This is a genomic window from Acetobacter okinawensis JCM 25146, assembly GCF_000613865.1.
Classification (GTDB): Bacteria; Pseudomonadota; Alphaproteobacteria; order Acetobacterales; family Acetobacteraceae; genus Acetobacter; species Acetobacter okinawensis.
On record NZ_BAJU01000020.1, the window covers coordinates 1 to 45,505 of the forward strand.

Below are 45,505 nucleotides of genomic sequence, written 5' to 3' on the forward strand. Positions count from 1 at the left end.
CGCCGCCCGGCGCAGCCCCAGCCGGGGGTGTCCGAGCGGTTGGCCGAGTATCGTCGTCAGCTTGTGGCAGAGCCCGAAGCGGGGGTGTGGTTGACCCCGCTCATTGCCAAGCTGGAGGCACAGGTGGGACGCAATATGCCCAAAGAACCCAGAGGATTAACGGAGAGCGCAGAGAAGGCCCTCCATCGGTAATCGTTATGTCTGGACGTTAGACTGCCCTGTGCGGGCATTGTGGGGGATTTTAGGGGTATGTCGGAAAAGAACGAATGGAAGCCAATTGCCACGGCACCAGCGGATGGAAGGGCTATTCAGGCGCGCATCCCCGGACATGGTGATGACAACGTAATCGCATGGCTTGAGCAGTATGTGGACGCCAATGGCGAAGACGTGGGAGGGTGGAATTTTGTGACGGAACAAGAGCCTCCAGAGTGTTGGACAGACGGGGTTTGCTGGGCCAGTAACGAGGATGGAGTGCCTAGCATTCAACCGACGCACTGGAAGGAGTTGTCATGACCGAATGGGGAAGCGCCCACACACCAGGCCCGGACGAACTGGTGGATTTCATGACCGAGGAAGGGTGGGGCCCGGTACGGTTGCCGGTGGTCATGCCACACCCGGTCCCGCTGCATGAGCCGGAGGAGGGGTTGCTGGATGAGGAGATATTGGACCTGCATGCGGCATGGTTACGTGGACCTTGCGTACAACCCTGGGGATAGCGGGTACTGTCGCAAAATATCGACACGTAAAAACGCAGGGTAGTGCACGTTTTTGCTGTACATTCGTGGGTTTTTGTGATTCTGTGGAGGGATGCAGAAAGCGGAAAACTCCCCCTTCAAACCCACAAACTCCGAAATCTACGCTCCACCCCGCAACTGGGATGTTGCCTGTGCGCTCTGCAACCTGCGGGCTGGGGTGCCGTTGACTGAGGCGCAGAAGCGGCTGGTGGGGAAGGCGGGGGAATGAAGATCGGTCGCCACTGCATCAAGGAAGTTCTCTCCCGCGTTAAAGCGCGGGGATGGAGCGCCGAGATCACAAACGGTGGTCATATCCGGTGGCGGCATAGAAGCGGGGCTTTCCTGTTCGGATCCGCGGCCCCGGGGGATAGCCGCTCAATGAAAAACCTTATGGCTCAGATGAAGCGTGTTGAAATGAGGGTGGTTTGAGATGGGGAAGAAAAGCCGCAAAGAGTTGCTGATGTTGCGCCGGGTGGACGATGGGCGCGGAGTAATAGAGTGGCGTACATCAAATCCTGCTGTGCCGCGCTCCAGTCATCTAAACAAAAATCCAATGCACCCAGATATGCACCCCATCTCTGAGGGGCCGTCGGACTTCACGCTTGGACGGTTCAACTGTCGGGGTGAATACGTAATTCCGAAGGGGCGATAATATGCCAAAAGTTTCTGCGCGCCCTCGGTACGAAATTCCGGTTGCGGTGGATAATGGGCCTACGCCTGAGCGGGCGGCTAAGTCGGTGTTTACTGCCGGGCGGCCAGCGCGTGAAAGCACGGTTGTTGACGCGCTGCTGAAAGCCCAAGAGATCACGCAGGAAGCGGCAAATGCCGCCGATAAGTGGTATCGCACTTGGGTGTTTGCATATCAGGGTTACAAGGAGTTCCCAGAAAACCATTCAGGGAATTGCGAGATCAGACACGACGATCTTTCTTGGCTCATGACCAGGGCGGACGCTGTCGGGTATCTTCATGATGTGCGGAAGGCCCTTGGCGTTTGCGGTGAGGTTCGCTTGAAGGCAATGCTTCTTGAGAAGCTTTCATTCACGCAGATGGCTCCGATTTTTCACCCTCATGTTTCCCCCGATCTGGGGCGTAAGAAATCATCCGCTCAATGCTCCCTCCTTCTTGAGCAGTTGTCCGAGTTCTATGCGGCCCAGCGCAAGAAAAAACATGATGCTGAAAAAGCTTGTACCCCGGTACCTTTAGCAGTATAAAAAACATCATCGTCGCAAGATGTATGTTCAGGAGCCACCTTCGGGTGGCTTTTTTCGTTTTTGGAGGGTGGTATGGCCGGGCGGCCCAGCAAATACCAAGATGAGTTTGCTGAGCAGGCGCGCAAGCTATGCCTTTTGGGCGCAACCGATCAGGATTTGGCCGATTTTTTTGAGGTCAGCGAGCAGACCGTCAATGCATGGAAAGCTTCCCACCCTGAATTTCTTGAGTCCATAAAAAAGGGGAAGGACTTGGCGGATGCGGAAGTGGCTGCGCGCCTTTTCCATCGCGCCTTGGGTTACTCCCACAAGGCTGTGAAAATTTTTAACGATCAAGGAGAGCCTTTGATTGTTGATTATGAAGAGCATTATCCTCCAGATACCGCAGCCGCCATTTTCTGGCTGAAGAACCGACAGCGCACAAAGTGGCGGGACAAGCAGGACGTTGAACACACCGGTCCAGACGGAGGCCCGGTCCAAGTATCCGAGGTCCGCCGCGTCATAGTCAGGCCACCCGACAAGAAAGAATGACAGCCCTTTCCATACCCACCGCCGAGGTATTCGAGCCGCTGCTGGCTCCATGCCGATACAAGGGCGCGTATGGTGGGCGCGGTTCGGGCAAGTCGCACTTCTTCGGCGAGTGCATTGTTGACGAGCACCTTCGGATGCCGGGCCACCGCACGGTCTGTATCCGTGAGGTTCAGAAGTCTATCGAGCGATCCTCCAAGCAGTTGATCGTAGACAAGATCAACAAGTTCAACCTGAACGCATCGTTCGACGTGCAGGATCAGCTCATCAAAACCCCCGGTGGCGGCCTGATCATCTTTCAGGGCATGCAGAACCACACGGCGGACAGCATCAAGTCTCTGGAAGGGTTTGACCGCGCATGGATTGAAGAGGCGCAGTCTATCAGCGCGTATTCGTGGCGTATGCTGCGCCCGACCATGCGCAAGACGGGATCAGAGATATGGGCAAGCTGGAACCCGGCTAGTCCAGAAGACCCGATTGATGACTTCTTTCGCGGCCCCGGCTCCGACCGTTCAGACCTTATTGCTGTGCGGGCGAACTGGTCTGACAATCCATGGTTTGGTGATGGCACGCTCCCAACTGAGCGGGTAGAAGATCAGCGCGCCCGGCCTGACGAATACGGCCACATCTGGGAAGGTGATTACATCACCATTTCAGACGCGATCATCTTTCGTAATCGGGTCTCCGTTGAAGACTTCGCGGCCCCAGATGGAACGCGGTTTTACTACGGCGTGGACTGGGGCTTCGCAAAAGACCCGACCGCTGCGGTTCGGTGCTTCATCCAGAACGATTGCCTGTATGTCGATTACGAGGCGGGAGGAGTTGGGATTGAGCTTGATGACACCCCGGCGGCGCTTGAGGAAATACCAGACGCCTACCTCTGGCCATGGAAGGCAGACGGGGCGAGGCCAGAGACAATCAGCTTTCTGGCTAACCGCTTCGGCTTCAAGATCAGCGCGGCCGACAAGTGGCCGGGCAGTGTTGAGGACGGCGTTGCTCGGCTAAAAGCATTCAAGAAGATTGTGGTGCACCCGCGCTGCAAGCGTCTGGCCGAAGAGTTCCGCAAGTATTCGTACAAGGTGGACAAGAAGACGGAAGACGTTTTGCCGCTCATTGCTGATGCGTGGAACCACTGGATCGACGCGCTTCGCTACGCTCTGGATGGGGTCATTCAGAACCGGCGCAGGATGCCGAAGTTCACCGCTGATGCAGTCAACAAAATAGCCCAACAGGGACGAAGATGAAGCTACCCAACTGGTTCAAGCGCAAGCCGGGGCCCGCGCCTGCTCCTGCGCGCGTGGAGCCAGTTGCGCCCACCAAAGACCGGCGCAGGATGCCTCGGTTCTCTGTCCAGTCGCCAGAGGATTTGCAGGCGTTGGCCGAGAAGCTGTTCACGCCCTACCAGCCCCCCAAGGGCGTGCGTGGGGACGGGCAGGCCGGACTGGCCATGGATAGCGGCCTCTCGGCCTACATGGGCGCGAATTACAACATCGTCAGCAACTTCATTGCCGATGGCCTGAACTTCAAGGGCTACGCAGACCTTGCGGCCATGATGCTGCGGGCTGAGTTCCGTAAGCCGGTGGAGACCATCGCCAAGGAAGCCACGCGCGAGTGGATCAAGTTTCGTTCGAACGATACCGACGAGGACGAAGACGACGAGGAAATAGCCGACAAGATCCGCGAGCTTGAAAAAGAGTTCCTGCGCCTGCGTGTACGCGATGTGGTGCGCCGCCAGATAACGCACGGGCTTGGGTACGGGTTGGGCATATCTGGATTGGGATTAAGGGCAGGCCGCTCACATCGCCATACCAGAACACCCCGCTTCGTATCAGCGCCAACGGTATGGCCAAGGGAACGCTTGACCGGCTGGTGAATATTGACCCCATCTGGACCAATCCGAATACTTACAACGCGGATAATCCCCTCAAGGAAAACTACTACCGGCCCGATAACTGGTGGGTGCAGGGCGTTCTGGTTCACCATACGCGCCTGTTGACGGCGGTGCCGTATGAAGTGCCGGACATTCTCAAGCCCGCCTTCAACTTCGGTGGCCTGTCCCTCACGCAGCAGCTTGAAGCCTACGTGCACAACTTCCTGCGCACGCGGCAGTCTGTTTCCGACATGGCGAGTAACTTTGCCACCAAGGTTCTGAAAACGGATATGACCGGCAACATGCAGGCCGATAGCTGCATGAGCTATGGCGACATAGATGCGGACAGCGTGACCGGGCGCGTTGCGGCCATGAACGTATGGCAGAGCAATAACGGCACGTTCGTTATCGACAAGGAAAGCGAGGACTTCGACATAAAGACCGCGCCGCTCTCCGGCCTTGGAGAACTACAGGCCCAGTCTCAGGAGTTCATGGCGGGCATCCCCGGCATTCCTCTAGTCAAGCTGTTCGGCATCCAGCCGCAGGGCCTGAACGCCAGCAGCGAAGGCGAGATCCGGGTTTTCTACGACGAGATAGCCGCGTTTCAGGAGGCCAATGTCGGCCCGACCGTTCGCGCTATCTTCAATCTGGCCCAGATCAACCTTTGGGGCGAGATCGACGAGCGGCTTGATTTTGAGTTCATCCACCTGTGGCAGCTTTCCGAGAAAGAGGCGGCAGAGGTGGAGAAGATCAAGACGGACACGGATGCGGTCAACGTGCAGGCGGGGGTTGTCGCTCCCGAGGAAGCGCGCAAACGGCAGGCCGCAGACCCGCAAAGCATTTACCGCAATGTCAGTCTGGCCGGGCCGCCGCCCGAACCGCCAGACCCTGAAACAGACGGCGCGGGCCTTGAGGAGCTGTTGCGGCGTGGTGAGGAAAGTGAGGATGGATGATGCTTTACGATGATGACTGCAAAAAACTTCTTGTACACTTGTGGGGGCACGTAGACGAGGCGGCACGGGCAGGAAACTCTGAGCGAGAAGCGGCATTCCTACGCGCCATTCTTTTGATTGAAATGGCATCTGGAAAAATAAAGGCAAAATAGTGGTTCAACTCCGGTGCCAGTCAGCGCAGGGCAAGCGCATTGCCCCTGTGCGGGCCAGTGCCGGGGTCGAGGCGCAATACTACCAAGCCATGCACACCATGCTTCGGCGGATGCACAAGGAGGTCCTGAACGATCTTGCCAAGGCCTATAAGGCTGCGGAACCACAGATCGCGCAGGACGCATCCCCTCTGGCCCGGCTGGTCAAGGTCATGGATCAGCTTACCGCCAAGTGGCGCAAGCAGTTTGATGATGCTGCCGACGAAATGGCCAAGCGGTTTGTGAAGTCAGCCCAGACCTACACGCAGAGTTCGTTTCAGTCTGAGTTGAAGCGCAACGGGTTTACCGTGCAGTTCAAGCCTACGCGCTATGTGCAGGACATGACCTCCCGGTCCATTGCCGAGAACGTCAATCTGATCAAGGGCATGTCTGACGACCACCTCAAGGGCATTGAGACCGCGGTCAATATGTCCGTGATGCGTGGCCGTGACCTCTCCAGCCTAAGTGAAGCGCTCCAGAAGCAATACGGCATCAGTCGCCGCCGGGCCGCCTTCATTGCCCGAGACCAGAACAACAAGGCCACGTCCGTCATCAACCGGGCGCGGCAGACTGAACTGGGGCTGAAAGAGGGCATCTGGGTGCACTCATCAGGCGGGAAGCACCCGAGGCCAGATCATGTGAAGGCCGGGAAAGACCGGCTTCGTTTCAATCTGACCAAGGGCGCTTACATTGGAGGTCGCTGGATACACCCCGGCGAGGATCCAAACTGCCGGTGCACATGGTCCGTGATTATTCCGGGGTTTGATGATGACTGACACAATACTCGCGCTAGACCGCTCTGTGCGGCGCATAGACGCGGACGGGCACCTGTTCGTTGAGCGCTGCGTGCTGAGCGCCGCCGTGGTGTCTCCCTACTATGGCCGGGAAATACCCGGAGCGGAAGCACTGGGCCTGAACCCCGACCAGATATACCAGCTTTACCGCGATGCTGACGCCCTGCGGGATGCCGCCGAGACGATCAATGGCAAGCCCATCCTCGACATTCACCAGCCGATCAATGCCGAGGACCACCCGCGAGAGATTACGGTCGGCTCCGTCATTAATCCAAAGTTCGAAGCCCCCGACCTGATCGGAGAGCTTTCCATATGGGATGGTGACGCGATCAAGGCAATTCAGGATGGCTCCAAACGCTGCGTGTCTGCCGGATACGCATATGACGCCGTTCCCGAAACTGGCGAAGTCAACGGCCAGCCCTACACGCTCAAGATGGTGAACATCCGGTTCAACCACTTGGCGCTTGTTGAATCCCCCCGCGTGCAAACGGCCATTATTGGCGACAGCGCGCTTTCACCCAAAAAGGAACAGAGCATGGCCGTACGTGTGCCCATGTCCGCAGTGGCCAAGGTTGCCGCTGCCCTGAAGTCTGGTCGCCTTGCGCTCGATGCGTCCGAAGAGGACGTGAAGAAGTGCATGGATGACGATGATACCGAGGCCGAAGACGAGGAAGAGGAAGGCAAGTCCGACAAGGACAAAAAGGCCTCTGACAAGTGCGCCAAGGATGAGGAAGAGGAAAAGCGCGAGCGCGATGAAAAGGTCGGCGGCGAAAAAGCCAATGCCGAATTGAAAGGCGAGCGCAAGGAAAAGGACCGCATCGAAGGCGAGGATGAGGAAGAGGACGACAAGAAGGAAGATAAAAAGGCGCAGGATCGCGCAATCTCCCTTGCCGTCGATGCCGCCATCAAGGCCGAGCGCAGTCGCAACCGCGCGACAGAAGAAGCCAAGCGCCTTGTCGCCCCACTTGTGGGCGAGGTCCACGGCCTCGACAGCGCCGAGGACATTCTCCGCTACGCCCTGAAAGATCGCGGCGTGATGGGTCTGGATGGCGTGAATACGGCGGGCCTCAAGGCTCTGGTTCAGGCGCAGGTCGGCGCACTCGCCCCCGCTCCGGTCATGGCCACCGATAGCGCGCCTGACAAGGGCAGCGTCCTGTCTGGCGTCTCCGCCCCCCGCAAGCTGTAAGGAAGCAGGTAAATGCCTTTTCAGAGTGAAGTAAATTACAATTGGCCAGCGGGCTTTCCCGGTCGCTGGGCCAGTGAGAACCCCCGCCGCATCGTTATCCCCGGCCCTAACGGCTTCCGGGCTGGCTCGGGCGGTCTGACCATCGCGCGCTTTGCATGGGTGCAGAATGACGGTGTGACGCTGCTCAACACCGCGCCGACTGCTACGGCAGGCTCTGGCGCTGCGGCCACCGCTGTTCTGTCCTCTGCTACGGTTTACACCGTGTCTGCTCTGGCGGTGAACGCTGGCGGTACGGGTTACGCTGTGGGTGATACCGAGACCTTCCTCGGCGGAACGGCCACGATTGCGAGCATTGGCGCAAGTGGCGTTGTCACTGGCGTTACGATTGCCACCGCTACGGCTCAGTCCACCGACCCCACGGCAACGGGCGTGGCCACGACCAGCAGCGGCTCAGGCACGGGCCTGACCCTGAACGTGACGGCCACCGCCAGTCAGGAATCCTCCGGGGGCGTTGCGTCCATCACGGTTTCCGATGGCGGCACGGGCTATTCGGCAGCGCCGATTGTCTCCCTCACCGGTGGCGGCGGGACCGGCGCTACGGCTGTTGCCGTTGTGTCCTCTGGCGTGGTGACAGCCATTAACGTGGTGAGCGCAGGCACGGGCTACACGTCCGCTCCCACTGTGGTCATCACGGCACAGACCGTGCCGAGCGGTGCGCCGCAGGGCTTTGTCTATGCTGACCAGCAGGGCCTGACCACGGCCTACCTGCAAGAAGCCACCATGATGATCCCTCAGGGCTTCATGGCGCAGTTGGCAGAGGGCGGGGACGTGTTCGCAACCTCCAGCAATCCGGCCCTTATCGGCCAGTCCGTGTTTGCCTCCACCACCGATGGCAGCATCAGCACCGGCACCGCAGGAGCGACCATCGCAGGCTTCATTGAGACCGCGTGGAAGGTCTCGCAGGGCAATGCCGCTGGCTCGCCCATCATCATCACCGGCCCTGTTGCGGCTGCATAAGGAACCACAAGTATGAATATGTTCCGCAAGGACGCGCCCCGTCTGGCACAGGACTGGGGCGTGGTCATGCCCGGCGTGCGCGGGTATTACTCCGAGATGGCCGCTGATGCGCTGCCACCCGGTCTGCCCGTTACCGCGCCGAATAGCGGCATCCCCGCGATCTTCACGACCTACACGGATCCGAAGATCATCAAGGCGATCATCACGCCCACCAAGTCCGAGGACATTTACGGCAGCGCCAAAAAGGGCGACTGGGTGACTGACACAGCACAGTTCCCCATGGTCGAACTGTCTGGTTATGCTGCGGCGTATGACGACTACAGTCCGGCGGGTACAACCGGTGCCAACGCCAACTGGCCCCAGCGCCAGAGCTACCACTATCAGACGTGGACCAAATGGGGCGAGCGCGAGGTGGAGCGCATGGGCGCGGCCAAGATCGACTGGGTGAACCAGCAGAATGAGGCCTCCATTTCTGTCCTGAACAAGAACCAGAACCAGATTAACCTGTTTGGCATGTCTGGTCTGGAACTGTACGGCGCGCTGAACGACCCCCACTTGCCTGCAGCCATTGCGCCGCTGCCAAAGGTGGGTACGTCCGGTACGTCGAGCGGCAATACCTGGCTGGATACGTCCGACCCGATTGCCGTGTACAATGATATTCTGAAAGCGGTTCAGAAGCTCACTGTGCAGATGGGTGGCAACCTGACGCTGGAAACCGCCATGACGCTGGTCATTCCGACCGAGCGCCAGCAGTGCCTGCTTTACACCAACCAGTATCAGGTGGTGCTGAGCGACCTGCTCAAGAAGAACCTGCCCAACCTCAAGATTGAGACCCTGCCCGAAGCGGGAACCAATCTGAGCGGCGGCAACTCCAGCGTAACCATGATGCAGCTTTTTGTTGACGCTGTGGACGGGCAGGAAACTGTCACCACCGCATTCACCGAGAAGATGCGCGCTCATGCCGTTGAACGGTATTCCTCCAACTTCCGGCAGAAAAAGTCTCAGGGCTCGTGGGGGACCATCTGGTTCTATCCCATGGCCTGCGTGACGATGACGGGGATCTAAACCATGACAGCAACATCTTCCAGAAGCGGCGCAACCGTGACCGTTATTTGTCGTATGCCATCCGGCCTTGTGATGGACCTGTACGACGAAGGTGCATTGCAGGCGCGCCCCACTCCGGGCGCGCTTCCTGTCGTCAAGGACAGCATCCGCCTGAGTGGTGCGCGGCGTGACCCGCGCTTCCACAAGAAGGACAACATCATGCTGGGCATGGGTGGGCGTACGGAAGTGCCCGCAGATTTCTGGGAGGCATGGTCCAAGCAGAACGCTGAGTTGATGCCTCTCAAAAAGGGTCTGATCTTTGCCATGCCCAAAGAGGCCGATGCCGTCTCCCGCCTTGCGGAGTTGCGGGACGAGCGCACCGGGCTTGAGGGGCTGGACAAAGACAAAATGCCCGGCATCACTCCGTTTGCCAAAGAGGAGTTCTGATGCCCTGCACGACCACGACCGGCGTTGTCACGTTCGATTACACGGCGTGGTCGTCCCGGTATCCAGCGCTTGCCCAGAATGTGGATGCAACGCTGGCCCAGTCATACTTTGATGAAGCCACGCTCTATCTGAGCAACACGCCATGCAGCCCGGTGCGCGACCTGACAAAGCGCGCATTGCTGCTTGGCCTGCTGGTGGCGCATCTGGCCACCCTTTACCTGCCGCAGTCTCAGGGCGGCACAGGGGGGCTGGTTGGACGTGTGGCTTCCGCGACCCGTGGCAGCGTTTCTGTCAGCACCGATATGGGCAACCAGCAGGAGCGCGCCGCGTGGTTTAACCAGACCCAATTCGGAGCATCGTTCTGGGCCGCCACCCGCTATCTGCAGCAGGCCCGGTACGTTCCCGGCTTTCCGCAAAGGCCCCGCATATGGCCGTAAAGATCAAGTCCGTTGGTGGCGTTGGCCTTGAGAACGCACTCAAGCAGTTGCAGGAGAAGTTGGGGCAGGGGGCGCATGTGCGCGTGGGGTTTCTGGAGGGGGCGACCTATCCGGATGGAACTCCAGTGGCGCAGGTTGCCTATTGGGACGAATACGGGACCAAAACAGCGCCGCCTCGCCCTTTCATGCGCGCAGCCATAGCCAACAACAAGGGCGATTGGGGTAGGCTTATGGGGGCAGCACTTAAGGCCACGGGCTACAATGTAGATCAGGCATTGGCTTTGGTGGGCGAGAAGATCACCGATCAGGTGAAGGAAGAAATCGTATCCTTCACTGCCCCCGAAAACGCCATGTTGACCAACATCCTCAAAGAGAGATTCCCAACCGGGGATTACACCAAGGACGATTTCTTGAAGGCTGTTTCTGATCTCAAGCATGGGGCCACGGCAAGCCCCGGAAAGCCGCTTGTCTGGTCTGGGGTCATGCTCAATTCCGCTGCCTATGACGTAAAGGACGGCCCGGAATGATCGACATATTCGGCGCGGCCGGAAACCTCTGCGCGCCCATCAATCCGCACATAACCGGCACCCTCAAGGGCAGCACGGGCAACGTCATCAACGACGATGGCTCAGTGACGCCCCAATACACCACCGTTTCTGTGGAGATGGAGGTGCAGGCCGTCAGTTCTCAGGATTTGCGGCAGATCGAGAACATCAATCAGCAGGCCGATATGCGCTCCGTCTATGTGCGCGGGGCCGTTCGGGCGCTGAATAGGCCGCTCCAGATCGGCGGCGACATTCTCACATTTTACGACTCTGACTGGCTGGTAACGCAGCAGTTGGAGGAATGGGGCAACGGCGAATGGTCGAAGGTTCTGGTAACGCGGCAGATGCCCAGCAGTACTACGTCATAAGCCCAACAGAGAGCGAGATTTACAAGGCGGTTCGGTCGTGGCTGATTACCATTCTTCCAAGCGGCATGGCGGTTGTCCAAGGTCAGCAGAACCGCAACGCATCCCCCAGAGACCCCTTTGCGGTCATGGTCATTATTGGCCGAGAGCGCATAGCCACCAACGGGTGGACATATGACGGAGAGGCTACTCGCACCCTGACCGAACAGGTGCAGGTGACCATGCAGATCAATCTGTTTGGCCCAGCCTCCAGCAACCAGATGCAGGTTGTTACGGCCCTGTGGCGCGATATGCAGGCGGTCGATTTCTTCCGCTCCCTTGGTGTCCCCATTGCGCCCCTGACCACATCCACCACGCGGCAGCTTGGGTTTGAGACTGGCGAGCGCCAGTACGATGACCTGTGGACGGTGGACCTCACCATGCAGGTCACACTGACCACCCACCTGCCGCAGCAGTTTGCAACATCCATTCCCATCAATCTGGTTGAGGTCGTAACGGCCTATCCAGCAACGGAGTAAGTCATGGGCAATATCCCCATTTCTCAGGTTGTGAAGGTTATCCCCGGCGTACTGGCTGCGGGGTCTGGCCTGAACAATCTTTCCGCCCTGTTTGTCACGACTGCATCCAGCACATTGGCGGCGGGTACGGTTAAGTCCTTCACCTCTGCTGCGGATGTGGGAACGGCCTTTGGCAGCACCTCCATGCTGTACCAGATGGCGCAGGTCTATTTCTCGGGCTACGAAACCGCAGTTATGACGCCCGGAACCCTGTATGTGGGGGCTGTTGCTTCTTCCGGGTCGGGCGCAACGGCCACGGCCACGGTAACAGACGGCACTGTTTCTGCCCTCGAGGTTGGCGTGGGCGGTTCTGGCTACACGTCCGCTCCGCTGGTCGCCATAACGGGCGGCGGGGGTACGGGGGCCACTGCTACGGCCACGGTTGCAGCGGGTGCTGTAACCGGCTTCACCATTACCGCTCCCGGTTCTGGCTACACGTCTGCGCCCACGGTAACGATCACACCCGCCCCTGCAAGCGATATCGGCCCGCAGCTTGATACCCTGCGTGCAGCCGAGGGCGGGTGGAACGGTCTGGCGTTTGATACCGAACTGGACGCGGACACCAAGGAGGCCGCTGCGCAATGGGTCGGTACGCAGAACAGCGAGGTGTTCGCCGCCATTGTGGACAGCGCCACCAGCGCCACAGAGAACGAAAGCCAGACCGCCTTTGGTGTGTGGCTCCAGTCCCAGAACATTAACGGCGTGACGGCTCTGTATGGCACGTCTCCGCTCGTGGGGGCCTTGGTCATGGCGTGGATGGGAGCGCTCTCCTTCGCCACCAATAACGGGCGGCAGACGCTGGCCTTTGTGCAGGATGCCTCTGGTCTGGTTGAGGCTGCTGTAACGGACGGGGCCACGGCTTCCACGCTGGTTGCCAACGGGTATTCGTTCTACGGATCCTACGCCAATGGCGCATCCCAGTTCGTGTTCATGCGGCCCGGGCAGGTGTCGGGCAAGTTCCTGTGGGCGGACAGCTACGTCAATCAGATTTGGCTCAACTCCAACCTGACAAGCGACCTTGTGAACCTGCTCCTGACTACAGGTAACATTCCGTACAATACGGAAGGGGACACGCTGGTAGAGGCTGCGGTCAAAGACACGATCAATCAGGCTCTGGCCTTTGGGGCCATCCGCACCGGTGTGAACCTGACCACACTCCAGCGCCAGCAGATCAACAACGCGGCGGGCGTGACCACAGCGGCGGATAGCGTGGTGAACAATGGCTATTACTTTCGGGCCAATGTCAGCACCGCTTCAGCCTCCTACCGTGTGAGCCGCACAACCCCGCCAGCGCAGCTTTGGTACGCAGATGGCCAGAGCGTGCAGTCCATCACCCTGAACAGCGTAGAGGTGCAGTAACATGGCGCTTGATATTACGGCAGCAAACAGCATCTTTGTGATTACGGTCACATCGCTGTTTAACGCCCCCGTTCGGCTGGAGAACTATGCAGCAGACCGCGCATGGGACGCGCCTGAACTGGAGATGGCGGAAACAGCCATGTCCATTGATGGCTACCTGAACGCGGGCTTTGTGCCGAACCCGGTTGACCAGACGGTATCCCTCTCTCCAGCCAGTTCCAGCATTGCGGTGTTTGAAGCCATCATGACCGCGCAGCAGGCGGCCCGCTCCATCTACCGGCTTGGTGGGGAAATCACCCTGACCAGTACGGGCCGCAAATACACCATGGTCAATGGGCTTCTGCGCGCGGCCTCCGTGCTGCCCGCTGCCGGGCGCGTGCTGGAAACCCGGACCTTCGCCATCCGCTGGCAGTCCGTAACGCCGGCGGGGGTGTAATATGGTCAAGCAGGTAACAGTCGTCTGCCCCCATGATGGGGCGGACAAGGGCAAGCGGTTTGTCATCACCCGCATGAGCGCGGTGGCGGCAGATCGTTGGGGTCGGCATTGCTTGCAGGCGGCAGCATCCTCGGGAGCGGATATTGCCGGGGTTGCGGCTGGGGGCGGCATCGCTGCCGTGGCCGCTGCTGGCATCGGCATCTTCGCGGCCATGGATCCGGCGCGCATGGATGAGCTGATCGAGCAGTTGCTCCAGTGCGTGCAGATGCAGCCCGACCCGTCCAACCCGGCCATGCTTCTGCCGTGGGATGTGGTGTCCGCTGGCGAGCAGATTGAGGAAATCCCCACACTCGGCTGGCTCCAGAAGGAAGCATTCGCCCTGCATGTGGATTTTTTCAAAGGCGTAGGCCAGTTGTTCTCCCTTCTCACGCTCATGCTGGGGACGGAAAGCAGCGCCCCTGCGCCCGTGTCTGCAACGTAGATGAACGGCACGCCCTGGTAGTCATGGAGGGGCTTGCGTCCCTCCACGACCTCCAGACCATTTACGACAGCGAGGACTTCGAAAACTTGCTGGAAATGGCCGTTGTGAAGCGGTTTAACAGGTAGGCGGAGGCTATATCTAAAGTCTATGGCAACAAAGCCAAGTCTGCATTATTCAAGACTTGAGGTGAGTGATGAACGACGAAGAAAACGAAGGTTTGGGCAAAACAGGGCCGGAGCTTACTTTCTGGCTAATTGAAGACGCCCTTAAATCTGGAGGAGATGTCCTCGACCGGCAGGAAAAGACCTTTGATGCCAAGCGCGCTCAAGCCACCAGCATGCTTGGGTGGTTTGTGTCCATCACTACCGCCGTCACGTTTGCTACCGTTTCCGTGCATAAAATCGCCGTGGGCGCCTGCATTGCAGCTTTGAGCAGTATATCTTGCTGTTGCTGTGTATATGTTTTGATGTCTAAAGATTGGAATTACAAACAGATGCACCCCAAGCAGACACTTGCCGCCACAGAAGCCAATGAGCGTGACTACAAATATGCCAATGCTAAGGGGCTGCAAGAGGCCATCGACGACAATACCAAGACACTCCAGAAGATCGACCAATCGTTAAATGCTGCATGGACGATCTTCTGTATAATGCCTATAGCCGGATTGCTGTTTTACTCTATTTTTTCTTGATTGATATGGACGAGCTTTGCCCTTTGGTCTCAATGGGTGGCCGCCTCGGGTTTATGCCCACAGGCATGCTGTCATGAATTTGGCGCGGCGCACTGGGGTTTGGCGCCTTAGAACCAGAAATACTCTTGGCTCCTGACTTTTTACTATCGCTCATAAAATACTCCTTCCCGGGCATAGTGCCCGTACTTAAATGATTCGGCAAAGCCGATTGTTCGTTAAGCAGGACATCCCCATGGCCACAGTAATCGACGCCCTCGTTGTCACCCTCGGGCTGGACTCTAAGGGCGTGCAGAAGGGGGGGAAGGAAGCCGGAGAGGCTTTTGACAAGACAAAGGCCAAGGCAGAGAAGGTCGGGAAGGATATTGAGGCCAGCGGGGTGAAGCCAGCTGAGTTCTTCACCAAAATGCGCAACAGCGCGCTATCGTTCTTTGCCGTCATGACCGCAGGGAAAACCCTTAAGGCGTTCGTGTCGGATACGGTGGCGAGTAATGCTAGCCTAGAGCGCACTTCTCGCCGCCTGAACATGGCCACCAAGGATGTATATGCCTTGCAAAAGGCGGTAGATTCCGTGGGAGGGTCTGGAGACGCGGCCACCGCATCCATACAGAACATTCAAAGCGCAATGACTGACCCAGCGCAGGCAGCCCAGCTTGCGCAAAGGCTCTCGCAGCTAGGCGTCAGTGATGGCATTGACATGAAGACCGGCCAGATCACGGACATCAGCAAGTTTTATCAAAATCTTGCTGAAAACAGGACCAAGCTGGCCAATGCTCCGCGCGTTGGACTCTTGCAGGATATTGGTCTGGATCAAGGATCTATTGATCTCGTGCTCAAAGGGGGAAGCGCAGTAAAGTCCACGTTTTCCACGTATGAATCCTTCGGGAAAAGAATGCAGGAAAACGCGGAGGCATCGGAAAAACTGCAAGCGCGATACAAGGAACTGATCGAACAGAACCGTGTGTACGCACAGGAATTAGAAGGCAACCTTCTCCCGGCCCTGACCAGCGTGACGGGTGCTCTCTCTGACTTCGAAAAGCAAAACCCCGGACTAACTAAGGGTCTGATAGGAACCTCTGCCGCCATCGCTGGCGTGGGGACCGCCATACTGGGCATTCTCAGTATTGTTGGGGGCGTCCGCTTCCTGCGCGCACTGAAAAACATTGAGCGTCTGGCGGGAGCGGGAAAGGTTGTGGGCGAAGCAGGCAAGGCTGGCGAAGCGGGAGGGAAGGCAGCAGAGAAAGCCGCGCCAGCTGCCGCCAAGGCATCCCGCGCCGCCCGGGTTGGCCGCATAGCATCCCGGGCCTTTGGTGGCCTAAACATCGCCGCAGACGCCTACATGGCAGGCGATCTTTTCTGGAATGGTGCGTCTCCGTCTCTCTCCAAGAACGATACCAATAATGCCGCCAAGAAAATGTTCCTGAGCAAGCTGGACGCGCAATACGGGCTGCCCAAGGGTTTTATGGACGCCATATGGGCGCGTGAGAGTTCGCGCGGGACCAATCCCAAGCCGTCCTCTGCTGGGGCGCTGGGTGACTTCCAGATCATGCCTGCTGTAGCCAAAGAAGCAGGCGTTGACCCCATGAACTTTGAGCAGGCCGCACGCTACGCAGCAAAGCGGTTCCACAACAACTTTGCAAACTATGGGGGCTCCTTGTCGGCCAGTATAGCCGAATACAACTGGGGCGCCGGCAACCTGCGCAAAGGCATGTCTCAGTACGGTGGAGATTGGCAGACGCATGCCCCGCAGGAGACGCAGAATTACATCTCCGGGGTTAGCGCGGCCCTTGACGCCGTGCGCGATATGCCACGAGGCGGGGCGGATGCGGCGCAGAATACCACCCACAACACGGTTAATGTGGGAGAGATTAAGGTCGTGGCCCCCAGCCCAGAAAGGGCTGGGGAAGCGGTGCAGCGCAAGGTTATGGAGATGGGTAATAGGGCGTCAGATGCAAATTCAGGGTTCACATGATTGCTTTGGGTAGTGGACCCATTTTGCCCCGTCATGATCCTCTATTACTTGCCCAGTGGTACGCTCAAGGAAGGCTTCGAAATCCTCTTCATGACCGCTTGAGACAACAATCACGCCATACTTTGAGGTCTGGTACACCTTACCATCCAAGCGTACATTCACCCAGCCGCTAGAGGGCGAATATGCTAGTATCTCTACTTGTGGTCTGCTTGATTTGCACTCAGGGAGGTCGGGAAACATGGAGTTACACGCCTGAACAAACGGGTAATGCTCGCCTGCGTCTGCATCGTAGACGCCCGGATGATGCGACCCAACAGTATAGTTTCTGTTTCCCTTGTCGTGGTATTCTGCCCCAATCTTGAGCAGACCCTTTTCATGAAGGGGGCATGGAGTGGGTAGCATGTTTGCCCACCCCACCCCCGGCACAGCCAGAGCCGCGATCACCAACAGAATTTTCCTCAAATCCGCCTCCATTACATTTTGGGACCTATATACCTGCTTGACCCATTGCGGTATTAGGAGGGCTACTCCTTGAAGTAGCTCCACACAAACTCCATGCCCTTGTCAGTAATTTTGAAGCCGCCCCGCACATCCTCGGCATACCCTTGATAGATAAAGTTCGACTTGCTCGCCTTGTGCGACTTGAGGTTGCGGACGATCTGCGAAAACTTGGAGTCCTTCCGGCTTTCATTCGGCGCCATGTGATCATCTGACAGCTTCACATAGTCTGGAATAGTATCAATTAAATTGCTGGTGGTGATTTCTCCGTTCGGGCGAACTGACATAATAAGCAGCGCATACTTCCAGAGGTCCTTCGACAAGTCGATTTCGACCGCATCGGCCTTGGGTGCCGCCAGAGGCTGCTCAATCCGGGTCTGCGCCGGGATTGCCCTCATACGCTGCCGCTTGCGCTCTTGAGCGGCAATCTTCTTGACGTCTTCTGCCACGGGGAGGTCCTCGGGCATAATGCCGCTGAGTTCCTTCATGGTCTGTCGAACTTTTAAGCCGACTTCATAGTGTGCGTTGCAGGCATTTTCCTTGCCCGCGATGCTCTTACTGCGCAACTTTTCCTCTGTTTGGGTGATGCGGAACAGATTGGCGGCCAATTCGGTGCTACCCATGTGGTCGAGGATATTGGCCTTCCGAGGAAGGTCCTTATATCCCCTAATTTCGTTGACTCCACGACCACCATACAAGCCTTGGTAGCCCCTGTTCTGAAACTTACCGAAGTCTTTCCCGGTGACAACGCCCGCCGCCTTGGCTGCGTCGGCAAGGCGTTTGTTTTCAGACACCACTTGATTGCGAAGATACAGGCGTTTTTGGCTCTCCGAGAGTTTGTCGAAGTCGAGACCTTCCCGATCCGTCAATTCCTGCCGACGCGTCTGGATTGCGAAATATGTCTGGGCGAACGCCACCGGCTTGAGGCGCGACGACGCATTCTGCGCGATTAGATAGCAGGCATACCGCGAAAGTTCGAAATTCGCACTTGGGCGACCACCTTCGGAGTTTTTCGGTGTTGACCGAAAAACCTCCTTGAAGTGCCCAGCCGGGGCATGCCCCGCATTCTGGCAAGCCGCAATAGCCCGACGGATTACGCCTTCAAAATCCTCCCACCGCTTGTACCCAAGGAGGGCTTGCATATCGCGGGCGAACCAATGCTTGTCTCCGCGCTCCTTGTTGTGCCCAGCGTCCTCAAATTGATCAATTAGCGCATCAATACTGCCCACTTTCGTGGTATTTTCAACCAATTCCGTAACCTCGCGGGGATCGGTCTGCGCAACACGTTGCATGGCTTCGTCGGAATCGAACTTCACAGGGACGTCTAGTTTGCGGTTGCTGGTCATGCGATCAACTCCTTGTAGGTAAGGCGACCGGAAACTTGATCGAGCAGCGCATTGACCGGTCGCCTTCGTCGGCCTCACGCTGATTAAATCGCCGCATCATTACGCAGATGTGGGCCATTTTGGATGAAATGGAAGATCGAATGAAGGCTTTGGTTTAGAAAAATGGCCGGAGCTAGTCCGGCCATTAATCGTCACTTCTTCCGTTTAGGCCATACAGAGGGGCGATGAAGGCTCGGGAATAACTTCCCTGTCTTCACTTCCGAAATGCGGCCCGGGTTCACGTCGTAATCAGCGGCGATGCGGTTTAAGAACTCTCCGGCAGAAATACGCTGAATAATATGTGTTGCATCTGCCTCAGACAGCGCTTTAGATGGCTGTCGAGGGTTATAGTCTTTAGAAATACCCATGATGGGGTGTTCCTCTTAATAAGAGAACCGCCCTTGACGCATGTCGCCTACGTTGGCATGTAGCCAGCGCTATTCGGTTAGCAACATTTCCGCGAGCAGTTCGTTCGTAGCGGAATAGAAAGGGGTGGCCCTTGCCGGGGCTGCCCCTTTTGTTTGTCTGCACTATAAATACCAGTACTTAAAACGAGTACCTAGAGCAGATAGTGAATTTTTTTATGGAAAATTCGAAAAACTGGCCAAGTTGAAAGATATTTTGTCTGAGCACGACGGCTATTACCATTAAAGTGTTCACTTTGACGATAATTAAGTGTCTCCAAATGACACACGTTTACCGCATGCATTGTTGGTATGGCCTCCCTTGTACCCCACCCCCAACCTGTACTACCCTGCTCCGACCATTCAGGAGCCATATTCATGGTCATGCAAACGGTGGCCCAGCCGGTCACAGCCAATGTTATTCCGGGGGCGGGCGTTCCTAAACTCTGGTCCACGGTCATATCCGATGCGGAGGCCGTGGCATCCGTCGAACTGGACACGCTTCTCCAGAGCTACCTTATCAAGCAGGCCGACAAGCTGTGGGGCATCTTCGATAGCAGCGGTACCGCCGTCATAACCTCGGGCCGGGTGCGGGCTGTAGATATGCGCGCGGGCTACATGATCTCTGACGCTCCGCTAGAGAACGGCGCGTTCATGTCCTACAACAAGGTGAAGCGTCCGAGCGAGATCATGGTGGAAATGCTGTGTGACGGCACAAGCATGAGTTACGGCAACCTGAGCGCAATTAGCAATCTGTTGTCGACCACGGGCATTACAGGCGCATCCCCTGAGCTTACGGCGCGTACCAGCTTCACCAAGGCGCTGGATACGGTCGTGGCTGATCTCAACCTCTACCATGTGACCACGCCAGAGCAGACTTACGCCAACATGAACGTGGTCGAGTACTCCATGCGCCGATCAGTCGAACGGGGCGTCACGCTGCTTTGGGCGGACGTTCGGTTGCAGGAGGTGCGGTTGACGGCATCCAACCAGCTAACAAAGACTGTAAAACCCAGCGGCGAGGCAAAGTCTTTCTCGGGGCCAGTCGCAACCCAAGAAGCGACAAGCGCACAAGCATCATCTGTGAGCGGGTAAAATATGACCGACCCTATTGTTATTCCGCTAAACGCGGTCGCCCAACAGTCCGTACAAACAACACTGTCTGGCCAGTCTGTGCAACTTGATATCCAGCAGCGCACAACCGGGCTGTACATGAATATCTGGCTGAATGGGACAATGATTATTGCGGGCCTTTTGTGCCAGGACCGGACGTGGCTTGTGCAGAAATCTTATTTTGGCATGCCGGGGGATATGATCTTTGCAGATCAGGGGGGGGAAACTGACCCTGAATATTCCGGGCTAAGCGAGCGATATGTCCTGATGTATCAGGAGGGAAAGAATGTCTGAAACTATTGTTCATGGCTCTCGCTCCGTCCAAAAATTACACAAGAGGAAGCTGGATGTTGCTTTCAATATTGTGACGGGTGGATTTGGGCCGGACGGATCAGACAGCCTGACCTTATCTGGCCACAGGGTCCGAGCGCACATTACCAATGCTGGCATGGCGTCAGGATCTTCATTGTCCCTTAGGGTTGAGGGAATGACCTTAAGCTCCATGAACCGCTTGTCGGTCATACGGTCGCGCCAAACATGGCAAAACGCAAATAAGATTACCCTGTTGGGTGGAGACGATAGCTCCCCCATGTCTGTTGTGTTTTCTGGATACGTGACAGCAGCCTTTGCTGATTTCACCGGCGCACCAAATGTGGCATTTCAAGTCGAGGCCAACAATCTTTGCCTGTCGGCAGCCTCTGCGATGACCCCAATATCATTTAATGGGGCCGTTGATTTTGAAACTATAGCCTCTGCAATTTGTTACACGATGGGCTGGAGGCTGAAGAACCACGGCGTCAAAGTCGTATTCCCGAGCTACTACGGTTACGGAGACCCAAGAAGCGCCCTAGAGCGTCTTTGCATGTCCGTGAAGGCCATTTTCCATTTAGACGAAAATATGAATTTTCTTCATATTTGGCCGCGCGATTTTGCTTATGCTGACGATATAGACGTAAATATGCCCTATATCAGCGCGAAAAGCGGCCTCATTGGCTACCCAGCCTACAGTGACGCGGGCGTTCTGTTCGAGTGCCTATTCAACCCCAATATTCGATACAACTCCCCCCTTCGCCTCAAGAGCGATTACGCTCCGGCTGGCTGGGTTGATAACCAGAATGGACAGGTTCCGGCGCAGACATCCCCGGCCAACGGTACCTGGTTGCCATATATCATTGAACACAATCTGGAATCAGAAGTGCCTGACGGCCAGTGGATAACCTTTGTAGGAGCAACGCGCGGTGACAACCCAGCAAACTTCAAGCTCGGGTAATCTGCCCGGGTCTTGGCAGCGGCCAGACGGAGCCTCCGGTTTCAATACCACCAACGCCGCAATCCGCCGCATCCTCTCCATGATCGGCGCAGACACGCTGGTTCAGGTCAAAGCAGTGCATGGCGTGGGGCTGGAGCCGGTCGGCACGGTGGACGTGCAGATTATGGTGCACCAGCAGGACGGAGCGGGACGCACGGTGCCGCACGGCATTATCTACGGCATTCCGTACTTTCGCCTGCAAGGCGGTACGCGGGCGGTTATCTGCGACCCGGCTGTGGGGGACATTGGCGCGCTCATTGTGTGCGGGCGGGACATATCGGGCGTAAAGGCCAACCGCGCTCCGTCCGCCCCTGGAAGCTTTCGCCAGCATGATTACGCGGATGCGCTGTATATCGGCGGGTTCCTCAATGGCACCCCGACCGAATACATCGGCTGGGTCGGCGGGGACGTGCACGTCAAGACGGCGGGCAAGTTCGTGGTGGATGCTTCGGAGTTCGACATTAACTGTTCGGTTAATGTGACCGGGGCCGTGACGGCGACCGGGGACGTGAAGGCGGGGAGCATCAGCTTGATAGCCACAAGCATTCGGGTGTGCAGACGGGCAGCGGGAATACTGGGGGGCCGGAATAGCCTTGTACCCGCGCGCGGTTTTTGGCATAGTTCATCTACCGTTGCGCGGTCTGCGCAGATACCGCTTGTACCCGGTACCTTTTTGCAGTAGTTTTTTCCTAATCTCTCACAAGTCTATCAGCCGTCCTTTGGGGCGGCTTTTTTTATTGGTGGCGCATGAACACGATCCTTCTTGACCGGAGTACGTGGGACTTGCTGCTTGACCATGACGGCAACATTGCTGTGGCCTCCAGCGCCTATGCGGTCGGGCAGGATATTTCCTCTGCCGTGCGGGTGTTTCAGGGCGAGTGCTATTACGATACGGCGCAGGGCCTGCCGTACCTGACCAACATACTAGGTAAGAACCAGTCTCTTTCCGTTTTTCAGACGCAGGTTGAGCAGGCCGCCGCAGCCGTGCCGGACGTGGCGGAGGCCCGCTGCATGGTCTCCAGCATGAGCTATGACCGCGCGCTTTCCGGCGCAATTCTCTACACCACCACAGATGGGACCACCAGCAATGTCGGGCTCTGATTACGGCACAACATCAGTACCCGCGCCGTCCTTTACGGATGCGGGGTTTGCGGCCCCGGCTGAAAGTGACATGCTGACCGGCGCGCTGGCAGACATGAACGCGGCCATGGGCGGCAACCTGAACACGGACCTGTCCACCCCGCAGGGCCAGCTTGCCATGTCGCTCACGGCCATTCTTGGGGATGCGTATGACCAGATGCTTGCAATCTTCAACGGCGTGGACCCGGACCGCGCCTTTGGTCGCATGCAGGACGCCATTGGCAATATCTATTTTATCAGTCGCAAAGGTGCGACAGCCACGGTTGTGACAGTAACATGCGTGGGCTCGGCTGGCGCTGTGGTGCCAGAAGGAACGCTCATTCAGGACGGGAGCGGCAACTACTACGCAGCAGATGGCGCTATCACGCTTGATGCAACTGGCACGGGCATAGGCTCCTTCTCCTGCACCACCAAGGGTGTGATCTATTGCCCTGCCAATAGCGTGTCCATTTATCAGTCAGTCACCGGCCTGACGTCCGTTAACAACCCGGCTGCGGGCGTGACCGGCAGCGCGGAGGAGGGGCGACAGGCGTTCGAGGCCCGGCGGACGGCAACGGTGGAGGGCAATGCCATTGGCTCCCTTAACGCCATAGCTGGGGCCGTGCTGAGTGTTGACGGAGTAACTGATGCCTACGTGACTGACAACAGCACCGATGCCGCAGTGACTACGGGAGGCGTGTCTATCGCGGCCCACAGCCTGTACGTGTGCGTCAACGGCGGCACGGACGAGGCTGTGGCGCTGGCCATTATCAGCAAGAAGCCGCCGGGCTGCGCTTATACTGGCACCACCAGCGTGACCGTAACTGACCCCAACAGCGCATACCACACGCCTCCGACCTATGCCGTGCAGTTCACGCGCGCCACGGACACGCCCATTTATTTTGCCGTGACGCTGGAGAAAAACAGCGGCGTTCCGTCAACGGCTGCGGCAGATGTGCAGGCGGCCATTATCGCTGCGTTTGATGGCATGGAAGGCTCCCAGATCGGGCAGACCATCTATGCCAGCAGCTTTTATGCAGCCGTGGCGGCTCTCGGGTCATGGGTGAAGATTGTTGAAATCACCATAGGCACCTCCAGCCTGCCGGTCGGATTTACGGCGTCCATGAACATTGACCAGATCCCCACGCTGGAAACAGGCAACATCAACGTATCGGTGGACTGATGCAGGACGTAAGTCAGACCATTCTGTCGCAATATGCGAACAGCCCGGCCATCTGCACGTTTATCGAGGCGTGGAACCAGATGCTGGACCCGTCCACACAGATAAATGACTGGTACAATCTAGTCTGGAATGTGCAGACCGCGCAGGGCTACGGGCTGGACGTGTGGGGTCGCATTGTTGGCGTCTCCCGCGTTCTCAGCATTGCATCCGTCAAATATCTGGGCTGGCGGGAGGCTAACGACCTGACGGAAGAGGGCTTTAACCAAGCACCTTGGTACCGCGGGGTCGACGCAACGAGCAATTTCCGCCTCTCGGACGATGGATACCGTCAGCTTATCTACGCCAAGGCCCTAGCCAACATATCGGACGGGTCGATCATATCCATCAATAAGATCCTGACCACGCTCTTTGCGGCGCAGGGCGATGCTTATGTGCAGGACAATGGCAGCATGAGCATGACCTATGTGTTCAAGTTCATTCCTACGGATGTTCAGGTCAGCATTATCCAGAACAGCGGCGTACTCCCCCAGCCTGCGGGTGTTTCCGTTTCCTATTCAATCCAGAGCGACTGACCATGAAAAGCACAGATGATCGCAAGTTGTTTGGCTCCCTCATAGGGGCGTCTGCGGCTTCGGGCGATATTGCCACCATCCCGCAGACACAGGCCACAGCGGGCGATGGCACGGCCTCGGTTGCCCTTGGCTTCCCGCCCGAGACGTTTATTGCGCGCGCAGCCGGGGGCGAGCCGCCCCGTGGGCAGGACATGAACGGCCTGCTTAATCTGCTCTCCGGGGCCGTGCAGGTTTTGCAGGCGGGATACCTTGGCGCATTTGATTCGAGCTTTGCCCAGTCCATAGGGGGGTATCCGGCTGGGGCTATTGTCTCAGGCTCTACCGCTGGCACCTTCTGGGTTAGCACAGCGGATGCAAACGTATCCACCCCCGGCGCAACAGGAGCAACGTGGCAGAGCCTATTTAACGGTCTGGCTGTCCTCAATGGTAGCAACACATTTACCGGCGCGCAGAACATTACCGGCGCACTCAATGTTACCGGCACCATTACGGCGCTGGTGGCATCTTCCACCCAGAAGATTACATTGCGGCGGGGAAGCACCTACGGGGGCGTTAACAGCTATGACGGGTCTAACTGGCATTATCTGTACGTCAACGACGACGACACAGTTGATACTGCCAAGGGGACTCTAGCGTTTGATAAGGACAAGGCCAATCTGGCTGGCGGCAATACGCTCACGGGCAACCAGATTATCACGGGCTCCGTGCGGGTCATGGAATCATCCCTGCAAGCCGTAAAGACGGTCGCAGATGCATGGTTGAATGCCTACGTCACTGATGATGGGTTTCTGGAGCTTGATCTAGATATCCTCTCAACCGGGGCGACGAGAGCCTTCCTGAAAATGGACGGTAACGGCCTAGTTACAACATCGGGCGGGACGTTGGTGTTTACAAACCAGTTTGCCGCTTCACTTTCGCAGGCAGGCTACCAGAAGTTGCCATCGGGCCTTATAGAGCAGTGGGGATACGTTCCAAGCTCCAGCACAACGGCAAATTTTCCGGTTACTTTTCCTAACGCCTGCTTGAATATTGTCATCGCAGATGCAGGAACCGGCCATTTTCAGTGGGGCGCTTATCCGACCTCTACATCTACGTTTGAGTATGCAACTGGAAGCGGAAATAACGCCTTTTGGCGCGCGATTGGATACTGACATGACCATTTTTTACGGAGCAAATTCTAGCGGAGTGTACGGATTTTATGATGATACGCTCGGAACGCCCCCCACTTCTGCCGTTAAGGTTTCTGATGATGACTGGAAGGCGCTGCTACTGGCTCAACAGCTTGGGGCGAAAATAACAGCATCGGCCTCCGGATCTCCGCAGGCCGTATCAGAAGATGGCGCAGGAAGTGTAATTAATTTATCCACAGTCACTGCTTCTAGTAATTTTGCAGCCCCGGTCACTTTGAAGGCGCAGGCGGTGGCTGCGCAGGCATGGATTAACCAGCAGGCTAATTTAGCTGCCGCCATGGGCGAAGTATTTACGGCGACCATGAGGGCCTATGTGCAGACGATCAGCTCCATTGCAAGCGGGGCGGACACCGCAACCAAGACGCTGCCTACGCAGCCATCCGATGTGATGACGGCAACTGCCACCACCTCTACGGCCACCACGACCACAGCAACGGACAGCACTACGACCACGAGTGCGGCGTCATAACTTCGCTTCGAATGTAGAGCCTGCCCGACCGCCCCGTGAGGCGGTTTTTTTATGTCCGGATAAAACGAATGACCGAAACACAGTGCGCAGGCTCCTGCGCGGCTGACGATGACCTGCGCGTGATCGTGGACAGCCATGCCCGCCGTCTTGATGGACTGGAGGACGATGTGGACACACTCAAGTCTGGCCAGAGCGCCATGATGGAGAAACTGATCTCCGTTGAAGCGCAGGGGCAGGAGCGCGAGCGCAACCGGGCCGTGGAGGCATCGGACACCCGCAACGCCCTGACAGCTCTTACCAAGCAGATTGCCGAACACACCGGAGCGCAAAAGCGCCAGAACCAGCTTGCCGAGGACAGCTTGCGGCGCTGGAAAAAGCTGGCCGTCATGGTGGGCATTATCTGCGCCGTGGGGTCTGCGGTGGGGTCAACTCTCCTTTCCGATCAGGAAGTGGCCAGCACCATCTGGGTGCGCTGGCTGCACCTGCGCGAGCCGTGGGACGTGGCGCAGGGAGGGCGGGAGGATGCTGCAAACCTCTCTACTCACTGACCCCGTACAGGTTTCCGCCCGTACCGCATGGGGCGAGGCGAGGGGTGAGGGGCCATCCGGCATGCAGGCCGTTCTGTGCGCGGGCATGAACCGACTGGCCCGGCCCGCATGGTGGGGTCACAACATTTGCGGCGTGTTCCTCTGCCCGTGGCAGTTCTCATGCTGGAACGACGACGACCCCAACCGGGAAAAGCTTCTGGCCGTGACCAGTGCAGACCCGCAGTTCCAGACCGCCCTTGCGCTGGCCCAGCGCCTTGTGAGCGGCACCCTTAACGACATCACCAGCGGGGCAGACAGCTACTATGACACGCGCCTTCCGCACGCGCCTGCATGGGCTGCTCCCCGCTTCTATCGCTGCACGATTGGTCACCATGCGTTTTACCGCGTGGGGCCTTTTGGAGAAGGATAACTCCATGCTGACACGCCATCCCCCAAAGCGGTCTCTCAGACAACCACTGCTGTCATTGGTGGTCTTTCCCCTCTTACCGCCCTGCTGCTCTTGCCCCAGCCCTATGCAATGTGGGCGGGAATCGCTTGCGCCGTATTTGCCGGGGCAGGACTTGCGGCAACGCAGATCACGCTGCCCGCCAACCAGTCTGGCAAACTCTGGCTGGCGTACCGGGCCATCAACTTTCTGGCTCTGAACTGGAAGTGCGCAGCCAACGCGGCAATCGCCCTGCGCTCCAGTTCTGCTGCGGCCAAGGCCGCCCCGCTCGTCGGCCCCGGCTCCGTTGTCACCATTCCCCAGGACTCCACAAAATGACCAATCTTTCCCGCCGCAACTTCCTGCGGACCTCTGCGCTTCTCGGCGCGACCGCCCTGACCGCCTGCACGGTCACAACCACAGGTAGTACAACTACCGTCACACTCAACACGGCCAAGGTGAAGGCTTACGGGCAGGCGGGCATTAACGCCATCGCCACGATCCTGAGCATCACCGTGATTGCGTCCGCCATGGGTGCGCCTGCGGTGGCTCTGATCGAGACGGCTGGAACGGCCCTTGCTGCCAGCCTGACAGCGTTCTCCAATGCAACCAACGGCACGCTGACCATCACGTATGACGATACGAACTGGAAAACCAAGGTCGATACGATTCTGGTAGACCTGAACAGCGTTGCCACGGCCCTGCGCTCGGGCCTGACTGCTGCTCAGTCCACAGTGACAAGCACGATCATCAATACCGCCATCACTGCCTTCAATGCCCTGCTGACCGTGCTGGATGCGTTTATGGGAGTTCTGGGTATCAGCCTGTCCAGCGTGACGGATACGCAGGAGGCGACTGCGCTTAAGACACTGGCAGTTGCTCAGTGACGCCAGACAATGAGTTCTTCCTACTCCTAGGGGGCGGCATCGTAGGCCTCGGCACTCTCCTGCTGGCGCTCATATGGCGCTGGCGGGCAAGCGCTGGCAGCTTCTGGGAGCAACTGACGAAAGGGCAGGACGATGCGGATTAAGGCGTTGGCCTGCCTGCTGACCCTCTCTGCCTGCTCCAGCGTTCCGCTACAGGCCAAGCATGATCTTGTCGGCATGGCCCGCTCGGACCTCATAGCCTGCGCTGGGGTGCCGGATAACGCGGCCACCCTACCAGACGGCGAGGTGCTGCAATGGCGGCAGGACCAGCAGGTGCAGGGGCCGTTTACGCTCAAGGGGCCGATGTCGCTGGAGCTTGATCTGTCCGGCCACGGGACGTGTCACTTTGTCGCGCGCTTGCGACAGGGGCGGGTGGCGCAGGTGGAATATACCGGGCCAAGCGGTACCCTTCTGGGGCCGTACTCGGCTTGTCGGCCTTTGGTGTTGGCTTGTGAGCGGCGCGCGAGGAAAAGCTAGCGTGCAATCAATGTTGCTGATTATCACGCTGGGCCTATAAAATACAAAGATTCAGCCGCAGCATTGACAGTGAAGGTTGGCCCCTCAGTTCCATCGCTGTGATTAAGCCTATACCAATAAGCGCTGGCTGTGCTTACGGCTGGAACCCACGCATAACTCTTAGGCATCCCCAATGGGCCACTCGATAGCAAATACTTTGCATCCTTGGTAACATCTTCTGGCTCGCCGGGTCAGCTAGGGTCAGGCCAATTTCCGTCATTCATCATTTTTCTCCATAAGGAATGGTGAATGATGCTTGCTAGTCTTAGGTGCGTCAATGGTTGACGGGCTTTCACCGTCTGCTCGCCGCGTCCGCAGCTATCTGAGGGCTTCTTGTGTTCAACCCACGAGCACACCGACTGTAATCCGCCGGACGACTGGTTGCTACGGGCCGGGCTTGATACCGGCTAGGGCACTTCGGTTCCTGATTTCGATCTGGCTGCCATTTCCAGATTGATCCCCGGCATTAGGGGACGGGAGTGCCCGTGTGTTCAAACCTCACGCGTGTCCATCCACGCCGCCGTAGCCCTGACAGGGTAGTACAGGTTGGGGGTGTTGTACAAGGGGAAACGAATAGGGAAAAGTTAGACACTCTGCCTCTGGAAGCCTTGATCTACATTGTGGATAATTTAATGGTTAGACAGTGTAAGGCACTGTAAAATATAAATTACCTCTGTAGCGTCGGGTCCACCATCCTCCAGTAAAAATTGCTGTTTGTTGCCGTTTATGCGGCGTTGTGCTGCATATCCATGTGCGCGCGTGTGCTGCTGCACGTCCTCGCCCAGCTTTTTTTGCATTGCCGCTCGGGCCGGGTGGATTGCATTTTATAATGTCCAGCCCCATACCGCCGCCGTGGAGAACGCAAGAATGACAGATCACCAAGATTTTGCCCTGTGGCTGGCGCGGGAAAAAAGAATGCTGGCCGATGCCGGGTACCAGGAAACACAAAGCGCATTTGCAGCACTCAAGGCCCGTCTGGGTGTGGGTCTTTTGCTGTCCGTCATGTTTGCTGCGGTGTCTTTGGTTGGGGCTTTTTCCCAGCGTGAATATTCCCCGATCTGTGCGTTTCTGGCCCTTGGGTTTGGTGTTGCTGGCGGGTTGTGCGCTGTTGGTCTGTATTCCTCGACTCTGATCTCCAAAAATTTCGGGCCGGAGCGGGTTGATGGCATTCTGTCCGACGTGCCGCAGCGGGACGAGGAACATGCAAGCCTGTGGCTGGCCTATACCGTATCCTTCATCACGGCGGAAAACGGGCGCACTCTGGCCCGGCATACACGCTGGTTCAGGGCGGCCTGTGTGGCGCTGGCGCTCACACCGCTGCTTGCGTCCGTGCTGGCCGTGGCCTGCGGGGTCTGGGTGGCGCTGTAACGTCTGGCGTTTTTTGGCACCCTGTTTGCGTGGTGCTGACACAGGCTGTTTATTTTTGGCCATTCATGCCAGATTATGCGCGGTATTGAAGATGGCTGTTTACAGGCGATGGATAAAGGGCGCGGCAGTAGTGATGAAGCATAGACTTTTGGTTGTGGCATCCTGTCTTTTGCTCGCCGTTCTTGCGTTACCTTTGGTGTCCGCCGGAGCGCAGGCTGCGTCCTCCCCACGTTCGCCCTACTCTGCCAGCGATGGTGAGAGCACGCTGTGCGTGTCCGGCCCGGTATATATTATTGATGTGCATGTGGTCGTGACCATAAACGGTGTGGATCGCACGATCAGCTCGGCCTCTTCGGAAGTGTGCTCGGTCAACCCGGCCAATTTTTCCGACGTGGTTGTACAGGGGCCACCCCCGCAGGCTGGCGCACCGCTTGAGGTCAGCAAAAAAGTAGGGGTGGAAGGCACAATCCGCCTGAATGGTCGCACCGCGGTGCTGGAGACCAATGTCTATCTGCCCACCAAGGGGGGCAACCCCGCCCAGTGCGCCAATGGCCAGCCCGGAGATGGTGGCGCTCCATGCAAAAGCACGTCTCTTGGCGTGAACCTTGCAAAAACATGGATTTTCTCGCGCAATACATGGCGTGATTTTTACGTAGGCCCGGATGATAACGGAGACCCGGTCAAGGTGCTCGTTCGCCTGTCCGATGGCCCAATTAACTAGCACTGCCAGCCAAGTGGCCGGTACTATGGCCCAGATAGCACGGGAGCAGACATGAGCGGCCAATCCCCTGTTCTGGTCTGGTTCCGTGATGACCTGCGTCTGTCGGACAATCTGGCTTTAAGCCGTGCCGTGCAAAGTGGGCAGCCCCTGCTGTGCGTGGTTGTGCGCTCCACTGCGCAGACTTGTACCAGTGCTCTGGACTGGTGGCGGATGCAGGGTGTGCAGGCACTCGACCATGCGTTGCGTGCCCGTGGTGGCCAGCTGCATGTTTTTGCCGCGCAGGAGGAGCAGTTCCTGCCAGAGCTGGTCCGCCAGAGTGGGTGCACGCAGGTGTTCTGGAACCGCCGTTACGACCCGGCAGGCAAAGCCACGGATACCCAGCTCAAGGCGCAACTCAGGCAGATGGGGGTTACAGTCCACAGCACGCCGGGCAGCCTGCTGCATGAGCCATGGACAGTGCGGAGCAAGGCTGGGCAGGCTTTTCAGGTTTTTGGTGCATTCTGGCGTGCGGCCAGCAGTATGGCCCATTACCCGGCCCCTCTGCCTGCGCCCACGGGTATGGTGTTTGCCCCCTGCGCGGCTTTTCCCGCCCAGCGGGTTGCGCTGGATCATGCACTGGGCAGGCTGCCCGCATGGGCCAGAGCCATGCAGCCCCACTATGTTTTTTCGGAACAGGATGCGCATGCGCGCTTGCAGGACTTTATAGCCCACGCCCTGCAAACCTATGCGCAGGAGCGGGATTTTCCGGACCGGGATGCAACGTCCGATCTATCCCCCTTCCTGCGTACGGGACAGATAACACCGGGGCAGATCTGGCACGCGGTCAGTGCACAGGGGGCGACGGAAGGGGCCAGCAAGTTCCTGTCCGAGATCGGGTGGCGGGAGTTTGCTTGGTCGCTGTTATGGGAACACCCGGACCTGAGTACGCGTAACCTCAAGGCCGAGTTTGATACAATGCCATTGCGGGTGGACCCCAAAGGGCTGGCGCGATGGCAGCAGGGGCGTACGGGCTACCCGTTGGTTGATGCGGGCATGCGCCAGCTTTGGCAGACGGGGCTGATGCATAACCGTGTGCGCATGGTGGTGGCGTCTTTTCTGGTTAAACACCTGCTGATCGACTGGCGCGAGGGTGAGCGCTGGTTTGCCCATACGCTGGTGGATTATGACCCGGCCAGCAACCCCATGAACTGGCAGTGGAACGCCGGGACAGGGGTTGAATCCGCGCCATTCTTCAGGATTATGAACCCGATCCTGCAATCACAGAAGTTCGACCCGGATGGGGCGTATATCCGTACATGGGTGCCAGAGCTTGCGGGCCTGTCCGGTACGGATATTCATACCCCATGGCAGGCACGTCTATTACAGCCGACTGGCTACCCTAGCCCCATGGTGGAGCATACGGTGGCCCGCGCGCGCGCACTGGCAGCATGGAAAGCGCAGAAAGACAGCGCTTGAAAAAACAGGCATAGGCGCTGTTTTTTTGACCGGATACGCAAAGAAAACGATTTTTTTGACGGGCATCAAGGCCAAAGGCTCTGGTTTGCGTTTGTAATCACGGAACAGAACAAACCATGGAGTAAAAACATGTCCCGCGTTGCAGGAAAAGTGGCCATTGTTACAGGGGCCGCCAATGGCATTGGCAAAGCCACGGCAGTTCTGCTGGCCAAAGAAGGCGCCAAGGTGGTCGTGGCCGATTTGCAGGAAGAGGCCGGGCATAACACGGTCGCCGAGATCAAGGCGGCTGGCGGAGAGGCCGTGTTTGTCAAACTCAATGTGACGCAGGAGGCGGAGTGGCAGAATGCCATAGCCACAGCCGAGCAGACTTTTGGCAAGCTTGATGTCGCGGTCAACAATGCCGGTATTGCTTATAATGGCACGGTGGAAAGCACGAGCCTGGAAGACTGGCAGCGCGTGCAGTCCATCAACCTCAATAGTGTGTTCCTTGGCACCAAATATGCTGTTGAAGCGATGAAGAAGGTAGGCAGCGGCTCCATTATCAACCTGTCCTCCATTGAGGGGCTGGTGGGTGACCCGACATTGGCAGCCTATAACGCCAGCAAGGGTGGGGTGCGTCTATTTACCAAGTCTGCGGCGCTGCATTGTGCCAAATCGGGCTACAAAATTCGGGTTAACTCAGTGCATCCGGGTTACATCTGGACCCCCATGGTGCAGGGGCTGACCAATGATGCGGCAGAGGCACGGCAAAAGCTGGTGGACCTGCACCCGCTGGGCCATCTGGGGGAACCTGATGATATTGCCTACGGTATTCTGTATCTGGCATCTGATGAATCCAAGTTCATGACGGGCAGTGAACTTGTGATTGATGGTGGCTACACCGCGCAATAAGCGTGCTGTTGCGTTCCCCGGCATAGGTTACGCCGGGGGATACAAAAAAGCCTCCCGCATGGTTGTGCGGGAGGCTTTTTGCTGTTTGGCTCCGGTGTGGTGCCAAATCGGCTTGGCCTGTGGGCTTATGGCAGCGGGTGTGCTGCGTTGAGCGTGTTGCGCTCTTCCAAAATCTGGCCCGGCTGCATGGGGGTTGCGCGTGCTGTTTTAATGTCACTCGCTGTAAAGGTGGGGGCCGAGGCATCACCCGACAGGGTGGAAACATAGGTCAGCAGAGCGGCAAGGTCATCATCGGACATGGCGGCCATGGAGGGCATATACCCCATGTAAGATGCCCCGCCAGCCTTGAGGCTACCCGCCAGACCGTTGAGCAGTACATGCATGATGTAGGTTTTGCCCTCGGGGGTTGCTGCAATCAGGTTCACGCGGCCTTTAAGCGGAGGGAACTGCCCGGGCACGCCGCTGCCGCTGCTCTGGTGGCACATGGCGCAGTGTGTCGCAAACAGTTGCGCACCATCGGCTGCGGCGTGTGCATTGCCTGCCAGACCGGCAAAGCCCGCAGTTGCCGCCAATGCAGCCAGAATGGTTTTTTTCATGAACAGCTCCTGCTTAATCGTTCGGTTTTGCAACGATTATACACGGCTTTGGCATTACCTCAACTCCCTCCGCGCACCGTGCGGCCAGATGGGGGAATGAGGATAGAGTTGCCGTCGGGCTGGCTTCCTGTCATTCAGGCGTCATGACAAAAGACAAGGACTTTGAGATCTTTCTGGCCACCGTGCCGGGGCTGGAATCCGTGCTGTGCGCGGAGGTGCGGCTCAAGGGCTTCCGCCAGCCTGTGGCCGTGCCGGGTGGGGTGGTTATTCGCGGTGGCTGGCCAGAGGTCTGGCGCGCCAACCTGTGGGTGCGTGGCACCAGCCGGGTTCTTGCACGTATTGTGTCCTTCCCCGTGGTGCATCTGTCCCAGCTTGATAAAAGTGCGGGGCGTGTGCCGTGGCAGACCATCCTGCGCCCCGATGTTGCGTTCCGGGTGGAGGCAAGCTGCACCGCCTCGCGCGTGTACCACGCCGGTGCCGCTGCCGAACGTATTGGCAAGGCCATTACCCGGACACTGGGTGCGACACAGGCCGAGGACGCTCCCGTGCTGGTCCGTGCGCGGATTGAGCAGAATATCTGTACGCTCAGCGTGGATACATCGGGCGAACTGCTGCACAGGCGTGGCTACAAGCAGGCGATCAACCGCGCCCCCATGCGTGAGACAATGGCCGCCCTGTTCCTGCGCCAGTGCGGCTATAACGGGCAGGAGCCTGTGCTCGACCCCATGTGTGGTTCGGGTACATTTGTTATCGAGGCGGCAGAAATAGCAGCTCGCCTTAACCCCGGTCGCGCCCGCCAGTTTGCGTTTGAACTGCTGGCAACGTTTGATGCGCAGGCATGGCAGACCATGCGTGCGGTCAAAAGTGCACGCACCCCTGCGGTCCATTTTTATGGTAGCGACCGTGATGCAGGCGCCATAACCATGAGCCGCGCCAATGCCGAGCGTGCAGGCGTGCAGGATTATGTAACCTTTACACAGGCAACCATCAGTACCCTGCGGCCCCCACCGGGGCCTGCGGGGCTGGTTATTGCCAACCCACCTTATGGCACACGCATAGGAGACAAGCAGAGCCTGCTCCCCCTGTACCGTGCGCTGGGGCAGACCTTACTGACCCATTTTGCTGGCTGGCGGGTGGGTATTGTCACCACCGAGGCCAGACTTGCCCACGCAACCGGCCTGCCGTTTTTGCCGCCACAGGCTCCCGTGCCCCACGGCGGGCTGCGTGTCAGCCTCTACCAAACGGCACCATTGCCCGAGGCTTGAGTCGGGGCCTGTGCCGCATGCCGTAGGTAGGGCGGCATGACGGACATGCCCCTCTCCCCCTTTATTTCACCGGGGCTGCTTTATAAGAGAAGGGCAGACCAGCGGGTATGTTCAGGTGGGGGTGCCAAGGCAATGAGTGTGACATGGGGTGATTTTCAGGCGGTTGTGCAGCTTTCCGCCGGGCTCAATGTGGCTATTCTCAGTTTTGTGGATATCAGCCTGCCTGCCATCAAAGAGCGGCGGCGCGTATTTGCCAAGGCCCGGCAGGAGCTCGATATTCACCGCAAAAACCCGCACAAGCGCACCGATGTGGAAATAAAGGAACATAAGGACGCAGTGGATGATGTGGACCGCAAGCTGTTTGACCTGTGGCGGGAGACATCAGCCTTTGAAAGTGTAGAGGACTCCTTGCTCAAATCCACCGGTGTGCTGGGTTTTTTTGGTGCTGTGCTGAGCATTGGCCTGCTGTGGTATTCCGCCATGCATTATGATGCCCCGATCCTGTTTACGGGGGAGCTGCTGACCGTCATCTCCTTTGGTTCTCTGCTGGGGGCGTTTTTGATCAACTACTTACAGCCTCCAAGGCGTCCCAGTATGCCAAGCGGTGTAATGACCTGCGCACCCATATGCGCCTGCACCTGTAAGGACGCCCCTGCCGCAACAGTCGCGGCAAGGACTTTATGGCGGTGCCAGAGGGCTGGGTGGGCTAGAACTTCAGCAACACGCTGGCCTTGACCCCGCTTTCCACAGACTGGTTGCCGTACTGCCCCAGATACGACAGCCCGATTTTGATCCGTTCGCTCAGTCTGGCTGTCAGCCCTGCATCGATAACCGCTGAATCAACCGAGAGCGGAATCCCGGCAATATCCATGGACCCGCTGCCACCCGCTGCAAACAGGGCGTGGGCAGTCGGCGTAGTCAGCCCAAAGGCATGCCGATACGCGAGCGAGGCATGTGGGATCAACAGCATTTTTCCCGCATGCAGGTTGAGGATGCTTTGATACCAAAGGTGGAGAAGGTCACCCCCGTATCCATGCCCCGGCCCTGAAGTGCGGCAGCGCCTCCATGCTCATGGTAGCCGTTGGTGTGCAGGTTTACATACGCCACATTGGCAAAGGGCTCGGCCAGACCATAGCGTGTATGGAGCCGGTAGCCCACCTCGCCAAATCCTTGCGCCGTCCCGGCCAGATAACTGCTGGAAAGGCGGTCCGCGTAGCCGGGAAAAGCAACAGTGCGCTGCATGCTCAGCATGTTCCACGTATAGGCCGCGCCCAGATTCAGGTTGAGTGCCCCCCAGTGCGTGCCAGCATAACCGCCGATGCTCACATTGTTGCCATGACCCGAGGAGCCGCGCCCGCTGTTGATGTCAAACATGGAGCGGCCATAGCTGAGCAATGCGCCAATACGCCACGCACCATCCATGAACGGGGCGTCCACTCCCATAATAAAGCCTGTGGTGGAGTGGTGCATGGATGCTGCATTGCCATCTCCCCCGTTATGGCCAAGGCTGCCATAGGCTTGCCCCCACAGCACCGCCTGCCCGGCAAGGCAGCCCTCATCCTTGCGTCCGGTTTTAAGGGATGCGGTATGTAGGGTGGCATCGACATGCCCATTGCCGCACTCGGCTGTATCCAGCCGGTCCATGGCTGCCTGCCGGACAAACAGGCTGTCCTGAATCAGGGCGGTGCGGGCGGAGGCATGCACTTCGCCAGAGAGGGCGTTCATACCCCGTCGTGCTTCCTCAGGCGTCAGGAGTTCGACCGCCTGCACCATGGCGTTGTCCGAGGGCATGCGGTCGAGTGCTTGTGCCGCTTCGCGTTCATTGCGGCTGTTGGCGACGCTTACAAAGCGCACGGCGTTACGTGCGAGCAGCACGTCAAGATCATTGCCGTTGTAAAACAGGGAGGGGGAGATAAATGTGTAAAGAGTGGTCAGGTTGGTCTGCAATGCGTAGCTTTTCTGGGTAAAGCCGCTGCCGGTTGTGAGCAGGGTATAATAATCATTCAGCTTGAACCGGGTGGAGGGGGTTACATTCAGCACTACGTTGCCAGACAGGGATGCGCTGTCTGTTACCGTGACAGTGCCGGACTGGAGCTGCTGGTATTGTATGCCCTGCAAGGTCATGGTCTTGCCAGAGAGCTGGCTGCCCCCGCTCAGGGCAAGGGTGGAATTACTGTCTGCCTGCAACGTGCCCTGCACGGTCATGCTCCCTTGTACTCCCTGCGGGGCAAGGGTTCCCCCCTGCGAGATAACCGTATTGCCAACAGAGCCTGTGCCAGTCAGCTCTCCGCCATTCTGTACTGTCGTGAGGTGGGATGAGGCAATGGAGCCATCGACTTCCAGGGTTCCCTGAGTAATTGTGGTGTCACCCGTGTAGGTGTTGGTGGCATTCAGTACCGTAGTGCCAGCGCCGTTCTGCTCCAGCCCCCCTGTGCCTGCAATACTCTGGGCCAGCGTGAATGTGCCGCTGTGATTGATGGCCAGCTTGCCGTTGTTCTGTATGGCGGTCCCCGCGGCGAGCGAGCCGGTGGTGCCCCCGTTACCCAGTTGCAGAACACCGCCTGCAATGGTGGTGCCCCCCGTATAGGTCTGATCTTTTGTAATAATCAGTGTACCCATATCGCTTTTTACAAGGGTCGTTCCGCCGGAGACTGATTTGTCGTTCAGCACGGTATCCAGTATGGCGGTAATGGATGCGCCGGACGTGGTGCCATCCCCCACGCGCACGGTGGTGGTGCTGTTTGCCGCGTACAGGTTGTCCCCGGTTATGATGTAGATTTTTCCATCATTGTTGGCAAACTGCATGCCGCTTGTAATGACGTTGGACTGCTGGCCGTTAAGTGTGTCCTGCACGGTTACGGTTCCGGCATTGCCAGCGTAGACAACAAAGTTGTTATTGACCCACGCTCCGTTTGTGGTGCCTGTCTTGTCGGTCCAGTTTAGTCCTGTCGGGTCCGTGTTCCATGTGCCTGAGCCACCATCAATGGTAGCGTTGCTGCGGTTGCTTGTCTTTCCCCCGTCCCAAAAGGTGAGGCTGTTATAGTCCACAATCAGGTTAACCTGATGGGCAATGGATGTTTGCAAGGAGACGGTGCCACCCGTGGCCACATTGGTTGTGCCAAGGGTCTGGTCTGCAACGCCGGACAATGCGCCACCATACGTGTACAGGCGGTAAAGCCCTGCGTCGAGATGACCTTTAGATACGCTCGGCCCGTCCGGGTTGGCAGTAATGTTGAGCGTTCCGCCAAGGGTCAGATCCCCACCTACAGCCACAAGGGAGTTGTAGGCCCCACCGGATGCATTGGTCTGCCCCATATAGAACTGTTGGGATGATCCCTGAGCCAGTATCAGGTTATCTGCAACACTCAGTGTTCCTACACGGGTCGAGACATCCCCCGGGGTCAGTGTGCCCCCCTGTGCGATTGTTGTTGTGCCCCCCAGTGTACCCGTGCCGGACAGATTGCCTGTATTGCCCACCAGCACATTACCATTTGCGGCACTCTGGTCCCCATTTACCACCAATGTGCCTTCATCTACTTCGGTTGTACCGGTGTAGCTGTTATCACCATCGAAGACCTGCACTCCTGCTGCCGTGATTTTAACACCGCCTGAACCAGAGAGTGTGCCGGAATAGGCGCTGTTGGTGGATGCCAGAGTCAACAGGCCATCGAGTGTGCCATTGGCGGTGCCGCTCAACGCACCAAGGCTTGCACCATTGGTGGTGACGGAAAAACTGCCACCATTTGCAGCCAGTATGCCGTTTATGGTGTTCCCGTCCAGCGTCAGTTCCTGATGTATTGGTGACATTTCCTGAAATTTTATTGTTTTTTTCCAATGTCATGATTCCGGCATTGGTTGCACTTGCAGCGCTGCCACCGGTCATGGTCAGTGTTCCATTGGCATCGTTGGCGACGGCCCCCTGCACGGTGCTACTGGAAAGAGTGGCTGTACCACTTTTATTTTCTATACTGCTAACCTGTGATCCATCCTGAATGGTCATGACCCCGGTATTGGTCAGCGCACCCGAAATGGCGCCTGAATCCATGTTCAGGACAGTTGAGTTGGTGAAACTGCCTAAAACCTGAGCATTTGTATTGATGATGAATGTGCCCGCATTGTTCACCTGCCTCTGGATTTCTGAAGAATCTGTCAGGTTGAATGTTGCGCCGGAGGTGTTTGTCACATCCTGTTTTATGGTGGAGGAGCCGCTCATGGTGATAGTGCCAGAGTTTATGACCGACAGGTTCAGCACTGCATTGTCTGATATCTGAATGGACGCGAGCTTTGTATTGACTGTCAGCCCGCCAATGGTGCCCTTTATAACAAGACCACCGGTATTGATGATGTTCCCCGTTACCTTGGCCCCGCTGGTAATAACGCTTGCATGGGAGGCATTGGAGGTGTTGGAGAGTGCACCTGCCAATGATCCGGTAAGGATCAGCTGCCCATTGTTACTGACGTTGGTGTTGCCGGTATAGGTATTAGCCCCGGAGAGGGTCTGTGTTCCACTGGCGATGGAAATTGTCCCGTTCCCGGACATGCTGCCAGAATACACAGAATTATTGCCGCGGTTGATCAGTAACGTGCCGTTGAGCGTGCCATTGGCTGAGCCAGACAGGGCGTTAATGTTGCCAGCAATAACAGTGAACGTGCCACCTACCGCATTCAACGTGCCAAAAATATTGGAGTACTGCCCAGATAGGGTGAGCGTGCCGCTGTGGTTGGTCACAGTGCCCTGTACCATACCCGTACCGCTCAGGTTTAATGTGCCATAGTTATCAACGCTGCCCGCTATGGTGGCACTTGTTGTCATGTTGCCAGAACTCTGGTTGGTTACGTTGCCGATAACCATGCCTGAGTTCAGGTTTGCGGTTCCTGAGTTATCAAAATTACCGTTGGATGTTCCGTTATTATTTGTAAAAGAGGCTCCCTGTTCATTGGTGACAGTCAGTATGTTGAACCCCGAAACATTGATTGTGCCATAGTTGACAATATTTCCAGCATTGCTGGATGTGCCTGTAATTGTGCCAGATGCTGCGTTGTTGATGTCTGACGTTGTGCCTTTTGTACCGGAAAACTGACCAAAATTATTAAGAATATTCAGTGATCCGGAGTTGCTGAAAATACTGTTGTTGGTTGTTGTGCCTGTAACTCTCCCGCTAGAGGTAACAGTCACTGTACCGTTGTTGGTAAGGTCTGTATTCTGATTGCTGGAAATCTCATAGGTCTGGCCATTGTTTACGGTGTACCCCGTTGAACTGCCCGACGCAAAAGACGGGATAGAGACAAGGAGCGAGCTTGTAAAAAGATAAAATTTAAGACCATTGAATCTCGTTTTCTGGAGAACCGTCACCAAATCTTCCAGCATAATGCTGTCTCCTGAAGCGCATGTGGCTATAAAGTCTCAGGAGTGATGGTTAATGATAATCCATTAACAATATTATAATTGTTCATGTAGTTTGCTTGATAGTATTTTCATAACATCAAATAAATACAGTATATATTATTATTTTGTTTTTTTATTTACTAGCTGGATGTGTTTGTGTGTTTTTTACAAACCTAGGCCAATTATCCCAGTAGGGGCGGGTGCGGAGACCCCATAAAATGGCCCGTGTGGGCAGGCCGGGAAGAGCTGGGCAAAATATTCAAGGGAAAACAGGGCGTCACAGTGCTTCAAAGCGGGAAGAGCACATGCGGCCAACACGAAATAGTGTACAGACTGAATAGAGATCCGCTAAGAGCGCGTCATGTCTGTCAGTTACAAACGTAACTATAATATTTTAGGGGGGAGCATTTTGGTAAATGCGAGAATGGTGCCCAAGACCGGGATCGAACCAGTGACACTGCGATTTTCAGTCGCATGCTCTACCAACTGAGCTACTTGGGCACCGCAAGCCTTGCGGCGTGAGAGAGGATTTATCTCAGCTGGCTTCCGAGATCAAGTCATGTTTTGTCATTTATTTCAGCTTTTTCGCTTTCCGCATCGGGGAGCTGTTCAGCCGGAATGCGGTAGGTGCCACCAAACCAGCGGCCAAGGTCCACATCCGCACAGCGGCGGGAGCAAAAGGGGCGATAGGCTGTGGCGGAAGGCTGCCCGCAAATCGGGCATTTGGCTGAGTGGGTCATTGTTAATCCTGAACCGTCCATGTCAAATCGGGCAGGGCGGGGTCCATGTGCAGGCTCAGGGGCCTGCCAAGCTGGCGGGCGCATTCGGCCACGGCTTCGGGGTCCTGCTCCAGTGCGCGCATAAGGCCCGCCCCACCGCGCAGGCGGCGTGTATGGGGGGCGTGGGCTAGAATGTGCCGTAGTGCCCGCAGTGCGCGTCCGTGTGGGCTGTTCAGCAGTTCAGGTAGGGAGGGATAAATCCGTGCGCGCACAATTTCTATCAACCCAGAGCCGTTACGCCCAGGCAGCGGGGGTTGAGCGGGTCAGGCTTGAGCGCTTCGGCCATAGGCTCCAGCAGGGCCTGACGTTTGCGTGTTGCCAGCCCCGCCGGATCAATAAGAATGGCGCCAGACAGGTTGCGCAGGCGGATTTGGCCCATGAGTGCGGGCAGTGCGTCGCGGTTGGCGGCAAATTGTGCGGTTTGTTTGGGCCTGCCCGTTTGTGCGGGTGGGGCGTCCATGTCAATCGCAATCAGGGCCGGGGTGGGGGTAATGGTTGCTTCCATCCCACCGGGCAGGTGCACCACGGGCTCCTCAAGAGCATCGCAGGCGGCAGCTATGGCATCGGGGTAGGGGGTAAAGCCGGGCTCGCGCCGCTCACGGAGGGAAGGGGGGATGTGGGCTGCCGCTGCCGGGCTGTCCGCTACCAGTGTTGCGGTGGGCCATAAGGCGGCAAGTCGTGCCAGCGGTGTGGGGCCGGGGGTTACAAGCCCCCTTTGCTCCGAGCAGACATCTGCCGCCAGCAGGCGCAGGCGTACGCCTTTGCCCCCTTGTGCGGCACGGCTGACTTCCACCGTAATACTCTGCCCCTCGGTCAGCTTGGGCGCGCCATTTTGTAAGGGCAAAAAGCCGCTCAGGTTGGGAGCAAGCGCCACAAAAGCTCCCCCCATTCCGGGGGTAAGGGCTTCTATGCGGGCATGGAAGATGCTGCCCACCATATCGGGGGCAGCAGGGCGCCAGAGCGCAAAATCCAGCAAGCTATCGTTTTTGGTAACCGCAATGCGCATTTCGCCCGGAAATGTGGCAATGCGCAGGAACAGGCTCACGCTAGCCAGCCACCGGGTTGCCCACGCAGGAGCTGCGCTGTCTCAAACAATGGCAGGCCAATTACGGCTGAGGCGCTCCCAGACAGCGCGCGGATAAAACCAGCAGCATGGCCCTGAAGGGCGTAACCACCAGCCTTGCCAGACCAGTCACCCGCGTCCAGCAGGGCGTCAATCTGGTAAGGTGTCAGGCGGGAGAAGGTGACAGCCGTTTCCACCAGCCGTGCGCCATATCGCCCAGACACCCAACTGGTGGTCGGGGCCACCACAACGGATGTCAGCACCGTATGCCGCCGACCAGACAGGCGCTCAAGGCAGAAGCGCGCTGTATCCCGGTCCTCTGCTTTGGGCAGAATGCGGCGGCCAAGGGCCACAACGGTATCTGCTGCCAGCACAAGGGCGGGTTCGCCAAGCGTGCTGGCGACAGTTCTGGCTTTTTCGGCTGCCATGCGCTGGGCATAAACCCGTGGCACCTCGCCTTTGGCCGGTGTTTCATCAATATTGGCAGGCAGAACACGGTCGGGCGTAAGCCCGATCTGTTCCAGCAGCGCAATACGGCGGGGGGAGGCAGATGCCAGAACCAGAAGGGGGGCCACGTTCTGCCCCGCCTGTGTCTGGCAGGAGAGTGTCATGCTTACTTGAAGCGGAAGGTGATACGACCCTTGGACAGGTCATAGGGGGTCATTTCCACATTCACCCGGTCGCCTGCCAGAACGCGAATACGGTTCTTGCGCATCTTGCCACTGGTATGGGCGAGAATAACGTGTTCGTTGTCCAGCTTTACGCGGAACATGGCATTAGGCAGCAGTTCGGTTACTGTGCCGCTAAATTCGATCATGTCTTCTTTAGACATTGCATCCTTCGTGTATGTTAAAACTGACGGAAGTTCTGGTCAGCAGGTATGGTTGAGGGGCGCTTGGCGGTCAAGCGTTAGGTGTTTGCTCGGCCAGGGCATCCAGCCGGGCAGAAACGCTAAGGGCGTGGGCTTGCAGCCCTTCGGCATGGGCCAGAGCCACGGCGGAAGGACCAATTCGGCGAAGCGTCCGGCCCGCCGGACAGGAATGTCGTGCGCTTCATAAAGTCGTAAACAGACAGGCCGGAGGCAAAGCGCGCGGTGCGCGATGTGGGCAGGACATGGTTTGGCCCCCCCACGTAATCCCCCACAGCTTCGGGGCAGAAACGGCCCAGAAACGCCGCTCCCGCGTGCCGGACATGCACAAAAAGGGCCTCTGGGTCATCCACCATCAGTTCCAGATGTTCGGGTGCCAGACGGTTGGTCAGTTCCACAGCTTCAAGCAGATCACGGGTAATGAGCACAGCCCCATTGCGCGCCCAGCTTGCACTGGCAATGGCGGTGCGGGTCAGAACTTTCAGCTCCGCGTCCACTGCTGCAATTACCCTGTCGGCAAAGGTGGCGTCAGGGGTAATCAGTGTGGCCTGTGCCAGTTCGTCATGCTCGGCCTGGGCCAGCAGGTCGAGTGCGATCACGCGCGGGTCGGAGCCCGAATCGGCAATGACCACCACATCGGACGGGCCTGCAATGCTATCAATCCCCACATGCCCAAAGACCTGCCGTTTGGCTTCGGCTACATAGGCGTTGCCGGGGCCGACAATACGGTCAACGGGCTGGATGCTCTGCGTACCATAGGCCATGGCACCTACAGCCTGCGCACCCCCTACGCGGTAGATTTCGGTCACACCTGCGCGGTCGGCGGCGGCCAGTACCAGCGGGTTGATCACACCATCGGGTGTGGGCACGCACATGGCCAGCCGCCCAACTCCGGCCACCTTGGCGGGAATGGCGTTCATAAGCACGGAGGACGGATAAGCCGCCTTGCCACCGGGGACATACAGCCCAACGGCGTCCAGCGGAATCCAGCGCATGCCAAGGGTCATGCCCGCGTCATCAGTGTAGCGCATGTCCGCGGGGAGCTGCTTTTGGTGGAAGCTCTCAATCCGCCGGGCAGCAACGTCCAGCGCGTCCAGCAGTTCGGGGCTGACCTGCGCCTTGGCCTTGGCCACTTCTTCAGCGGTAAAGGCCAGTTTTTCCGGTGTTACGGGCAGGCGGTCAAAGCGTTCGGTCAGGGCGCACAGGGCGGCATCGCCCTCCTTGCGCACGGAGGCCAGAATGTTGGCTACGGGGCCGGTGACTTCCTGCCCCTGTTCTTCCCGGTTGGTCAGCAGCGCGCTGAAGGCGCTTTCAAAACCGGCATCGCGCGTATCAAGCCGTTTCATGGAGTTTGATCTGCCTTACACATTATTTTGCGGCGGGCGCGCTTTGCGCAAGCGCCGTGCGGAAGCGTGAGAGAATGCCGTCAATCTGGTCGGGGCGGGTTTTGAGCGCCGTGCGGTTGATAATCAGGCGGCTGGAAACCTGAGCAATGGTTTCAACCTCCTTCAATCCGTTTGCGCGCAGGGTGGAGCCTGTGTCCACCAGATCCACAATCAGGCGTGACAGGCCAAGCATGGGCGCCAGCTCCATGGCGCCGTGCAGATGCACAATGGTGGCGTTAATGCCGCGCGCGGCAAAAAAGCGGCGGGTAATGGCGGGGTATTTGGTAGCGACCCGCACCTCTGACCAGCGCGACCATTCCTGCGGGTCATGCGGCAGGTGGGCTGGCTGGGCCACCGCAATGCGGCATGAGCCAATGCCCAGATCAAGGGGGGCATAAATTTCAGGGTAGTCAAATTCCATCAGCACGTCGGAGCCGCAAATACCAACCTGCGCACCGCCAGCAGCCACAAAGGTGGCAACGTCAAACGAGCGGACACGTACAATGTCCACGCCGGGGTCCTCGGTAGAAAAACGCAGCTTGCGGCTGCTGTCGCCCAGACAGTCGGCGGAAGGGGCCATGCCCGTACCGGCCATAAGGGGGGTTACAGCCTTGAGAATGCGGCCCTTGGGCAGGGCCAGAACCATTTGTCCATTATGGCCCGCACCAAGCGTGTTGGTGGTCTGGGGGTCTGTAAGGGACTGGCTCATGTAAACTCCGGCAGGCAGGGCATTGAAATGCGGCCTGCTCTCCTAGCACAAGGTCGCCGGGAAGAAAAACCGGCAGCCTGTTGTCCGGGTGGAAGAAATACCTCCACCCGGACAGTCAGGGTGGGTTTTAGCGCTTCCACCACCCCGTACGACGGCGGGTTGTTGGCGGGCTATCCTCAATCACGATTGGCTGCACCAGCGGTTCTGCTTTTTCCTGCGTGGGGGCCGGTGTGGCTTCTGCGGCAGGTGCCGCTTCTGTGCTGGCTTTGCGGGTCGTGCGGCGGCGGGTGGGCTTTTTGGGCGCATCCTGCTCCGCATCCGGTGTTGCGGTGGTGTCGGCTGTCGCTTCTGCCGTAGCGGCTGCTGCCTTGCTGCGCGGTGCGCGGCGACGGGCAGGTTTTTTGGGCGCAGCTGTGTTGCCTCACCCGCTACGGTTTCTGCCTCACCGGCTTCCTGCGCATCGACCGGAGCGTCAGCCACAGGCGTCTACGCTGGCGGTAGCGTTTTGGCGGCTGCCGGTTTGCGTGTGGCACGGCGGCGTGTGGGCTTGGCGG

General features: G+C 57.9%; 55 protein-coding genes, 1 tRNA gene and 3 pseudogenes. 44 read left to right on the plus strand and 15 right to left on the minus strand.

The window, feature by feature from the left end; genetic code table 11:
* The 3 genes from JCM25146_RS22455 to JCM25146_RS09245 all read left to right on the plus strand — a co-directional run.
* Positions 1 to 192: hypothetical protein (locus tag JCM25146_RS22455; RefSeq protein WP_035372331.1), on the plus strand; the 192-nt coding region annotated here is incomplete at its 5' end.
* 57 nt (positions 193 to 249) lie between these two features.
* Complete coding sequence (locus JCM25146_RS09240) at positions 250 to 513, plus strand: hypothetical protein (protein ID WP_148299030.1); 264 nt, start codon at positions 250 to 252, stop codon at positions 511 to 513.
* On the plus strand, positions 510 to 716 hold the full coding sequence (locus tag JCM25146_RS09245; RefSeq protein WP_025827499.1) for a hypothetical protein: 207 nt from the start codon (positions 510 to 512) through the stop codon (positions 714 to 716). Before JCM25146_RS09240 ends, JCM25146_RS09245 begins: the two co-directional genes overlap by 4 nt.
* A 138-nt stretch (positions 717 to 854) precedes the next feature.
* On the opposite strand, the gene JCM25146_RS22030 is transcribed toward JCM25146_RS09245, so the two are convergent.
* Positions 855 to 1,046: a hypothetical protein gene (locus JCM25146_RS22030; protein ID WP_148299031.1), complete on the minus strand. Its 192-nt coding sequence runs from the start codon at positions 1,044 to 1,046 to the stop codon at positions 855 to 857.
* 341 nt (positions 1,047 to 1,387) lie between these two features.
* Between JCM25146_RS22030 and JCM25146_RS20755 the strand changes: the two genes are divergently transcribed.
* The 20 genes from JCM25146_RS20755 to JCM25146_RS09355 all read left to right on the plus strand — a co-directional run bounded on the left by JCM25146_RS20755 (position 1,388) and on the right by JCM25146_RS09355 (position 16,809).
* A complete protein-coding gene (locus JCM25146_RS20755; RefSeq protein ID WP_025827503.1) occupies positions 1,388 to 1,945 on the plus strand; it encodes a hypothetical protein in 558 nt (185 codons plus the stop codon).
* 72 nt (positions 1,946 to 2,017) lie between these two features.
* The gene (locus tag JCM25146_RS09265) at positions 2,018 to 2,473 is read left to right on the plus strand and encodes a helix-turn-helix domain-containing protein (RefSeq protein ID WP_025827505.1); all 456 of its coding nucleotides are present in this window, start codon (positions 2,018 to 2,020) and stop codon (positions 2,471 to 2,473) included.
* On the plus strand, positions 2,470 to 3,714 hold the full coding sequence (locus JCM25146_RS09270; protein WP_025827506.1) for a PBSX family phage terminase large subunit: 1,245 nt from the start codon (positions 2,470 to 2,472) through the stop codon (positions 3,712 to 3,714). Before JCM25146_RS09265 ends, JCM25146_RS09270 begins: the two co-directional genes overlap by 4 nt.
* Positions 3,711 to 4,343: an anti-CBASS protein Acb1 family protein gene (locus JCM25146_RS25145; protein WP_051544177.1), complete on the plus strand. Its 633-nt coding sequence runs from the start codon at positions 3,711 to 3,713 to the stop codon at positions 4,341 to 4,343. Before JCM25146_RS09270 ends, JCM25146_RS25145 begins: the two co-directional genes overlap by 4 nt.
* A complete protein-coding gene (locus JCM25146_RS20765; protein WP_408734917.1) occupies positions 4,298 to 5,293 on the plus strand; it encodes a phage portal protein in 996 nt (331 codons plus the stop codon). The genes JCM25146_RS25145 and JCM25146_RS20765 overlap by 46 nt, the downstream gene beginning before the upstream one ends.
* Positions 5,290 to 5,445 carry a hypothetical protein gene (locus JCM25146_RS22460; protein WP_159101981.1) on the plus strand — a complete coding sequence of 52 codons (156 nt, stop codon included), beginning with the start codon at positions 5,290 to 5,292 and terminating at the stop codon, positions 5,443 to 5,445. Before JCM25146_RS20765 ends, JCM25146_RS22460 begins: the two co-directional genes overlap by 4 nt.
* Entirely contained in the window at positions 5,445 to 6,257 is an 813-nt protein-coding gene (locus tag JCM25146_RS09285) for a phage head morphogenesis protein (RefSeq protein WP_051544181.1), read from the plus strand. The genes JCM25146_RS22460 and JCM25146_RS09285 overlap by 1 nt, the downstream gene beginning before the upstream one ends.
* Entirely contained in the window at positions 6,247 to 7,461 is a 1,215-nt protein-coding gene (locus tag JCM25146_RS20770; protein WP_081774814.1) for a DUF2213 domain-containing protein, read from the plus strand. The genes JCM25146_RS09285 and JCM25146_RS20770 overlap by 11 nt, the downstream gene beginning before the upstream one ends.
* Positions 7,462 to 7,473: 12 nt before the next feature.
* The gene (locus tag JCM25146_RS22465) at positions 7,474 to 8,478 is read left to right on the plus strand and encodes a structural cement protein Gp24 (protein ID WP_025827512.1); all 1,005 of its coding nucleotides are present in this window, start codon (positions 7,474 to 7,476) and stop codon (positions 8,476 to 8,478) included.
* A gap of 12 nt (positions 8,479 to 8,490) precedes the next feature.
* Positions 8,491 to 9,543: a hypothetical protein gene (locus JCM25146_RS09300; protein WP_025827514.1), complete on the plus strand. Its 1,053-nt coding sequence runs from the start codon at positions 8,491 to 8,493 to the stop codon at positions 9,541 to 9,543.
* A gap of 3 nt (positions 9,544 to 9,546) precedes the next feature.
* Complete coding sequence (locus JCM25146_RS20780; protein ID WP_148299032.1) at positions 9,547 to 9,969, plus strand: hypothetical protein; 423 nt, start codon at positions 9,547 to 9,549, stop codon at positions 9,967 to 9,969.
* A complete protein-coding gene (locus JCM25146_RS09310) occupies positions 9,969 to 10,406 on the plus strand; it encodes a DUF4054 domain-containing protein (protein WP_025827518.1) in 438 nt (145 codons plus the stop codon). Before JCM25146_RS20780 ends, JCM25146_RS09310 begins: the two co-directional genes overlap by 1 nt.
* Positions 10,397 to 10,933, plus strand: a complete 537-nt coding sequence (locus tag JCM25146_RS09315; protein WP_025827520.1) for an HK97-gp10 family putative phage morphogenesis protein — start codon at positions 10,397 to 10,399, stop codon at positions 10,931 to 10,933. Before JCM25146_RS09310 ends, JCM25146_RS09315 begins: the two co-directional genes overlap by 10 nt.
* Positions 10,930 to 11,319, plus strand: a complete 390-nt coding sequence (locus JCM25146_RS09320) for a hypothetical protein (RefSeq protein ID WP_025827522.1) — start codon at positions 10,930 to 10,932, stop codon at positions 11,317 to 11,319. Before JCM25146_RS09315 ends, JCM25146_RS09320 begins: the two co-directional genes overlap by 4 nt.
* Positions 11,268 to 11,834 carry a phage neck terminator protein gene (locus tag JCM25146_RS09325; RefSeq protein ID WP_025827524.1) on the plus strand — a complete coding sequence of 189 codons (567 nt, stop codon included), beginning with the start codon at positions 11,268 to 11,270 and terminating at the stop codon, positions 11,832 to 11,834. The genes JCM25146_RS09320 and JCM25146_RS09325 overlap by 52 nt, the downstream gene beginning before the upstream one ends.
* A gap of 3 nt (positions 11,835 to 11,837) precedes the next feature.
* Positions 11,838 to 13,232: a DUF3383 family protein gene (locus JCM25146_RS09330; protein WP_025827526.1), complete on the plus strand. Its 1,395-nt coding sequence runs from the start codon at positions 11,838 to 11,840 to the stop codon at positions 13,230 to 13,232.
* 1 nt (position 13,233) lies between these two features.
* The gene (locus JCM25146_RS09335; protein WP_025827528.1) at positions 13,234 to 13,668 is read left to right on the plus strand and encodes a phage tail fiber protein; all 435 of its coding nucleotides are present in this window, start codon (positions 13,234 to 13,236) and stop codon (positions 13,666 to 13,668) included.
* A gap of 1 nt (position 13,669) precedes the next feature.
* Entirely contained in the window at positions 13,670 to 14,149 is a 480-nt protein-coding gene (locus JCM25146_RS09340; protein ID WP_025827529.1) for a hypothetical protein, read from the plus strand.
* 193 nt (positions 14,150 to 14,342) lie between these two features.
* Entirely contained in the window at positions 14,343 to 14,840 is a 498-nt protein-coding gene (locus JCM25146_RS09350) for a hypothetical protein (protein WP_025827531.1), read from the plus strand.
* Between the two features lie 232 nt (positions 14,841 to 15,072).
* Entirely contained in the window at positions 15,073 to 16,809 is a 1,737-nt protein-coding gene (locus JCM25146_RS09355) for a transglycosylase SLT domain-containing protein (protein WP_025827533.1), read from the plus strand.
* Here the strand turns inward: JCM25146_RS09355 and JCM25146_RS09360 are convergent.
* The 3 genes from JCM25146_RS09360 to JCM25146_RS22040 form a co-directional block, all read right to left on the minus strand.
* Complete coding sequence (locus JCM25146_RS09360; RefSeq protein ID WP_025827535.1) at positions 16,795 to 17,355, minus strand: hypothetical protein; 561 nt, start codon at positions 17,353 to 17,355, stop codon at positions 16,795 to 16,797. The genes JCM25146_RS09355 and JCM25146_RS09360 overlap by 15 nt on opposite strands.
* Complete coding sequence (gene dinD / locus JCM25146_RS21410) at positions 17,334 to 18,653, minus strand: DNA damage-inducible protein D (protein WP_035372334.1); 1,320 nt, start codon at positions 18,651 to 18,653, stop codon at positions 17,334 to 17,336. Before dinD ends, JCM25146_RS09360 begins: the two co-directional genes overlap by 22 nt.
* Before the next feature lie 191 nt (positions 18,654 to 18,844).
* Positions 18,845 to 19,060, minus strand: a complete 216-nt coding sequence (locus JCM25146_RS22040; RefSeq protein WP_148299033.1) for a hypothetical protein — start codon at positions 19,058 to 19,060, stop codon at positions 18,845 to 18,847.
* 414 nt (positions 19,061 to 19,474) lie between these two features.
* Here JCM25146_RS22040 and JCM25146_RS09370 point away from each other — a divergent pair, with 414 nt between their 5' ends.
* The 18 genes from JCM25146_RS09370 (at position 19,475) to JCM25146_RS09465 (ending at position 32,900) form a co-directional block, all read left to right on the plus strand.
* Positions 19,475 to 20,191, plus strand: coding sequence for a phage baseplate protein (locus tag JCM25146_RS09370; RefSeq protein WP_025827539.1), 717 nt, complete (start codon positions 19,475 to 19,477; stop codon positions 20,189 to 20,191).
* A 3-nt stretch (positions 20,192 to 20,194) separates the two neighbouring features.
* Positions 20,195 to 20,503 carry a phage baseplate plug family protein gene (locus JCM25146_RS09375; RefSeq protein ID WP_025827541.1) on the plus strand — a complete coding sequence of 103 codons (309 nt, stop codon included), beginning with the start codon at positions 20,195 to 20,197 and terminating at the stop codon, positions 20,501 to 20,503.
* Positions 20,496 to 21,479, plus strand: coding sequence for a baseplate hub protein (locus tag JCM25146_RS09380; RefSeq protein ID WP_148299034.1), 984 nt, complete (start codon positions 20,496 to 20,498; stop codon positions 21,477 to 21,479). Before JCM25146_RS09375 ends, JCM25146_RS09380 begins: the two co-directional genes overlap by 8 nt.
* Positions 21,448 to 22,200: a baseplate assembly protein gene (locus JCM25146_RS25225; protein ID WP_456303743.1), complete on the plus strand. Its 753-nt coding sequence runs from the start codon at positions 21,448 to 21,450 to the stop codon at positions 22,198 to 22,200. The genes JCM25146_RS09380 and JCM25146_RS25225 overlap by 32 nt, the downstream gene beginning before the upstream one ends.
* A gap of 65 nt (positions 22,201 to 22,265) precedes the next feature.
* The gene (locus tag JCM25146_RS09390; protein WP_025827544.1) at positions 22,266 to 22,619 is read left to right on the plus strand and encodes a hypothetical protein; all 354 of its coding nucleotides are present in this window, start codon (positions 22,266 to 22,268) and stop codon (positions 22,617 to 22,619) included.
* Positions 22,606 to 23,820, plus strand: a complete 1,215-nt coding sequence (locus JCM25146_RS09395; RefSeq protein WP_025827546.1) for a baseplate J/gp47 family protein — start codon at positions 22,606 to 22,608, stop codon at positions 23,818 to 23,820. The genes JCM25146_RS09390 and JCM25146_RS09395 overlap by 14 nt, the downstream gene beginning before the upstream one ends.
* The gene (locus JCM25146_RS09400) at positions 23,820 to 24,392 is read left to right on the plus strand and encodes a DUF2612 domain-containing protein (RefSeq protein WP_025827548.1); all 573 of its coding nucleotides are present in this window, start codon (positions 23,820 to 23,822) and stop codon (positions 24,390 to 24,392) included. The genes JCM25146_RS09395 and JCM25146_RS09400 overlap by 1 nt, the downstream gene beginning before the upstream one ends.
* A gap of 2 nt (positions 24,393 to 24,394) precedes the next feature.
* Positions 24,395 to 25,543, plus strand: coding sequence for a gp53-like domain-containing protein (locus JCM25146_RS20790; protein ID WP_025827549.1), 1,149 nt, complete (start codon positions 24,395 to 24,397; stop codon positions 25,541 to 25,543).
* A 1-nt stretch (position 25,544) separates the two neighbouring features.
* Positions 25,545 to 26,051, plus strand: coding sequence for a hypothetical protein (locus JCM25146_RS09410; protein ID WP_025827550.1), 507 nt, complete (start codon positions 25,545 to 25,547; stop codon positions 26,049 to 26,051).
* A gap of 68 nt (positions 26,052 to 26,119) precedes the next feature.
* On the plus strand, positions 26,120 to 26,599 hold the full coding sequence (locus JCM25146_RS23785) for a hypothetical protein (RefSeq protein ID WP_025827551.1): 480 nt from the start codon (positions 26,120 to 26,122) through the stop codon (positions 26,597 to 26,599).
* Positions 26,574 to 27,008: a cell wall hydrolase gene (locus tag JCM25146_RS09420; protein WP_025827552.1), complete on the plus strand. Its 435-nt coding sequence runs from the start codon at positions 26,574 to 26,576 to the stop codon at positions 27,006 to 27,008. Before JCM25146_RS23785 ends, JCM25146_RS09420 begins: the two co-directional genes overlap by 26 nt.
* Positions 27,009 to 27,116: 108 nt before the next feature.
* A complete protein-coding gene (locus JCM25146_RS09425; protein ID WP_242401033.1) occupies positions 27,117 to 27,362 on the plus strand; it encodes a hypothetical protein in 246 nt (81 codons plus the stop codon).
* Positions 27,359 to 27,910, plus strand: coding sequence for a twin-arginine translocation signal domain-containing protein (locus JCM25146_RS09430; RefSeq protein WP_025827555.1), 552 nt, complete (start codon positions 27,359 to 27,361; stop codon positions 27,908 to 27,910). Before JCM25146_RS09425 ends, JCM25146_RS09430 begins: the two co-directional genes overlap by 4 nt.
* 132 nt (positions 27,911 to 28,042) lie before the next feature.
* Positions 28,043 to 28,426: a hypothetical protein gene (locus tag JCM25146_RS09440; RefSeq protein WP_025827557.1), complete on the plus strand. Its 384-nt coding sequence runs from the start codon at positions 28,043 to 28,045 to the stop codon at positions 28,424 to 28,426.
* A 906-nt stretch (positions 28,427 to 29,332) separates the two neighbouring features.
* Positions 29,333 to 29,833 (plus strand): hypothetical protein, encoded by a 501-nt coding sequence (locus JCM25146_RS09450; protein WP_025827558.1) that lies wholly within the window; start codon positions 29,333 to 29,335, stop codon positions 29,831 to 29,833.
* A gap of 154 nt (positions 29,834 to 29,987) precedes the next feature.
* Positions 29,988 to 30,554, plus strand: coding sequence for a hypothetical protein (locus JCM25146_RS09455; RefSeq protein WP_148299035.1), 567 nt, complete (start codon positions 29,988 to 29,990; stop codon positions 30,552 to 30,554).
* Between the two features lie 51 nt (positions 30,555 to 30,605).
* Entirely contained in the window at positions 30,606 to 32,009 is a 1,404-nt protein-coding gene (locus tag JCM25146_RS09460; protein WP_025827561.1) for a cryptochrome/photolyase family protein, read from the plus strand.
* Positions 32,010 to 32,138: 129 nt separating this feature from the next.
* Positions 32,139 to 32,900, plus strand: coding sequence for an SDR family oxidoreductase (locus JCM25146_RS09465; RefSeq protein WP_025827563.1), 762 nt, complete (start codon positions 32,139 to 32,141; stop codon positions 32,898 to 32,900).
* A gap of 125 nt (positions 32,901 to 33,025) precedes the next feature.
* Here the strand turns inward: JCM25146_RS09465 and JCM25146_RS09470 are convergent, their stop codons facing one another.
* On the minus strand, positions 33,026 to 33,496 hold the full coding sequence (locus tag JCM25146_RS09470; RefSeq protein ID WP_025827565.1) for a c-type cytochrome: 471 nt from the start codon (positions 33,494 to 33,496) through the stop codon (positions 33,026 to 33,028).
* A gap of 143 nt (positions 33,497 to 33,639) precedes the next feature.
* On the opposite strand from JCM25146_RS09470, the gene JCM25146_RS09475 reads away from it, so the two are divergent.
* Complete coding sequence (locus JCM25146_RS09475) at positions 33,640 to 34,761, plus strand: THUMP domain-containing class I SAM-dependent RNA methyltransferase (RefSeq protein ID WP_025827566.1); 1,122 nt, start codon at positions 33,640 to 33,642, stop codon at positions 34,759 to 34,761.
* A gap of 132 nt (positions 34,762 to 34,893) precedes the next feature.
* Positions 34,894 to 35,405: pseudogene (locus JCM25146_RS18510) on the plus strand (hypothetical protein).
* Positions 35,406 to 35,467: 62 nt separating this feature from the next.
* Here JCM25146_RS18510 and JCM25146_RS25150 read toward each other — a convergent pair.
* From JCM25146_RS25150 to hisG, 10 genes and pseudogenes are all read right to left on the minus strand, one after another.
* Complete coding sequence (locus JCM25146_RS25150; protein ID WP_408734916.1) at positions 35,468 to 35,725, minus strand: autotransporter domain-containing protein; 258 nt, start codon at positions 35,723 to 35,725, stop codon at positions 35,468 to 35,470.
* Positions 35,722 to 38,343, minus strand: coding sequence for an autotransporter outer membrane beta-barrel domain-containing protein (locus JCM25146_RS23790; RefSeq protein ID WP_025827569.1), 2,622 nt, complete (start codon positions 38,341 to 38,343; stop codon positions 35,722 to 35,724). The genes JCM25146_RS25150 and JCM25146_RS23790 overlap by 4 nt, the downstream gene beginning before the upstream one ends.
* A 16-nt stretch (positions 38,344 to 38,359) precedes the next feature.
* Entirely contained in the window at positions 38,360 to 40,129 is a 1,770-nt protein-coding gene (locus tag JCM25146_RS23795; RefSeq protein WP_025827571.1) for a beta strand repeat-containing protein, read from the minus strand.
* A gap of 443 nt (positions 40,130 to 40,572) precedes the next feature.
* Positions 40,573 to 40,648: transfer RNA gene (locus JCM25146_RS09500), tRNA-Phe, on the minus strand.
* A 56-nt stretch (positions 40,649 to 40,704) separates the two neighbouring features.
* A complete protein-coding gene (locus JCM25146_RS09505; protein WP_025827572.1) occupies positions 40,705 to 40,887 on the minus strand; it encodes a DNA gyrase inhibitor YacG in 183 nt (60 codons plus the stop codon).
* 2 nt (positions 40,888 to 40,889) lie between these two features.
* Positions 40,890 to 41,932, minus strand: a pseudogene (locus JCM25146_RS18520) (ribonuclease E/G).
* A 35-nt stretch (positions 41,933 to 41,967) separates the two neighbouring features.
* Positions 41,968 to 42,600, minus strand: a complete 633-nt coding sequence (locus JCM25146_RS09515; protein WP_025827574.1) for a Maf family protein — start codon at positions 42,598 to 42,600, stop codon at positions 41,968 to 41,970.
* A gap of 2 nt (positions 42,601 to 42,602) precedes the next feature.
* Positions 42,603 to 42,821, minus strand: coding sequence for a translation initiation factor IF-1 (infA, locus tag JCM25146_RS09520; protein WP_003623225.1), 219 nt, complete (start codon positions 42,819 to 42,821; stop codon positions 42,603 to 42,605).
* A 70-nt stretch (positions 42,822 to 42,891) separates the two neighbouring features.
* Positions 42,892 to 44,203 (minus strand): annotated as a pseudogene (gene hisD, locus JCM25146_RS18525) (histidinol dehydrogenase).
* 22 nt (positions 44,204 to 44,225) lie between these two features.
* The gene (hisG, locus tag JCM25146_RS09530; RefSeq protein ID WP_025827589.1) at positions 44,226 to 44,951 is read right to left on the minus strand and encodes an ATP phosphoribosyltransferase; all 726 of its coding nucleotides are present in this window, start codon (positions 44,949 to 44,951) and stop codon (positions 44,226 to 44,228) included.
* 230 nt (positions 44,952 to 45,181) lie between these two features.
* Between hisG and JCM25146_RS23080 the strand changes: the two genes are divergently transcribed.
* The coding region (locus JCM25146_RS23080; RefSeq protein WP_206777540.1) for a hypothetical protein at positions 45,182 to 45,505 on the plus strand (324 nt) is incomplete at its 3' end.

Coding starts and splice junctions, on each gene's coding strand:
- JCM25146_RS22460 (WP_159101981.1), top strand. CDS start 5,290: ATGATGCTTTACGATGATGACTGCAAAAAACTTCTTGTACACTTGTGG.
- JCM25146_RS09340 (WP_025827529.1), top strand. CDS start 13,670: ATGGTCAAGCAGGTAACAGTCGTCTGCCCCCATGATGGGGCGGACAAG.
- JCM25146_RS09320 (WP_025827522.1), top strand. CDS start 10,930: ATGATCGACATATTCGGCGCGGCCGGAAACCTCTGCGCGCCCATCAAT.
- JCM25146_RS09450 (WP_025827558.1), top strand. CDS start 29,333: ATGACAGATCACCAAGATTTTGCCCTGTGGCTGGCGCGGGAAAAAAGA.
- JCM25146_RS09425 (WP_242401033.1), top strand. CDS start 27,117: ATGTGGGCGGGAATCGCTTGCGCCGTATTTGCCGGGGCAGGACTTGCG.
- JCM25146_RS09330 (WP_025827526.1), top strand. CDS start 11,838: ATGGGCAATATCCCCATTTCTCAGGTTGTGAAGGTTATCCCCGGCGTA.
- JCM25146_RS09465 (WP_025827563.1), top strand. CDS start 32,139: ATGTCCCGCGTTGCAGGAAAAGTGGCCATTGTTACAGGGGCCGCCAAT.
- JCM25146_RS09420 (WP_025827552.1), top strand. CDS start 26,574: ATGCTGCAAACCTCTCTACTCACTGACCCCGTACAGGTTTCCGCCCGT.
- JCM25146_RS22465 (WP_025827512.1), top strand. CDS start 7,474: ATGCCTTTTCAGAGTGAAGTAAATTACAATTGGCCAGCGGGCTTTCCC.
- JCM25146_RS09370 (WP_025827539.1), top strand. CDS start 19,475: ATGGTCATGCAAACGGTGGCCCAGCCGGTCACAGCCAATGTTATTCCG.
- JCM25146_RS09270 (WP_025827506.1), top strand. CDS start 2,470: ATGACAGCCCTTTCCATACCCACCGCCGAGGTATTCGAGCCGCTGCTG.
- JCM25146_RS09515 (WP_025827574.1), bottom strand. CDS start 42,600: ATGACACTCTCCTGCCAGACACAGGCGGGGCAGAACGTGGCCCCCCTT.
- JCM25146_RS20790 (WP_025827549.1), top strand. CDS start 24,395: ATGAAAAGCACAGATGATCGCAAGTTGTTTGGCTCCCTCATAGGGGCG.
- JCM25146_RS09355 (WP_025827533.1), top strand. CDS start 15,073: ATGGCCACAGTAATCGACGCCCTCGTTGTCACCCTCGGGCTGGACTCT.
- JCM25146_RS20755 (WP_025827503.1), top strand. CDS start 1,388: ATGCCAAAAGTTTCTGCGCGCCCTCGGTACGAAATTCCGGTTGCGGTG.
- JCM25146_RS09380 (WP_148299034.1), top strand. CDS start 20,496: ATGTCTGAAACTATTGTTCATGGCTCTCGCTCCGTCCAAAAATTACAC.
- JCM25146_RS09300 (WP_025827514.1), top strand. CDS start 8,491: ATGAATATGTTCCGCAAGGACGCGCCCCGTCTGGCACAGGACTGGGGC.
- JCM25146_RS09265 (WP_025827505.1), top strand. CDS start 2,018: ATGGCCGGGCGGCCCAGCAAATACCAAGATGAGTTTGCTGAGCAGGCG.
- JCM25146_RS09240 (WP_148299030.1), top strand. CDS start 250: ATGTCGGAAAAGAACGAATGGAAGCCAATTGCCACGGCACCAGCGGAT.
- JCM25146_RS09310 (WP_025827518.1), top strand. CDS start 9,969: ATGCCCTGCACGACCACGACCGGCGTTGTCACGTTCGATTACACGGCG.
- JCM25146_RS22030 (WP_148299031.1), bottom strand. CDS start 1,046: ATGACCACCGTTTGTGATCTCGGCGCTCCATCCCCGCGCTTTAACGCG.
- JCM25146_RS09410 (WP_025827550.1), top strand. CDS start 25,545: ATGACCATTTTTTACGGAGCAAATTCTAGCGGAGTGTACGGATTTTAT.
- JCM25146_RS09245 (WP_025827499.1), top strand. CDS start 510: ATGACCGAATGGGGAAGCGCCCACACACCAGGCCCGGACGAACTGGTG.
- JCM25146_RS09440 (WP_025827557.1), top strand. CDS start 28,043: ATGCGGATTAAGGCGTTGGCCTGCCTGCTGACCCTCTCTGCCTGCTCC.
- infA (WP_003623225.1), bottom strand. CDS start 42,821: ATGTCTAAAGAAGACATGATCGAATTTAGCGGCACAGTAACCGAACTG.
- JCM25146_RS09390 (WP_025827544.1), top strand. CDS start 22,266: ATGAACACGATCCTTCTTGACCGGAGTACGTGGGACTTGCTGCTTGAC.
- JCM25146_RS09315 (WP_025827520.1), top strand. CDS start 10,397: ATGGCCGTAAAGATCAAGTCCGTTGGTGGCGTTGGCCTTGAGAACGCA.
- JCM25146_RS09335 (WP_025827528.1), top strand. CDS start 13,234: ATGGCGCTTGATATTACGGCAGCAAACAGCATCTTTGTGATTACGGTC.
- JCM25146_RS09470 (WP_025827565.1), bottom strand. CDS start 33,496: ATGAAAAAAACCATTCTGGCTGCATTGGCGGCAACTGCGGGCTTTGCC.
- JCM25146_RS23785 (WP_025827551.1), top strand. CDS start 26,120: ATGACCGAAACACAGTGCGCAGGCTCCTGCGCGGCTGACGATGACCTG.
- JCM25146_RS09400 (WP_025827548.1), top strand. CDS start 23,820: ATGCAGGACGTAAGTCAGACCATTCTGTCGCAATATGCGAACAGCCCG.
- JCM25146_RS09460 (WP_025827561.1), top strand. CDS start 30,606: ATGAGCGGCCAATCCCCTGTTCTGGTCTGGTTCCGTGATGACCTGCGT.
- JCM25146_RS09505 (WP_025827572.1), bottom strand. CDS start 40,887: ATGACCCACTCAGCCAAATGCCCGATTTGCGGGCAGCCTTCCGCCACA.
- JCM25146_RS25145 (WP_051544177.1), top strand. CDS start 3,711: ATGAAGCTACCCAACTGGTTCAAGCGCAAGCCGGGGCCCGCGCCTGCT.
- JCM25146_RS09430 (WP_025827555.1), top strand. CDS start 27,359: ATGACCAATCTTTCCCGCCGCAACTTCCTGCGGACCTCTGCGCTTCTC.
- JCM25146_RS23795 (WP_025827571.1), bottom strand. CDS start 40,129: ATGCTGGAAGATTTGGTGACGGTTCTCCAGAAAACGAGATTCAATGGT.
- JCM25146_RS09350 (WP_025827531.1), top strand. CDS start 14,343: ATGAACGACGAAGAAAACGAAGGTTTGGGCAAAACAGGGCCGGAGCTT.
- JCM25146_RS20780 (WP_148299032.1), top strand. CDS start 9,547: ATGACAGCAACATCTTCCAGAAGCGGCGCAACCGTGACCGTTATTTGT.
- JCM25146_RS09325 (WP_025827524.1), top strand. CDS start 11,268: ATGGTCGAAGGTTCTGGTAACGCGGCAGATGCCCAGCAGTACTACGTC.
- JCM25146_RS09375 (WP_025827541.1), top strand. CDS start 20,195: ATGACCGACCCTATTGTTATTCCGCTAAACGCGGTCGCCCAACAGTCC.
- JCM25146_RS22040 (WP_148299033.1), bottom strand. CDS start 19,060: ATGGGTATTTCTAAAGACTATAACCCTCGACAGCCATCTAAAGCGCTG.
- JCM25146_RS20770 (WP_081774814.1), top strand. CDS start 6,247: ATGATGACTGACACAATACTCGCGCTAGACCGCTCTGTGCGGCGCATA.
- JCM25146_RS09395 (WP_025827546.1), top strand. CDS start 22,606: ATGTCGGGCTCTGATTACGGCACAACATCAGTACCCGCGCCGTCCTTT.
- hisG (WP_025827589.1), bottom strand. CDS start 44,951: ATGAGCCAGTCCCTTACAGACCCCCAGACCACCAACACGCTTGGTGCG.
- JCM25146_RS09475 (WP_025827566.1), top strand. CDS start 33,640: ATGACAAAAGACAAGGACTTTGAGATCTTTCTGGCCACCGTGCCGGGG.
- dinD (WP_035372334.1), bottom strand. CDS start 18,653: ATGACCAGCAACCGCAAACTAGACGTCCCTGTGAAGTTCGATTCCGAC.